We start from the raw sequence: 57,104 nt of genomic DNA, 5'->3' as shown, positions 1-57,104 counted from the left end.
CATGCTGCCCAGGTTGATCACGGTGCCCCGGCCTCGCTCGGCCATCTTCGGCGCGACAGCGGCCGTGAGGTAGTACGCGCTGCGCACGTTGGCGTCGAACAAGTCGTCGTATGTGTCGGGGGGCAGGTCCGCGGTGGGTCCGAACCAGGAGAACCCGGCGTTGTTGACGAGGACTTCGACGTCCCCGGCCGCGTCCGCCAACTGCCTGACCGCGTGGGCATCGGTGAGATCGGCGGCGAGGAACTCGGCGCTGCCGCCGGCGCTCTCGATCTCCTTGACCACCGCGGCTCCGCGCGCGGCGTCGCGGCCGTGCACCAGGATCCTGAACCCGTCCTGGGCGAGCTTCAGCGCCGCGGCCCGGCCGATACCGGACGTCGCGCCTGTCACCAGGGCTGTGCGTGTCTCGGGCATGGTCACCCCTCCTTCCCCTTGATCAGACCTGATTAGACCGGTCTGTCTTCTTTCACTGTCCAGTGAAACAGTGCTCTATGGTCGCGTCAAACCGGCGCGGCTCACTCCGCTCATGGGCTGCCGTTTGGTGCGGGGAGAGGGCGGTCTGTCGCTGACCGTGATGCACGGTAGACAGACTGGTCTAACTGGCATGAGGGGCGGTCGGCGGTGTAGGTCAGTCGCCGTGACCGGTGACGGCCGTGACGCGAACCTCGACGCGCATCTTCGGGGCGCCGAGGGCCGACACGCCGATCTCGGTCCAGATGGGAGCGCGCTCGCCCATCCGCTTGCGGAGCTGGTCCACCATGACGCGGTTGTGGACCTCACCGATGAAGTCGGCGGACTCGGGTACGTGGTAGGAGTCCACGGCGACGACGTCACGCCATGTGGCGCCGGCCGAGGCGAGGGTCCGCTCGACGTTCTCGAATGCCTGAATGATCTCGTCCTCCAGGGCCTCGGGGAAGTTCCAGTCGTCGTCCCACCCTCCTTGACCTGAGGTCTCGACGCGGTCGCCGATGCGAACCGCCTGGTTGTAGTGCATGTTGGTCAGCTGCGTCTCGCCGTACCCGGGCGTGGCGAAGAACTCCGGCTTGCTCATGGTGTTGTTGTCCCTTTCTTGACTTCACGTGTGAAGTGAACGTAACACGCTTCACTTCACGCGTGAAGTCACAACCGTTCGGTAGGGTGTCGTCATGGCCGCCCCCGCGAACCCGAACCCCGGCGAGGACGCCTCCCATGACGCGCTGTGGCTCACCGCGCACGAGAAGGAGGCATGGACCGGACTGGTCTCGCTGGTCCTGCTTCTGCCGGGGCGGCTGGAGTCGCCGCTTCAGCACGGGGCCGGCCTGACTCTCTTCGAGTACTTGACCCTCAGCCATATCTCGGAGGCCCCGGAGCGCCGCATACGGATGAGCGACCTGGCCTACCTCGCCAGCGGCTCCCTGTCGCGCCTGTCCAACGTCGTCAAGCGGTTCGAGCAGCGGGGCTGGGTGGAGCGTTCGCCCGACCCCGACGACGGCCGGTACACCGTCGCCGCCCTCACCGACGCCGGCTACGACATGGTCGCCGCCGCCGCGCCCACCCATGTGCGCTCGGTCCGGCAGTACGTACTCGACCCGCTCACCGCCGCCGACCAGCAGGCGCTCGCCCGGATCGCCGCCAAGCTGAGGGTGCGGCCGGACGACCTGGCCTGACAGGGGCGCGTTGTGCGCTCGCCGGTCGCGTCGGTGTGGGTTCGGCTCGATGAACCGACGCCCGCACGGCCGCCTGGGACCTGCCGTGCGGGCGCGGAGGATCACTTCGTACGGTAGGCGTCGATGATCGTCTGGGAGAAGGTGTCACCCTTCCGGTCCGTGACGTCGGCCCGGAAGGAGACCGAGCCGCCGGCGGCCGGGTTGTCCACCCTCACCGCGCCCTTGTGCGTGACGAGCCGGCTCCACTTCTTGCCGCCGTCGTAGGAGACGGACACCTTCAGCGACGCGAGGTCGCGGCCGGCGGCCGATCCCTGGACGGTGACCGGCACGGACTGCCTGACGCCGGCGGCGGCCGTGGAGTCGGGGCCGAGTGCCGGGGCGTAGCGGACCACGCTCGTCGGGACGGCGGCGGCCTTCGCGGTGCGGGACGAGGTGAACTCGGCCTGCCAGGTGACGGTCGAGCTGACCGACGCGACGCCGGACGCGGCCCGGCCCACGGTGGTCACCAGGCGGTACCGCGCCTTGTCCGCGGGCACTTGGAAGGCGACGGCGTCCAGGACGTCGTCGGCGGTCGCGTACTTCCGGCCGTTGCGGTAGAGCGTGGTGGACGCGGATTCCGCGTCGTACACGCTTCCGCCGCTGTGGCCCGCGCCGTCGGCGAAGGGCGTGATCGTGCCGGTCAGTGTGTCGCCGTCCCGGACCAGTCCCCGGCCCTTGGCGAGCGCCGGGCCGAACACCCCGGTGTTGACGGTCTCGGTGTAGTGGTCGCCTCCGCGGTACGTTCTGCCGGGAATCCTGTATTCGGCCAGGACGGCGGGCGAGTTGGCCGTGAGCTGCTGGGAGTACTCGCCCCAGCGGTAGCCTCCCTGGAGGTATACCGTCCTCGTGTTCGGCAGGTCGGAGTAGAAGCCGACGGCCCCCGCCGGGATGTCCGGTGCGGTGGTCCAGTTCAGCCCCAGGGCCCCGGTGACCGACGCGCCCTGGCGTACGGTCAGCCTCGCCAGGTCCGCCGAGGTCACGTGCTGCGTGTGTCCGGTGTAGAAGGCGTCCGTGAGGGTGTCCGCGAGGTGGTACTCGCTGTCGCCGTTGGACCAGTGGGACATGAAGTACGAGGTGAGTTCGCCGGGCGGCACCGGGTCACCGATCTGGGCGGTGCGGGTGTCGGCCGGGTTCGCCCCCAGCCCCAGGACGTTGGTCGTCTCCGTTCCGTGCGCCTTCACCGTGTTGATCATGAAGGACGAGTATCCCTTGGCGTCCGGGTCCGGCAACGACACGTCGATCGGCTTCGCCCGCCGGGCGTCGATCTCGATGGTCATGTCGCGGTCGACCGTCAGCTTCGGGGAGACGAGGTAGTCCAGGCCCAGCCCACCGGTGCCGCCCCTCGCGAAGGTCTTGCCGACGACCGTGTAGTCACCGGCGGGCACGCGCACCGTGCTCGTGCCCTCGTCCCCCCTGACCAACTGGTAGTTGTCGTTGCCGATACCGGTCAGCGTGGCGGCCCAGTCGAGGTAGCCGGGCGTCGAGCCGTCGCGGCCGGTGGCTTTGAAGGTGAGGTCGTACGACTCCGCCGCGCGGTCGAGCCCCCCGACGCTGCGGACGGTCTGGCCGCCGCCGGTCGCGGTGACCGTGAGGCTGAAGGCGCCCCAGACGTCACCGCCGATACGGGTGTCCGCCGTGACGACGGCGGCGGAGGTGCCACCGGCCGGGACGGTGACCTGCTGGGCGCCGATGGTGAACAGCCCCTCGGGGGCGGCGGCTCCCGCCGGGCCGGTGCCCACGGCGGACAGGTCGAGCGTCACCGCCTGGTCGCCGTCGTTCCGGTAGATGATCGTCCTGGTCATCGGCTCGTCGTCGGTGTGCGGCCAGAGCACGCGGCCGAAGTTCAGCGAGACGGGCTCCGCGACGACGGTCTGCTTCGTCGCCCTGGTCAGGTCGATCCGGCCGCTGCCCTGCTCGTACGCGCTGTACGCGCCGGGTTCCGCGGAACCGGCCAGCGCGGACTTGATCCGCGGACCGGACCAGTCCGGATGCCGCTGGGCGAGCAGGGCGGCCGCGCCCGCGACATGCGGAGTGGCCATGGAGGTGCCGCTCATCGTCACGTACCCGGGGGCGGGATGCGGGTACCCCGGCAGGGTCCCCGCGGCCGACGCCGCCGTGATGTCCACGCCGGGCGCGGTCACATCGGGCTTGACGCCCCCGTCCTCCAGACGCGGGCCCCGGGAGGAGAAGGACGCGAGCGCGTCCTTCTTGTCGACGGCGCCCACGGTCAGCGCGGACTCGGCGACGCCGGGGGAGCCGATGGTGGTGTCCCCGGGGCCGGAGTTGCCCGCGGCCACGACGAACAGCGCCCGGTCGGACAGTGCGTCGACGGCTTCTTCGAGCGGGTCGACGCCCAGCGAGTCCGTGGCGCCGAGGGACATGTTCACGATGTCGGCGCCCTGTTCGACCGCCCACTCCATGCCGGCGATGATCTCGGAGTCGAGGCCGGAACCGGCGGAGTTGAGCACCTTGCCGATGATCAGGTCGGCACCCGGTGCCACGCCCTTGTAGGTGCCGCCGGACGCCGCGCCGGTCCCCGCCGCGGTGGAGGCCACGTGCGTGCCGTGCCCGTGGTGGTCCTGGACGTCCGCCTCGGCCGTGAAGTTGCGCTGGGCGACGACCTTGCCGCCCACGTCGGCGTGGCCGGTGTCGATGCCGGTGTCGAGGACGGCGATCTTCACACCCGTCCCGTCGTAACCCGCTTTCCACACGTCCGGTGCGCCGATCTGCGGCACACTCACGTCCAGTGAGGCCGTCGCCACGCCGTCGAGCCGGATGGAGGCCACGCCCGGCGCCAGTTCGCTGACTCCGGTGGAGGTGTCGGTGAGCGAGGACCACGCTCCGGCCGCCTCCTCCGGACGCAGGACGAGCGCCTCGCCGTCCACCGCGTCGAGATCCCGGACGGACGTGCTGGTCCGCGCGTGCAGTCGCGTCCGGGCGGACGGGTTCTCCGCGGCGTACTCGACGATCACCGGCGTCCCGCCGTCCGCCAGGTCGTCGTACTCGGGACGGTTCAACTCGGCCGCGTCGAACAGCGACAGGTCGAGGCGCCCGGCCGCGATCAGCGGTTCGATGTCCGAGGGGATCACATAGCTGTGTCCGCCGGTCTCACCGATCTGGACGGGTATCGAGGCCCGGCCCTTGGCGGGCGCCACTCCGACAACGTTGCCATCCTTGTCCAACAGCACCTGATCGCCGGTGATCAGGACGACGTTCCGGGCCGCGTCCGCCGCGGTCGCCACGCCCGACGCGGTCGCCAGTGTCGTCGTCCGCCCGGTGTCCGCGGTGGCCGACGGGGCGTTGGTGAGCCCCGCTGTCGTCCCCGCCACGAGTGTCACGGCCGCGGCCACCGCGACCGCGCCAGCTCTGATACGTCTTCTTCTCAGCACTATCGCCCCTGTCTGCAGGCTCTCTGGGCTTGGGTATCAACAGATGATCGATCAACACGCGGGCGACAGCCTGTCCGTGATGAAGAGATCATGTCAATGGCGCGTGTGGGGTGGGGCGGCCGACGGCTGGGACGATCAACTGTGGCGCCGCGCAGCCCAGTTGGCCGCATGCATGGCCCGAGCACGCGCGTGCTCGGGCCCCTGGGCGACGCGCCTCGGCGGACGGGCGCGGGTGGGCGGCCGTTGCCCGGCCCTGTCGCTGCCGCCCTGCCACGCGGCGCCGGTCCGCCTGATCACACGTCGGCAGATGCTGTGACCGCCCCGCCTCGCCCCGCCCCGCCCGGCCTCAGACCGCCGAGCCTCCGGCGCCCGGGTTGTCGCGGGTGAGCAGGTCGCTGATCCGGGCGATCATCTGGCTCTCCGCGCCGTCGCGCGCGGTCGTCGGGTGATACGCGAGCACGAAGCGGCGTCGCTGGTCACGAGTGGAGAACGCGGCGTTCTTGTAGCCGTACTTCTCGCCTGTCTTGCCCCAGAGGGTGACGCCGTTGACGACCGCCCGCTGCAGCCCGGTGCTGTACCGGGCCGGGCTGCCGTCCAGCATCCGCACGTCGTTCGGCGGCAGGGTGAACATCAGCCGGAGCAGTCCGGGCGGAAGCAACTCGCCGGAGAAGAGCGCGGTGAGCATCCGGTCGAGATCGCGCGTGGTGGAGATCATGTCGCCCTCGCCACGGACGGACGACTGGTCGTACACGGTGATGTCCCGGAGACCGCCGTCGGCCATGGCCAGGTAGCCGTGCACGTGCCGGCCGTGGATGCGCGGGTCGTCGCCGGGCACGACGGTGTGCGCCAGGCCCAGCGGGCGCAGAAGGCGGGCCGCGACGGCCTCCCCGTACGGGCGGCCGGTGACCGAGTCGATGATCAGCGCGGCCAGTACGTAGTTGATGCCCCGGTACTCCTGCCGGGTGCCCGGGGCGAACTTCAGCGGCCCGTTTGTCGCCGTCGCCACCCACTCCCGCGGCGTCCAGTGGTCGAAGCGGTGGCGGAACACCTCCTCCGCGGTCTCCGGTTCCGGGATGCCGACATGGTCGGGCAACCCGCTGGTGTGGTTCAGCAGGTGCGCCACGGTGACGGCCGAGAAGCGGTCCGGCAACAGCCCCGGCAGGACCCGCCGTACCGGCGCGTCCAGCGCGATCCGGCCCTCCGCCACCAACTGCAACACCACCGTGGCGACGAAGATTTTGGTGATGCTGCCGACCCGGAACTTCTCATGCGCTGTCACCGGGCGTTGTGTCCTGATGTCGGCGACGCCCGAGGTGCCGCGCCAGTGGCCGGCTGTGCCACCGACTCGCAGTTGGGCCGCGGTCGACGGCGGATGCTCAAGGTCGTCGATCGCCGCCTGGAGAGCACCGGGGTCCAGCGGCGGGAGCGGCGGGAGCGATGCGAGCGGCACGGGCGAGGCGGTGGCGCGTGGCGCGGGCAGCGCCACGCCGACGGCCAGCGCGGCCGTTCCCGACAGGGCGGTTCTCGCGAAGGCCCTTCGTGACATGCGTGTTGAGATCATGTCCCACACGCTGTCAGCGGGCACGCGCCCGCGTATCGGGGGAGCTCCGGAGCGATCCCTGATCTCACCCCGACCCGACCCGCACGCACAGGCACACGCACACGCACACGCACACGCAAGGAGCGTCGACAACTCGCGTCCCGGTGAACCGCTTCGGGAAACCGCCCACCGCTGACAAGACCTCCTGGTGACGGGGGTTACGGCGTGCTGGGGGAGTACACGAGCCGCAGGCGGGGAGCCGGCGGCATGGGCGCGGACGCGTCCGTCGCCGGAACGGCGTGGAATGCCCCGATGACGTAGGCGGCGAAGCGGCGGGAGGCCGTGAGCCGGTCTGTGCGCGGCACGTCCTGGACGCCGCGGTGGGCCATGAGCATCAGGATCAGGTCGTCGACGACGAAGCCGGAGCGCATCTGGCCGGTCTTCTGGGCGCGGCGGGCCAGTTCGGCGACCGCGCGCAGAATGGGCTCTCGGTCGGCGGCGAAGTCCGCGGCCTCGGGGAAAGCCGTCATGAAGGCGTCGGCGAATCCCCGGCTGTGGGCGTGGAGTTCGCAGATCCGCTCGACCAGGCTCTGGAATCCGTGCCACGGGTCCGGGTCCGCGAGGGCGTCGCGGACGACGCCGTGGCAGGCTCGCCGCTGCTCGGCGAAGGTCTCCACGATCAGGGCCCGCTTGGTCGGGAAGTGCCGGTACAGCGTGGCGGGGCCGACGCCCGCGTGCCGGGCGATCTCCCGCATGGGCGCGCTCAGGCCCTCCTCGCCGAACACCGCGCGGGCGGCGTCCAAGATCCGGGCACGGTTGTCGCGGGCGTCGGAGCGCACGGTCTGAGGCAAATGGTCGGTCATGGCTTCTCACTTTAGCCAAACGGACGGGTACGTCCGTTACGGTCCGATGACGGTGATGCCGCCCTGCCCGCCCGGCACCGCGCCGGTGATGCCTCGGCTGTGGGGGCCGGCTCACCGCACACGGCCGTCGCGGCCGTGCCCCGTCGTTCCACCGACCCCAGGAGCCAAGATGAAAGCCGTCGTGATCAGGACGTTCGGAGACCCGGACGGCCTGGAGGTGGTCGACCTGCCTGTGCCCGTCCCCGCACCGGGGCAGGTGCGGATCGCCACGGAGGCGATCGGGGTAGGCGGCGTCGACGCCGTGATCCGCCGGGGAGCGCTCGCCGCCTACGGCTTCCGGGAGGGCCATCTCCTCGGCAGCGAGGTCGCGGGAAGCGTCACCGCGGTGGGCGAGGGCGTGGACGCCTCGTGGACAGGGCGGCGGGTGTGGGCGTTCACCGGCCTGTCCGGTGGCTACGCCGAACATGCCGTCTCCGCGGTCGAGGACATCCTTCCGCTGCCCGACGGCCTGACCGGCGCCGACGCGGTGGCTCTCGGAGGCTCCGGCGTGGTCGCCCACTTCGCCCTGGACCGCGCCCGTTTCATGCCCGGCGAGACGGTCCTCGTGCGCGGTGCGGCGGGCAGCATCGGGATCACGGCGGTCCAGCTGGCGGCCAGGGGCGGCGCGGGCGCGGTGGCGGTCACCACCTCCTCGGCGGAGCGCGGCGCCCGCCTGCGCGACCTGGGCGCGACCCATGTCCTCGACCGCTCCGGCGAGGACGGCTCGGACACGCCGTTGGGCTTCGACGTGGTGATCGATGTCGTGGGGGGTCCCCAGCTGCCCCTTTTCCTGGACAGGCTGAACTCCAACGGGCGGTTCGTGGCCGTTGGCGTGGTCGGTGGACAGCCACCGGCGGACTTCGGCATGCGACTGATGGACGCGTTCCGCAGGTCGCTGTCGTTCGCCACCTTCAGCTCCGACACCGTGCCCGGCCCCGACAGGCAGGCCGTGCGGTCGTCCCAGTTCGCCGCTGCCGTACAGGGGGACCTGCGCGCGGTCGTCCACGAGGTGCTGCCGCTCGACCAGGCGGTGCTCGCCCACCACCGGATGGACGCGGGCGAGGTGTTCGGCAGGATCGTGCTGACCCCCTGAGCCTGGCAGGGACAGTGTCCGTGGCTCTGGGGCAGGCCCGGGGCAGGGGGATGGGGCTCGGTGGCGTGACCACGACATGAGCGATCAGTGGCACCGGCCGGCGGGTGGGGCGCATCCGGACGCGCACGCCGGACACGGCCCCCGGCCGTCACGGGGCGCTCCGGGTGCCGGAGTCCCCACTCGCCCGCGATGCGCGGCGGATAGCCGAATCCGAGGCCGTCTACGCTCGCCGGCCGTTGGCCGTCGGTGATCGAATCGCCGGTGAACATCACGGTGCTTCCCGGTCGGACAGTGATGGTCATGTGCGCTAAACGAATCGAGGCCGGCCGCGGGTCAGGCCCTGGTGATCGTCCTGCCCGGCATCGGCTCCGCGAGTTCCGTGCGCCATTCGGGCGCACCGAAGGTGTCCGCGAAGTACTGCGTCTCGTGGACCACATGCCCGTGGGCGAATTCCATGACGCTCACCGAGTAGGTGGGAACCCCGTCGTACGTGATGACGCACTCGCTCACCCACAGATCCCCGCCGCCCACGATCCGGCGGACGGTGAAGTGCCGACTGGCGGGGTGCCCGCCACGCTGCGCCGAAATCGTCGCGCGGCCCCGGAATCGTTCACCTGACTGGGGGTAGTCGAGGATCGCGTCCGCGGCGTAGATGGCGTGCTCCGCCTCGGTGTCCCCGCGCTCCGATGCCTGCCAGTGTTCCTCGAGCGCGGCCCTGGTCCGGATATCAGGATCCATCGCATTGTCCCTTCCGCAGGCGGCCGAATCGATGGCACGAGCCGAGCGGTACCTTCTACGCTGCTCGGCCTCGATCTTTCGTGACGATCCCGACGGTTGCCTGACGACCCGTCACGAAATATCGAGGATAACCATGGCGCTTGGAGAGCGCATAGGCGCCGCAGAGAAGCCATATTTGATGTGATTGTATTTCTTTCTTTGGGCGGAAAACGTTCGCGAAAATGAAATACGTCAAACGGCAGTTCACTTTCCAGGCCACCAACTCCGCGAGCTGGGCGAGCGTACGAGGCCCGGGAGCACGAGGCCCTGGCGGCATCTCCGAGCTCGCCTTCCGGGCTCCCGCCGAGGCGCACGCGTGCGGTGTCAATGCTCATGTGTGACGAGCAATCAGAAACGCTCGACAACCGGTCGTCAGCGTGCGGGGAGCAACCCCGACAGCCGCGGCACACCGCCGCTGACCTGCGGGAAAAGGATTGAGGCTCTGCGCTCCTACCCTGATCTGGCGCGTCGACACCGCGACTTCACGAAATACTTCAAGAACGTTCACGACTGTCGTCGCCGGACGAACGCGCATAGATTCCACGGCGACTTGGGAGTGCTCTCAGCCCATCGACCAGCCCGCGGACGACGCCGTCGACGCTTCGGTGGCCGGTGGTCGGCGCGCCCCATCAGACGACGTGACCTTGAGAACGGATTGTCAGACACATGCCCCGTCACGGCTTACCCCGTCGCAGTGCGTCCGCGGCCCCGGCGCCGGTGATGCTCACCGCTGAGCTGGACGTCGCCGACCCCGACACCGGATACGGGAACACGAGCAACGTGGCTCACATGTCCCACGAGTTCGAGGCCGCCGTCACCCGACCGAGATCGGGCATATCGATGAACTCACCCTGGGACAGCCGTTTCGAGGCGCCGACGCCTCGGCATGCCGGCCTCGGGGAACCGAGCAGGGGCGGTGCCGCGTGATCGTCTCGCTGGTGGGCTCCGACGGCGCCGGCAAGTCGACCGTCTCCCGGCTCGCCACCGAGCGCCTGTTCGCGGCGGGTACGAGGGCCGAGCGGGTGGACCGGTGGGACATCATCGACAACGCCGACTACCCCGCGACCCTGTTCATGAGGCCCGATGTGCTCAACACCCGGATCTGTGTCGCGGAGATGCCGAGCACGTCCCGGTTCCTCTTCCTGATGTGGTCCGTCACCCATGCGCTCCTGGGCCGTACGCCGGAGGCGGGGCGGCCGGACAAGGTCACACTGCTCGACGGATACTGGATGAAACATGCCGCCGGTGAGATCGTCTACGGCCTGGACAGTGCGTGGGTCGAAGGCGTCGTCTCCGGCCTCCCGCGCTCCGAACAGGTCATCTACCTGCGGCTCGACCCCCATCTGGCCTGGGAGCGGAAGGTCGGGCGTGACGTCGTCCCGTACGAGTGCGGTATGGACCCGGAATGCTCGCGGGACAGCTTCCTGACCCACCAGAGCCGCATACTCGGGGTGCTCGACGACTGGGCCGAGCAGTTCGGATGGCTGACCGTCGATGCCGGGGAACCTCTCGACGAAGTGGTCGGCCGGGTCGTCTCCACCGTGTCCGCGCTGTCCACAACGGAACAGCGGTGAACGCGCCGACGGGGCGCCGCCCTCCGTCCTGACGGGAGCTCGCCGGACAGATCCGCGACGACCTCGCCAGGCGCGGCGCCGACGTATCGGCATCCGTTTGCTTCCGCCTTCCGTGATGCCTGACAGGGACGTCCGACAGGACGTCTGACCGCGGCGCACCGGAATGCACCACTACCCTGATCTAGGAGACCCACCGCATGCGTTCCAACCGACTCGCCATCGTCGGCGCCGGTCCCAGCTGCACCTATGTGCTGGACCGGCTCGCCGCGGTGGCGAAGGCGGCGGCCGGGCCGGTGCCCCTCGACATCCACATCTTCGACCGGGCGGGGCGGTTCGGCGCCGGGCAGGTCCACAGTCCCGACCAGCCGGTCACCAGCGTCCTCAACCGGATCGCCGGGCAAGTGGCGTTCGCGGCCGACGAGAGCGTCGTCGCCGCCGGACCGCTGCTGCCCCGGGAGGACCGCCCCACCCTGCACGAATGGTGCCGCGCCAAGTACGAGGAGACCGGCGACCCCGTCTTCGACCTGGCTGCCGAGGACTCGCCCAGGCGTTACGTCCACGGCCTGGCCCTCGCCGACCGGTTCCGGCGGTACGTCGCGATGCTGAGGGAAGTGCCCGGTGTGCAGGTCCACTTGCACCAGGAGGAGGTGACGGACCTGGAGGAACTGCCGGACGGCACGCTCCGGGTAGTCGGCGGCGACGGCGAGCCCGTCATCGACGCCGGTCACGTCCTCATGCTGACCGGGCACTCGTCCAACGACCCGGCCCGGTACCCCCGGCAGGCCCAATGGTCCCGGTTCGCCGAGAGCCACCGGGCGGTCTTCGTCCCCTCCGTCTATCCGCTGGAGAACGCCTTCGCGCCCGGCCAGGCCGGTCCCGGCACTACCGTCGGCTGCGCCGGTATGGGGCTCACCGGCATCGACGTCATCCTGCACCTCACCGAGGGCAGGGGCGGAGTCTTCACCGAGCAGCCGGACGGCACCCTGGCGTACCGGGCGTCCGGCCGGGAACCCGACTCCATCGTCATGTTCAGCCGTTCCGCGTTGTTCACCTTCACCCGCCCGTTCAACGCCAAGGAGCGCGACACCGGGAAACTGGAACACCGGGGCGTCTTCCTCACCGAGGACGCGGTGCACCGGCTGCGCCGGTCCGCGGGCCGGCCCGTCACCATCGGCGGCCGCGAGCAGCGGCAGCTCGACTTCCGTGATCACGTCTTCCCCGTCATAGCCCTGGAAATGGCCCAGTTATACTACACCACCCTGCTCGGTGACGACATCGGCCGCCGTCTTGAGGCGGCGGCCCGGCCCGGGTACGAGGCGTTCCTCGCGGACGGCGGCCGCTGCGCCGCGTCGGACACCTCCGTACAGCGCCTCCTCGCCCCGCTGGAAGCCATCGTCGACCGGGTCGCGGAGACGCTCGACGCGGTTCTGTCCGGCGAACTCGGACTCACCGAGGCCAAGGAGCGCGACCCGGACGCGGAATCGGCGCTGCGCCGTGTCCTGGAGGTGGTCTTCGGCCCCGGGCAGGCCGGTGCCATCGCCGCGCGGTTCGACGACCCCGCGGGGTTCGCGGACGCCGTCGCGGCCGGAGAATCCCCGTGGCGCCACCCGAAGAGCGTCGCCGGCCAGCGCTTCTCCTGGGACCGTTTGATTCGTCCGATCGACCGCGGTTCCTTCGCCACGCCCGAGGAGTACCGCGCGGCGATGCTCGACTTCCTCGACCTCGACCGCCGCTGGGCCGTCCAGGGCAACCTGTCCAACCCGGCGAAGGCGGCGGCCGACGGCGTCTGGCGCGACCTGCGGTACGTCATCGCGGCCGCCGTCGACTTCGGCGGACTGCACGCCGCGTCGCACCGTGACTTCCTCGACGTCTTCATGCGTCACCTGAACCGGCTGTGCAACGGGTCCGCGCTCGAGGTCATGGAGAAGATCCGCGCCCTGATCCGGCACGGCATCGTCGATGTGTCGGCCGGCCCGGAGGCCGATGTGACGCCGGATGAGCGGAGCGGGCGCTTCGTCGTGCGCGGTGGCATCACCGGCGCCGTGCTGCCCGTCGACGTCCTGGTCGACTCCCGCGTCCATCCCTTCGACGCCAAGAACGACGTCCGACCGCTCTACCCGAACCTGCTGAAGCGCGGGCTCGTCCGCACCTGGTGCAACCCCGGAACCGACGGGCCGGACTTCGCCCCCGGCGGCCTCGACCTGACCGAGGACTTCCACCCGGTGCGCGGCGACGGCGAGGTGGAGAAGCGGCTCACACTGCTCGGCTGGCCGAGCGAGGGCGTGATGTTCTTCCAGTACGGCGCGCTGCGCCCGAACCAGAACCACCACATCATGCGGGACATCCTGTGCTGGATGCGGGAGTTCTGGGGACACACCGCCACCGAAACCGAGACGACCCACACGCAGGACACCACCTGGCCTCGCGTGGAACGACTACGGCACTGGCTGGACGCGAACGCCGACCCGGAGCTGACCGGGGACGTACGGCTGTGGCGCGTACTCAAGATCAGCGAGGAGGTCGGTGAGGTCGCCGAGGCGATGCACGGCGCCACAGGGGCCAACCCGCGCAAGGGCGCGTCGCACACCTGGGACGACGTCCACAGGGAGCTGTGCGATGTCGTCGTGGCGAGCATGATCGCGCTCGCCACCTGCACCCCGGACCCCGCGAAGCTGCTCGACGAACGGCTCCAGCACCTTGTCGACCGCGTGGCGTCGCCCTGACCGGACTCCCGGCATGCTGCCGACCCGCGCGGAGGGCGAGGACGCCCTCGTCCTGTCCGTGTGCGACCCGGTTCGGAGGACCGCTGGTACGTTTTCACCATGAGCGGCTACGGTCAGGGGAGTCCGGGCGGGCAGGTGCAGGGACGTCCGGGCGGGCAGGTCATGCTCTGCCTGGACTCGCCCCCACGCCTGGTGGATCTCGGTGTGGGTATCCATGGCGTCAGCTCGGACCGTGATGTGTTCGTGCTGCCCGGTCTGTGGCAACTGCATCTGTACCGGTACGCGGCCGATCTCACCGTCGATGGAATGCCGTACGCCGTACGGCCGGGCCGGGTGAGTCTCGTACCACCCGGCTCACCGGTCGAGTTCCGCTACCGAGGGCGCTCGGAGCATCTCTACGCGCACTTCGAACTCGCCGACGAAGGCGAGCGGTTGAGCGTTCCGGTCATGCAGGACGCCGGGGCCGGGGCGCCCGCTCTCAACAGCCGGCTGGCCCAGGCCGTCGCCGCGGCGGCGCACAGCCCGGTCCGCGCGGTGCCGGAGCTGTGGTCGGCGCTGTGGCAGGTGGCCCTGCTCGGGCGGCGGCCCGGTACGGATCAGCCGCACGCGTCGGTGGCCGCCGCTGTGGCGTACATCGAGTCCCGGCTCCACGAGCCGCTGACCGTCCCGGAAGTGGCGCGTGCCGCGAACGTCTCGCACAACCATCTGATCCGGCTGTTCCGGGCGGACCTGGACAGCACGGTGGTCGCGTATGTCCGGCGGCGCAGAATGGACCGGGCACGGCATCTGCTGACGGAGTCGACGCTGTCGATCCCGGCCATCGCGGCCGCCGTGGGGATGCCGGACCTCCAGGCCTTCAACAAAGCGTGCCGGCGTGAGCTGCACGCCTCGCCGCGAGCCGTCCGTGCCGGTACGGCGTAACGCACCCGCCGCACCGGCACGGGCGTGTCAGGTACGGCCGGCGCCCTGGTAGAGGTCCAGTTCGCCGTCCAGCTCGACGGCGAGGACGGTGGCCTGCTCGTCCAGGTCGGCGGCGCGCGGCGCGTCGATCCACAGCACACCGGGTACGTCGTGCAGCCCGCCGACGACACGGTGGTCCAGCTCCGCGCCCGTACCGAGGACACGGACGCGGCGCACGGCGTTGCGCACTCCCCGTACCGCCACCGACTCACGGGGGATGTCGAGGCAGACGAGATAGAGGGTGCGGCGGTCCGCCGACAGTGTGCTGGGACCGTAGTGGTGCCCGGCGGGCAGTCCGGCCACCGTTCCGTACACCGCCCGGGAGTGCCGGCCGATCCAGGCGCCGAGCCCTTCGAGCCGCTCCGCCTGCTCCGCCGGAATCGTGCCGTCCTCCCGTGGACCGACCCCGAGCAGCAGATTCCCGCCCATGCCGATCGTCTCGGTGAAGTAGCGCACCAACTGCCCCACCGATTTGTGCCGGTGGTCGTCACGCTGGAAGCCCCAGGAGTCATTGACCGTCAGACACAGCTCCCACGGTCCGTCCGGCGGGACGATGGGGACGCCCTGCTCGGGGGTCGCGTAGTCCCCGTAACTGAGCATGCGGGCGTTGAGCACCGTCTCGGGGGCGAGCGAGAGAATCAGCCCGGAGAGCTCACGCATCCTCCACTGGCTCTCGCTGCGCTCCCACTCCCCGTCGAACCACAGCAGGTCCGGCCGGTAGCGGCCGACGAGTTCACCGACCTGGGCGTCGCGGTACACGAGATAGCGCGCCCACGCGGCGAGGTCCTCGACCCCGTCCGCGGGAGCCACGAACCGGTTGGTGTTCAGCTCCTCCATTCCCCGGCCCGGGTCCGGGTGTGACACGCTCGCGTAGTCGGGGTGATTCCAGTCCGAGTGCGAGTAGTACAGCCCGACCCTGAGACCGTGCTCGCGCAGGGCATCGGTGTATCCGGCGACGAGATCACGCCCCGCGGGGGTGTGCGCGGGAACGTTCAGCCCTGACTGGGCGGTGCCCCAGAGGGCCACACCGTCATGGTGACGGGCGGTCAGCACGGCGTACCTCGCGCCCGCCCGTACGAACAGTTCCGCCCAGGCCCCCGGGTCGTAGCGGGAGGCGGTGAAGCCGTCGAGCTGCCGCATATAGCGCTCGTGGGGCACTTGGCCCGTATAGAACGACCAGGACTCGGGCACTCCGTCCACGGCGTAGATGCCGTAGTGGATGAAGATGCCCAGCTTCGCGTCGGAGAACCACGGTTGCATCGGCATGCGGACGACGCTAGAGCGGACCGTCCGTCCCGCGCGTTGTCCGCAGCCACCACTACTGGTCGATTCTCACCATCCGTGGACCGGCGGGCCTGGAAGCGGGATCGCGGTGACGTTCGACGTCACGTACACCTGGTGTGCGGCCTGTCCCCCTTCCGGGTGTCACCCCGCCGGATTCGCGGTCCGGGAATCCGGCCGGGCGCATGATGTGCCTCCGGTCGCGTACCGCGGCCCTGAGGAAGGATGGTGGGCACGCCGATGAGCACGAATCGTCGAACCGTTCTGGGTGCGGCCTTGGCCGCGCCGCTGCTGGCCCAGCTCACGGGGACGGCGTCCGCTGCCGCGGACGAGAAGTGGGGCACGATCTCCGAGGGCTGGGTCGAGGTCCGGTGGACCGGGGAGGTACAGGCGGAGCTGGACCGGTTGGGAGCCGTAGTGGAGGCCGTGGCGCCGGCCGAGCTGGTGAAGGACTCCAGCGGTTCCGCGGTGCGGTTCCCCGTCCGGTCGGGTAAGGGCGACCCCTCGCTGAAGAGCCCGCCGAAGGCCGAGGGGGACGGTGTCCTCGACGGGGGGATCGCGGTGCGCACGCCCACGGGGCGCGCCCGGGTCGTCAACCTGCGGGGTGTTCTGAGGGACGGGCTGGCGTCGGGGGAGTGCGAGGTCAACGGCCTCGACGTCGGGCACCGCTCGGTGTTCCGGTGCGCCGTGTCCGAGGGACTGCTGACCACCTCCGATGTGCCGGCGGGCCGGCCGCTGAAGGTCAGGATCGACGGGGTGCCGCTGCACCCCACCCCCGAGGCGCTGGAGGTGTACACCGCCACCTTCGGCGCACCCGCGTTCACCGCTGACACGGTGCTGGCGCGTGTGACCGCGGAGCGGGTGTACACCCCGCCGAAGCAGTGATGCCGGGGGGCCGGCTCCTGCTCAGGGAGCCGGGGCCGGCTCCACCGGTCGGGCAGGACCGGGAAGGGTGCCTCCGAAGCGGCGCTGGCGGCCGGCGTACGTGGTGAGGGCCTCCCGCAGCCGTGCCAGTCCGAAGTCGGGCCAGGGGGTCGGATCGAAGACCAGCTCGGCGTAGGCGAGATGCCAGGGCAGGAAGTTGCTGATGCGCTGCTCGCCGGACGTACGGATCAGCAGATCGACGTCGGGAAGGCCGGGGGCGTACATGTTCCTGGCCAGGTCGGCGGGGCCGATGTCCTCGGGCCGGATCGTCCCCGCGACCGCCTCGGCGGCCAGCGCGCGGGCGGCGTCGGTCAGTTCGTCCCGCCCGCCGTAGTCGACGCACAGGGTCAGCGCCAGCACATCGTTGTTCGACGTCAGGCTCTCCACCAGCGTCAGGGCGGAGGCGAGTGACGTATCGATACGGTCCCGCCGTCCGCACCAGCGCACCCGCACGCCCAGTTCGTGCAGCCACTCGGTACCGCGGGCGATCCCGTCGGCCAGTGTGTCGAACAGGGCGGTCAGTTCCTCCTGGGAACGGTCCCAGTTCTCGGTGGAGAACGCGTAGATGCTCACGTGCCGGACTCCGAGCCGCAGCGCGGCGTTGACCAGCCGCATCGCGGCCTGCCCGCCCGCCTGATGACCCCGCGAGACCGGCAGGGACTGCCGGGTGGCCCACCGTCGGTTGCCGTCCATGATGACCGCGACATGGCCGGGCACCACATCCGCCACCGGCCACGCCGGGCGGCGCCGCGCCGCGCCGGTCGATGTCAGTGGTTCCATTCCGTCGGCGAAGACCCGGGACTTCCGGAGCGTGACCTCATCGAACTGCATCCACGCCCCCAGGAGCACCGTGTGCAGGAACGGCTCGTACCGGGGGCTCACCATCCCGGCCACCGGCATCGCCTGCTCCAGCAGGTCACGCCACCGCCCGAGCTGGATGTCCACCAACTCGTCCAGTTCCGCTCGCCGTTCACCGCCCCGGAGGTCGCCTACCTCCAGCCCCAAGCGCCGCAGATCGGCGCGTGGCAGATAGCACCGCCCGGCGGCGAGGTCGACCGGCAGGTCCTCGAAGTTGTCCACCAGCTGGCACACCTCACCCAGTAACGAGGCCGACGCCAACGCCTCTGGTCCGCTCACATCCAGCAGCGACATCCACATCACGTTGGTCGTCCCCGAGATTCCCCGCAGATAGCGCCGCTGTTCCGCGAACGTCTCGAAGACGGGCGGGGAGACGCAGTCGGCCCGCATGGTGTCGAGGAACTCCTCGACCAGCGCGTGGTCGATCTCCCACCGCCGCACCGTGTCCACGAACGCCCGCCGCAGCGGATGCTCGCTGCGCCCGGTGCGCAGCTCCTCCAGAGTCTCGGAACGCCACCGGGCGAACCGTTCCTCGCGTACCCGCCGCGTTCCGCCCTCATCGGCGATGCGGTCGCTGCGCACCGTGAAAGCGTTCACGGCCAGGACGTGGGGACGGATCGCGGCGGGCAGCACCTCGGCCGCCTTCCACATCGGCGTCAGGAACTGCCTGATCTCAGCAGCGCACACCTCGTAGGACGCCCGCGTTTCGGGTGAATCGACGAACGGCTCCTCGTTGCCCGACATTCTCCGTACCTCCCCTTCGACCGCGCCGCCGTTACGAGACGACGCCCCCGGCAACGCGGCAGGCGGCGGCCCCTCCTCTGGCGGCGCCTCCTCACCGACCCATGTCCGGGCGCTGTCACCGTCACTAACGACACGTCGGCCGCCCGGTGTTGGTCCGGACGGCGAACCACGGGATCGCGCGCCCGCGCACCGGCGCGCTCGGCCGCTCACCCACGCGGAGGCCGGGGTGCTTGCCGTCGGACCGGGGAGCTGCCCGGCCCGGTGCGGAGTCCGCCGGCGGCGCGAGACCTGGGTGTGGACCGGCAACGTCGCGGCGTTCGCGTGATACCTCAACCCCCCCCGGCCGTGAGAGTCGGTGGACTGGTTTCTCCGTTGCGGCGGAAGGCTGACCTCTGCGGGAAGAGCCCCGCCCCGAGAGGGAGCAGAGGGGTGGTCAGGCCGTGGAGTTGCGCCGTGTGGAATTCAGAGTGCTGGGGCCGGTCGAAGCCGTTGGTGTCGGTGAGACGCTTCCGCTCGGCGGACCCAAGCCGCGTACTCTCCTGGCGGCTCTCCTGCTGGACATGAACACCGCGGTCACCGCCGACCGGCTCTGCGAGATGTTGTGGGCCGGGAGCCCACCGGCTTCCGCGCATGCGAACGTCCGCAGTTACGCCGCCGGTCTGCGCAGGGTGCTCAACGCGGCCTCCGGCGGTGACCGGCTCAGCCACGGCCGTCAGGGGTATCGTCTGCGGGCTCAGCCGGACGAACTGGATCTGAGGCTCTTCGACGACCTCGCCGCGCGTGGCCGGGCCGCCATGGCCGAAGGTGATCATTGGTCGGCGGCCGAGCGACTGCGCGCGGCTCTGGGCTTGTGGCGAGGTGCCGCCTTCGACGGTGTGCCGCATCACTCCGCGCTGCACGTGGAGGTGTCGCGGCTGGAGGAGTCCCGCATCGCCGTCTTCGAGGACCACGCGGCGGCCCGCATCGCCCTGGGTGAGTACGAGGAACTGGTCCCGGAGCTGCGCGCGCAGACAGCGGTGCACCCGCTGCGCGAGCGACTGTGGGGTCTGCTGATCACCGCTCAATACCAGTGTGGACGTGCGGGAGACGCGCTGCACTCCTACGCCCGGGCCCGTCGTACCCTCCGGGACGAACTCGGACTCGATCCCGGAACCGAACTGCGGCGGTTGCACCAGGCCGTACTGGCCCGCGACCTCTCCTTGGTGACAGGACCGCCGCCGCGGTCCAGCCCCATCCGCCAACTGGACCCGCCTGCCCAGGACCCCGCTCATCCGGGCGCGGGACCGAGGTCCGCGGGAGCGTGGCCGATCTGTCAACTGCCCACGCTCATAGCGGACTTCGTCGGGCGCGAGAAGCTGCTCGGCCGCGCGGCCACGCTGTTGGCCCCGTCGAACGCCCGGAGGCCGCCGACGGTGGTACCGGTGGTGATCCTGACCGGTCTGCCCGGCGTGGGCAAGACCGCCGCGGCCACCCACCTCGCCCACCGGCTCCGAGACACCTTCCCCGACGGCCAGCTCTACGTCCAGCTCGACACCGCTCGCGGACCACGCCGTACATCCGCCGCCGTCCTCGCGGATCTGCTGCTCAGCATCGGCGTGCCCGGATCGGCGATTCCGGCGGCCGAGTCCCAGCGGGCCGCACTGTTCCGTTCGAAGCTCGCGGACCGGCGCGTGCTGGTCGTCCTGGACGACGTCATGGACACCTCCCAGGTCCAGTACCTGCTGCCCGGAGGCGGCGGCTGTGCCGTCCTGATCACCAGTCGGGCGCGGCTCGCCGCCATTCCCGGCGCGCATCTGCTCGACGTGGAACCGTTGGACGACACCGACGGGCGCACCCTGCTCGACCGCATCGCCGGAACGCGGCGTTTCGCCACCGAGCCGGAGGCGACGGAGCACCTCCTCGTCGGATGCGCCGGCCTTCCTCTGGCGCTCAGGGTGGCGGGCGCCCGGCTGGCCGGGAGCCCGCACCGGCCGGTGCGCTGGCTGGCCGAGCGGCTGGCCGACGAACAGCGCCGACTCGGCGAGTTGCGCGCCGGCGACCTCGCCATGCGTGCCTGTGTCGCCACCGCCTACCACGGGCTGGCCCCGGACGCGGCCCGCGTGTTCCGCGCTCTCGGGCTGATCCCCACAGGCGAGTTCCCGTCCTGGATACCCGCGGTCATCATGTCCGGTGTGGCCGGGGACGAGGAACCGGACGACAGCGTCGACGACATCCTCGACGCCCTGATCCACGCCAACCTCATCCGGGCCCACCACGTCGATCCGGAGGGCCGGCCCCGCTACCGCATCCACGATCTGCTGCGCGCCTACGCCGCCGAACGCGCCGCCGAGGAAGAGTCCCCGGCGCGCCGACGGGAGATCGTCGGACGCGTACTGGACGGCTGGCTGCACCGGGTCCCCGCCGCGAGGGAACGGTTGCTCCGCACCGGAGCGGACGCGGCCACCGCCTGGCTGGAGTACGAACGCCCCGCTCTCGCGGCCACCGTGGAGTACGCCGCGCGCTCCGGCCACGGCGAGCAGGCGAGCGAACTCGTCGCGGCCCTGGACGACATATGCCACCAGTGCAGCTGGCTGGACGACTGGGAGCGTATGGCGCAGGCCGTGCTGGAGCGGGCGTCGGCCGAAGGCGACCGCAGGCGCATCGCGATGGCCCAGGGCTCGCTGGCCCGCGCCGGCGTCGGGCGCGGCAAGGCGCACGAGGCGATGCGCTGGTTCGTCTCCGCCATCGAGCAGTTGGACGCGCTGGGGGAGCGGCGTCAGGCCGCGTATCTCCGCGTCCACAGCAGCTTCGCGATCGCGGACCGCGGCATGACCGAGGACGCCTACACCGACGCGTCGGCGGCCGTCGCCGTGCTGAGCGAGCTGGGTGACCTGCGGGGCACGGTGCTGGCGTTGCGCAGTCTGGGCGCGGTGCTGTTCCAGCAGCGCCGCGAGGCCGAGGCGGCGCGAGTGCTGGAGAGGGCGCTCGACGCGGCGGAGCGGCTGCGACAGCCGTTGGCCCTTGCCGATGCTCTACAGGCGCTGGCCGTGACCGAGATCATGATCGGCCGCTACCCCGCGGCGGCCCGTCACCTGGACCGGGCGCTGATCCACTACCGCGGGGTGCGGCACCGCCCCGGCGAGGCGTACGCGCACTACACGATCGGGCGATTACGGCTGGCCCGCGCCCCGGAGCGGGCCGACGAGGCGTTCGGCCCGCTGACACAGGCCGCGGAGATGTTCTCCGAACTCGGTGAGCGCCGCGGGGAGGCGCTCACCGCCTTCATGCTGGGCCGCGCGTACGCCGCCCTCGGTGACCGGGAGCGCGCACGGGGCAGCTTCGGCGCGGCGCTGGCCGGGTTCCGCGCGCTGCGCATGCCCGACTGGGAGACGCGCACCCGGCACGAACTCGGGACGTCCGGCGGCTGATCCCGCCGAGGCAGCCGCAGCCTGCCGTGACGTCCGGTACCGAATTGGCTTTGTGCGTTTCGTGTGCGTCGTGAGCCCAGGGTGGAGCGAGTCCCCACTACAGGAGGCACGGTGTTCGAACTTGCCACCCTCGATACCGAACTGGCCGCCATCGAGGTGATCCGCGACGTGCTGCTGCACCAGCGGAGACTGCGCGGCAGCGGCTGCACCGGCAGGGTCTGCCTGCGGTGCCTACGGCACCACCGAGACGCGATAGCGGAAGCCATGGCACGGGGCCGGACCATCGAGTTCCTGCTCCCGGCCTTTCCCACCAAGTCCCCCAACCCGGCCAAGGTCCTGGGCCCACTGCCCGACATGGCCGAGGAACTCGCGCTGAGATTCCTCGAATCGCTCTGCGAACGCATCGCCGAGGTCTACCCGCCCGGCGCCCGCATCCTCATCTGCTCCGACGGCCGGGTCTTCAACGACCTGATCGGCGTGAGCGACGAGAACGTCACCCGCTACGTCCACGAGATCAACCGCATGATCGACCGGATCGGCGCCGCGCATCTCGGCCAGTTCACCCTGGACGAGGTCAGTCCGGGCGCCGGCCACGCCCAGCTGCGCGCGAGGCTCACGGCCGGCCGCGGCCCCCACCCGGACGAACTGCGCGCCGAGGTACGCCAGGGCGGCCACATGGTCCAGATGTACCGGGGGATCACCCGCTTCATGCTGGAGGACCTGTCCGTCCCCGAGTACACCGGCAGCCGCGCCGCCCTGCAACGCCACTGCCGCGAACTCGCCTACGGAGTCATCGCCCGCAGCCGCGCCTGGGACGAACTGCTGGCCGAGCTCTTCCCCGACGCCGTCCGTCTCTCCATCCATCCCCAGCCGTGCAGCACACGGAAGATCGGGCTCCTGCTGGCGGACACCCCCGACGTCTGGCTCACGCCCTGGCACAGCACCGCCGTCGACACCGGCGACGGGCTCTTCACGCTGATGAAGCGTGCCGAGGCCGAGGCGGCGGGAGGCCGGCTGGTGACGGCCCACGGACGCCCCAGCCACTTCGTCCTGCCCCGAGCCCACGCCACCGCACCCACCCCCTGACAGGAGGCTCCGCCATGACCGTAGACGACACCCCGCTCAGCGACCAGCGCCTGAGGATCACGGCCCTCGAACCCTTCGGGCTCGCCCTCCACGCCGTCGACCGGAACCGTCCGCCGACCGACCTGCCCGTCGAGTCGCTGCGCGCCCTCGTCCGTGAGCACCGCCTCCTCCTGCTCCGCGACTTCGCGGGGTTCGCCGAGCCCGACGAACTCTCGGCGTACGGCGAGCGATGGGGGCAGCTCAGCGTCTGGCCGTTCGGCACCGTGCTGGAGCTCGTCCAGCAGCCCGACCCGGCCGACCACATATTCGACCACAGCCACATGCCGATGCACTGGGACGGCATGTACCGGGAGCACATCCCCGAATTCCAGATCTTCCAGTGCGTCCACGCACCCGGTGAGGGCAACGGCGGCGAGACCACCTTCTCCGACACCTCCGCCGTGCTCGCCCACGCCGACCCCGCCACCCGCGCCCTGTGGTCACGGGCCACGGGCACCTACCACCGGAAGATGGAGTACTACGACAGCACCTGCGTCTCCCCGGTGGTGACGCCCCATCCGATTCACGGCACGCCCGTCATCCGCTACAACGAACCCACCGCGGAGGCCGGCGAGACCTTCGTCAACCACCCGGACCTGGAGTTCTCCGGCCTCGCCGACGAGTCGGAACGCGCCGAACTCCACCGCGGCCTGCGTGCCGCCCTGTACGACCCGTCCCACCTCTACGCGCATGTCTGGCGGACCGGCGATCTGGTGGTGACCGACAACCACACCCTGCTGCACGGCCGCAACGCCTTCACCAGCGGCGCGCCCCGGCACCTGCGCCGCGTCCAGGTCCTCGGCGACCCGCCACTGGCGAACCCGGGGCTGGTCCGATGACGACGACTCAGCCGCGGAAGACCACCGACGCCCTGATGACCGGGGCCGAGTACCTCGACAGCCTGCGCGACGGCCGTGCCGTCCACGTGGACGGCGAGCAGGTCAAGGACGTGACCACGCACCCCGCCTTCCGCAACTCCGCCCGCTCCATCGCCCGGCTCTACGACGCTCTCCACGACCCCGCCACCGCCGGCGTACTCACCGGAGTGGACCCGGACACCGGCATCCGCACCCATCGCTTCTTCAAACCCAGCCGGTCCGCCACCGACCTCGTCCAGGCCGGAGAGGCGATCGCCACCTGGGCCCGTGCGAGCTACGGCTTCCTGGGCCGCACCCCCGAGTACAAGGCCGCCTTCATGGCCGGACTCGGCGTCAACGCCGACTACTACGGCCAGTTCGCCCCCAACGCCACCGCCTGGTACCGCAGGTTCGCCGGCAAGGCGCTGCACCTGAACCACGTCATCATCAACCCGCCGGCCGACCGGAAACGCGCCATCCACGACATGGGTGACGTCTTCGTACACGCGGTGCGCGAGACCGACGCCGGGGTGGTGGTCAGCGGAGCGAAGATGCTCGCCACCGGGTCCGCGCTGACGAACGCGGGTTTCGTGGCCCCGGTCGGCTCGGCCCAGCTGGAGAAGGGCAAGGCGGAACGTTTCGCGCTCGTCTTCTTCGTCCGGATGGACAACCCGGGGGTACGGCTCATCTGCCGCACCTCGTACGAACGGCGTGCCGAAAGCCCCTTCGACTTCCCGCTGAGCAGCCGCTTCGACGAGAACGACAGTGTGCTGCTGCTGGACGAGGCACTGATTCCCTGGGAGGACGTGCTCGTCCACCGCGACACCGAGCGCGCCACCGGCTTCTACGCGGGCTCCGGCTTCCCCAACCTCTACAACTTCCAGTCCGGGATCCGGCTCGGCGTCAAGCTGGAGCTGATGGCCGGGCTCCTCTCCCGGGCCACCAGGGCCAACGGCACCGATGTCTTCCGCGGTGTGCAGGCCGGCCTCGGTGAACTCCTCACCCTGCGCGACCTGGTCCGGGCGCTCACCTCCGCCATGGCCCACGATCCCGAACCGGGCCCGGGAGGCACGGTCCTGCCGCGCCTGGAACACGCGTCCGCGATGCGGATGGCGGGCCCCCACATCTGGAACAGGGTGCACGAGCTCTTCGAGAGCCTGCTCGGCGGTGCGCCCCTCGCGGTCCCCTCCAGCGCCCGCGACCTCGCCCATCCCGAACTGCGCCCGCTCATCGACCGCTACTACCGGGGCGCCGACACCTCGGCACTGGAACGGATCAAGCTCTTCAAGCTGGTCTGGGACGCCATCGGCACCGAGTTCGGGGCCCGCCACGAACTCTACGAGCGCAACTACTCCGGCAACGGCGAGCAGATCCGGCTCGACGCGCTGCGCTGGGCCGTCCGCCGAGGCAGCCTCGGCCGCTACGAGGAACTGGTCCAGGAGTGCCTGGACGACTACGACACCGACGGCTGGCGCCGGGGCCCCTGGCTCGGCCCCGAGCAGGACTGAGAAAGGAGCGGACCATGTGCGGCATCACCGGATGGATCGACTTCTCCCGTGACCTCACCACCGAGTCCGGCACGCTCGACGCCATGGTGCGGACGCTGATCCGCCGCGGCCCGGACGCCGGCGGCGGCTGGCTCGACACCCACGCCGCGCTCGGCCACCGGCGCCTCGCGGTCATCGACCTGGAGGGCGGAGCCCAGCCCATGGCCACCCCGGAGCGCGGCCCACGCGGCGACCTGCCACGCGCCGTGATCTCCTACGGCGGCGAGATCTACAACTATCGCGAGCTGCGCGGCGAACTCTCCCTGCACGGGCACCGGTTCACCACGTCCAGCGACACCGAGGTGGCGCTGCGCGCCTACCTCCAGTGGGGCGCCGACTTCGTGCACCGCCTCAACGGCATGTACTCCATCGCCATCTGGGACACCGCGAGCGAGGAACTCCTCCTCGTCCGTGACCGTCTCGGGGTCAAGCCCCTCTACTACCACCCGACCCCGGGCGGTGTGCTCTTCGGGTCGGAGCCCAAGGCCATCCTGGCCCATCCGCTGGTACGGCCGAGCGCTTCCGCGGAGGAACTCTGCGACGCGCTGCTCTTCCTGCGCACCCCCGGCCGGGTGCCACTGCGCGGCATGCGGGAACTCAGGCCCGGCCATCTGCTGCGGGTCGGCCGTGAGGGCCTGCGCGAAGAGCGGTACTGGGCGCTCGAGGCCCGCCCGCACACCGACGACCTGCCCACCACCATCGCCACCGTCCGCGAACTGCTGGACGACATCGTGCCGCGCCAGATGGTCGCGGACGTCCCCTTGGTCGCGCTGCTCTCCGGCGGTCTGGACTCCAGCGCCGTGACCGCCCTGGCCCAGCGCGTCCGCGCCGCCGAGGGCGGACGGATCTCCACCTTCGCCGTCGACTTCACCGGCCACAGCGAGAACTTCCGCGGTGATCCCATCCGCCCCACCCCCGACGGCCCCTACGCCCGCGCTGTCGCCGAGCACGTCGGCAGCGCACACCACACGATCACCCTCGACCGGGCCCGGCTTCTCGACCCGGCCGTGCGCAGGACCGTACTGGAGGCATGGGACCTCCCGTTCAACTTCGCCGACCTGGACGTCTCACTGCACCAGCTCTTCGCGGCTGTCCGCGAGCACGCCACCGTGGCACTCTCCGGTGAGGGAGCCGACGAGGTGTTCGGCGGCTACCTCTGGTTCTCCGACCCCGTCGCGCGGGCCGCCGAGACCTTCCCCTGGCTGGCGCTCGGCGCTCACCGCGGCCTCGACCCCCGCGCGCTCTTCCACCCGTGGTTCGTGGAGGGCATCGACCTCGCCACGTACCAGGCCGACCTGTACCGCAGCGCGCTGGCCGAGGTGCCCCGCCTCGACGGTGAGGGCCCCGAAGAACGGCGTACGCGTGAACTCGGCTATCTCACACTCACCCGCTGGCTGCCCATCCTGCTCGACAAGAAGGACCGGATGGGCATGGCGAACGGACTGGAGGGCCGGGTGCCGTTCTGCGACCACCGCCTCATCGAGTACCTCTTCAACGTCCCCTGGGCGATGAAGACCTGCACCGGCCAGGAGAAGGGCCTGCTCCGCGAGGCCGCCGCCGACCTGCTGCCCCGGTCCGTACTGCGCCGCACCAAGGCCGCCTACCCCTCCATCCAGGACCCCGCCTACGACCGCGGGCTCATCGCCGGGCTCACCGCGGCGGCTTTCGGCGACGACGCCCCCCTCACCGGCTGCCTGGACCCGGTGGCCGTGCGCCGGCTCACCGACAGGACGACGACCGGCACCCTCTCCGAGTTCGAACGCATCCTCCTGGAGTCCACCGTCCGTCTCGGCGACTGGCTGAGCACCTACGGGGTGGAACTCGACCTCGACCCCGACCGCCTCACCCTGCAAGGAGCGAACTGATGTCACCGCAGAACAGGGCACCGAACCCGGTGATCCCCGCGATCGAGATCCGGCGGACCGGCGGCCCGGACGTCCTTCTCCCTGTCGACAGGCCGGCTCCCGGCGAGCCGGGACCGGGACAGATCCTGGTCCAACTCGCCGCCGCGGGCGTCAACTTCATCGACATCTACCGGCGCGAGGGCCGCTATCCGCTGCCCCTGCCCGCCGTGCCCGGTGAGGAGGGTTCCGGCACCGTACTGGCCGTGGGCACCGGCGTCACCCGGTTCTCGGCCGGCGACCGCGTCGCCTGGACCACCGTCCTCGGCAGCTACGCGGGGCAGGTCCTCGTACCCGAGGAGAAAGCCGTCGTCGTCCCCGACGGCGTCGACCTGCACACCGCCGCCGCCGCACTGGTCCAGGGCATGACGGCCCACTACCTGGTCAACAACTCCTACCGCGCCCGGGCAGGCGAGACCGTACTGGTGCACGCCGCCGCGGGCGGAGTGGGGCTGCTCCTCACCCAACTGCTCAAGCGGCGCGGAGTACGCGTCGTCGGCACGGTCTCCAGCCACGAGAAGGAGAAGCTGGCGGCCGACAACGGCGTCGACGAGGTCATCCGCTACGACCGCTGCCAGGACCTCCCCGCCGAGGTCCGGCGCCTGACCGACGGCGACGGCGTACACGCCGCCTACGACGGTGTCGGCGCCGCCACGTTCGACGCCAGCCTGGACAGCCTGCGCCGCCGGGGCACGCTGGTCCTCTTCGGCGGCGCCAGCGGCCCCGTGCCACCCGTCGACGTGATGCGGCTGCTCTGGGGCGGCTCGCTGACCCTCACGCGTCCCTACCTGGAGCACTTCCGCGCCACCGTCGAGGAGTTCACCTGGCGGGCCGGAGAGGTCTTCGCGGGAATCACCGACGGCACTCTGCGCATCACCATCGGCGGCACGTATCCACTCGCCCGTGCCCGGGACGCCCACGCCGACCTGGCCGCCCGCCGCACCACGGGCAAGCTGCTGCTCGTCCCGTAGGTCCTTCGGGAAATCTCTCTTTCAGAAAGGCGACACGCCCATGGGCGCCATCGTCGGCGCGGGACTGCTCTCCCACGCCCCCGTCATCATGTTCCCCGAACCTCAGCGCATCGAGGCCAATGGAGGCCGCGACTTCACCCTCGCCACCGGCCTCGCCCGACTCCGCCGCGAGGTAATCGACATCACCGACCACGACGCCGTGCTGGTGCTCGACACCCACTGGGCCACCACCACCGAGACCATCATCACCGCCCACACCCACCGGTCCGGACGCTTCACCTCCGACGAGATGCCCAGCGAGGTCAGCCAGATCCCCTACGCCATCCCCGGAGACCCGGAACTCGCCCACGCCGTGGCCGCGGTGGCCGAGAAGGATTCGCTCTGGCTCCGCGCCAACGACGACCCCCACCTCCCGATCCACTACGCCACACTCAACCTCTGGAGCTACCTCGGCCGCCCTGACGTGCCGTGGCTCTCCATGTCGGTCTGCCAGACCGCGACCACCGAGGACCACCTGCGCCTGGGAGCGGCCGTCGCCGAGGCGGTCGACGGGATCGCCCGGCGGGTGCTGGTGCTCGCCTCCGGCGGCCTCTCGCACGGCTTCTGGCCGCTGGCCGACCTGCGCGACCGGATGGCCGGCGACCCGGCGAACATCGTCAGCCCCGCGGCCCGCGCCGCCGACGAGCAACGCGTCGCCTGGCTGGAGGCCGGCCGCCACGACCGGGTCATCGCGACCATGCCGGAGTACCGCCGGTACTCCCCGGAAGGCGACTTCGGCCACTACCTGACGCTCGCCGGCGCCCTGGGCGGACCCGGATGCACCGCCGCCGCGCGCCGCTACGGCGAGTACGAGAACGCCATCGGCACCGGCCAGGTGCACCTCTGGTTCGACCACCCTGCCGGGCGCTAGGGCGTGTTGTGAAAGAACCGCCTGGTTCGCGACGCCCGGCACGCACGCTCGCTGCGTTGTCGGAGTCGTCCAAGTACGTCCAGTACGAGGACGATCCTCCGCCTTGCGATCGCACGCACCGGACGCCGCGAACCCCGCCCTGCGGGCGGACAGCGATACTTTCGCAACACGCCCTCGACCAACCGACCCGCGCACCACCCTCATCCACCCGACGTCAAGGAGACCCGGTGGCGATCGACCCGCAGCAACTCCGCACCTGCCTCGGCTACTTCGCCACCGGCGTCACCGTCGTCAGCTGCCTGGTGGGCGACACCCCCCACGGCGCGACCGTGAACGCCTTCACCGCGGTCTCCCTCGACCCGCCGCTCGTCCTGGTCTCCCTCTCCCGTACCTCGAAGGCGGCCCGGCTCCTGGCCGGCCGGCCGTTCACCGTCAACGTCCTGTCCGAGGAGCAACGAGACCTCGCTCTACGGTTCGCGGGACATCCGGAGGCTCCCGGCACTCCTCCCTCCTGGCTGCCCGCGCCACCGGGCCTGGCACCCGCCCTCAGCGGTTCGCCGGCCACCTTCTCCTGCTCGCCCTGGGCCTCCTACGACGACGGCGACCACGTCCTCTTCCTCGGCCGCGTCGAACGGCTCACGCACCACTCCGAGGCCGGTCCCTTGCTCTTCTACCGCGGTTCCTTCCACTCCGCGTTCACCCGTGGGGCCCACGTACCGGCCCACGTACCGGCCCACGTACCGGCCCACGTACCGGCCCACGTACCGGCCCACGTACCGGCGACGTGACTGTGGCTGTCCTGAGACATTTGCCGCGAGAACGGACGGGCAGGAATGGTGTTGACCATGGTCCTGACGCTGAACACGCGCAGGGCCATTGAGCAAGGCAAGGAGTGTTCATGATGCGTACCAACCGGAAGATTGCTGTCACCCTCGCTGCCACTGTGCTGGTGGGCGCCGCTGGTGCGGGATTCGCGCAGGCTTCGTCGGCGACGGGCAGGAGCGCCGCCCCGTCCGCCTGCCGTCCGGCCAACCACACCGCGAAGATCACTGATGCGCCCAACAGCGCGGGGCACCGTCACTACCGTGTCACCCTCAGCGCGGCGCGTGGGTACGAGCCGTGCGAACTGGCGGGTTCGCCCACCGATGTGCGGTTCTCGGACCACGGCTCGGACAGCGGGGTCACCGCCGGCCGCTACGGCGACCAGGAGGACGTGGTGACCTTCGGCCCGGGCCACCCGGTGCACTTCGACATCCAGGTTCCGAGCAACGGCCGCGGCACCACAGCGGACGAGGCATCGTTCACGCTCCAGGCTCCTGGCGGCCAGATCCCCGGCACGTCTTTCGCCGAGGGCAGGCTCAAGGTGGCCACCGGCACCCTCATCGGACCGGTCCAGCGCGGCGCCTGACCTCCGTCCGCACCCTGGTGACGTTCCGCCAGGGCCTGTCTTCAACGTCCGCCTGCCCGGCGGCCACCGGGCCCGCCCGTCGGGCGGACGGCGCTGCTTCGAGGACAGGCCCTGGTACCGCGACGTTGTGTTCTGAGCGGTGGGCAGTGCTCAGGGGCCTCCTCGGGGCCCGTCGCCCGCTTTCTTGGTCTGCCACGAGATGCCGTGGACGCCGGCAGGACAGCGCCCGGGAGCCGAATGCACGGAGTGCGAAGCGTCCGGTGCCACCCGGTGGTTGTACGACGCCTCCGCCTCGTAGCTCTCGCGGTAGTAGCGGTGACAGACCTCCGGCAGCGCCGCCGGATGGAAGTAGACCTGGAGCAGGTAGTCGCGCAGCCGGGTGCGGGTCCGGCGTTCGTAGTGGTCGTCCAGTCCGTCGCCGGAGTCGACGTACACCGTGTAGTCGATGACGACGGTCTCGTTCTTCGCCAGTCTCCGGCCGAATCTCACATCGATGACGACGGTGCCCATGCGTGGCAGAAAGCGCATCGTGCCCGGCATACCGCAACGCACGTCGGCACGGACCGCCCGAGCGCCACTGTCGAAGGTGTGGACAGTGGTGAAGCGCTCGGCACCCTCGCGAGTCGCTCGCATCACCTGCTGGATGGAGAGGGAGCTGAGCCGGAAGTGTTCGTCGATGGTGACGGTCTCCCGGATGCTCAGGACACTGACGTCCTCGTTGAGAGCGGCGAAGTCCGCGCCGAGAACCTGTTCCGCCAGGGAGTTCTTCCCGAAGACACGGCGGGAGGCCGACAGGTCGTGAGCCGGAGGCGCCATCCGTCCGCGCGGGCGGTACGGACGCAACACGGAACGCAGTGTGCCCGGTGGCAGTACGAGGATGGACTCCAGGGCGTCGACGGCACGCAGTGAGTCGGCGCGTTCCGGTTCGCTTCTGCCGCGCTGCCAGTAACTGAGTGTCGTGAGGCTGATGCGGATTCCGCGCGCCGCGAGCCGGTGCCGTACGCGCTCCAGCGAGAGTCCGCTCGCCCTGATCGCCTGCTGGAACACGTCGGCGAACGCGGGTGCCTCGTGCACCTGTGGCGCGGCGGGCCGTGGGGGATGGGTGTGGGGGGTCAAGGATCTGGCTTCCGATGGCGTCCGGCCGGTCGTGCGAGGGGGGAAACCGGCGGAATGGGGACGGGCCGCTCACCGTAACCGATGGGCGGCCCGTCCTGGCAGGTCGACAGGTGAATCCGTCAGCCTCGGTGATCAGTTGGTGTTGAGTGTGAGGCCGTAGTGGGCAAGGGCGTCGTCCAGGGGCTGGAAGTAGGACGAGCCAGGGGAGTTCACCGTGCCGTCGCACCTCTGGGCGGTGGGACCACCCGACGTCATGCCCTGAGCCTGGTTGCCGGAGATGTACGCGCCGCCGCTGTCGCCGCCCTGCGTGCAGACCGAGGAGCTGCCCAGCCCGGTGACGACGGTCTCGGGGCCGCCGTTCGGGTCGGAGTAGGTGACGGACACGTCATACGAGTCGATCTGTCCGCAGGTCCATTGTGTCGTGCGGCCCGACTTGCACACATCGGCACCGACAGGGGCGCGGTCGGCACCCTCCACGGCGATGGTGCCCGCCTTGCCCCAGGTGCTGACCTCCGTGGTGATGGAACTGCCTTCGTCGACGGCCGCGATGCCCATGTCGACACTGTCCCTGCCGAGCGCGAACCGGCTGTCGGTTCCCTCGGCGAAGCGCTGCCCGTCGTTCGACAGCACGGGCAGGTTCTCGATGCAGTGGCCGGCCGTGACGAGGAACTGCCGGCCGGAAGCGTCCTGGGCTCCGTACCCGACGGAGCATACGTAGCCGTCGAAGGCCATCTCGTCCCCGGGGGAGACGGCGCCCTGAGTGCTCAGTTTCTGCGAGGCGTTCACCACGCGAACGGCGTCCCCGTGGGCCCGGGCGGCCTTCAGGAAGGACTTGGCCGCGGTGCTCTTGTCACTGTTCACCTTCACGGTGACGGTGTCGGAAGCGAGATCGACCGCCCAGGCACTGACGCCGGTGGGCGCCTGAGCGAGCGCCAGCTTGTCCAGCGTGGCCTTGACGGTATTCAGCGTGCCTTCGCCGTGCTCGGCGACGCGCGCGTTCAGACCGGCGCCCTCGATGCGCTTCTCGGCGGCGTTTCCACCGGCGTTGACGACGAGGTCGCCCTTCTCGTCGAAGTAGGTGCCGTCCATGGCGACGCCCTGCTCGGCGAGAGACGACAGTCTGGCCTGCTGGTCCGCCTGGCGGTCGAGCCGGTCCGTCGCGGCGCTCTCGCTGACTCCGAGCGAGGCCGCCAACGCCGTGACCATTCCCTGGTCGTAGCGCGGAGTGGTGTTCTCGAGCGCCTGCCCGCTGGCGGCCGTGGTGAGGGACAGCAGGGCGCCCGCCGCGGCGGCCGCGAAGATCTTCCGGGATATTCCCACAGGTGTTCCTTCCGGTCTCAGAGCGCACGGCCGTACATGGGGATCGCGACGGCGCGAAGAGACCGCGTCGCCGGGTGGCCGTGCGTCTGGCGTCCGACGAGGTGATCGCCGAACACTGCGGGGAACTGTGGCCCGTGATCGCGGCCGGGACAAGGCAGTCTTCTCTCCCTGAATTTCACAGAGTTGGGGTTCTCTGTTGAAGAACGTTCCGCACACCCGCCGCCCCGAGGACTCGCACCCACCGGTTCCGGCACCACGAACGGCACCCGAACCGGGTGTGGCCCGCGAGCGTCGGCCAGGGGTCGTTCCTTCATCGCTCACCGCGGATGAGCAATCTGCCGGGCGTGCGCAGGCCGGTGCGTTCGCTCGATCACCTCGGACCCACCGCGGGGCAGACGGCTGAGCGAGCGCGGATCCCTGGGCCGGCCCCTCCGCCACGAGGGTCACGCCTTGTGGGCGACGTATCCCCACTGGTCGACGTCCGGGTCCATCGTCCCTTCGGGATACCACCTGTTGATGGGGCCGAGGCCGGGCGAGGGGATGGTCAGACCGGATGCCATCGCTGTCATCTCGTCGGCGGTGCTCGCGACGTACGGGAGCGTTCCTGAGGCGGCGTAGGTCTCGTTCGCCGCGTTGATGGCCGGCGAGGCCAGCGTGGTGCACAGGACCAGATAGCTGCCGGGGGCCAGCCGGTCCATGTAGGTCCGCACCAACCGCGCGGCCTCGATCGGGTCCTGGACGTGGCCGATGGTGGAGAGCAGCATCAGCGCGACGGGGCGCTCCAGATCCAGCGTCCGCGCCGCACGGGCGAGAACCGTGTCGGGGGCGGTCAGATCGGCGTCGACGTAGTCGGTGGCGCCCTCCGGTGTGCTGGTGAGCAGGGCGTGGGCGTGGGACAGGACGATCGGGTCGTGGTCGACGTACACGATCCGGGCATCGGGGGCGACGCCCTGGGCGACCTCGTGGGTGTTGTCCGCGGTCGGCAGGCCGCTGCCGAGGTCGAGGAACTGCCGGACCCCCGCCTCGCCCGCCAGGTGACGGACCGTACGCCCGAGGAACGCGCGGCTCGCGCGGGCGATGTCGACCGCGGCGGGCCACTCGGCCTTGAGTTGCTCACCCAGCCGTCGGTCCGCTTCGAAGTTGTCCGTTCCGCCCAACAGGTAGTTCCAGAACCTTGCGGAGTGAGGCTTCTCGGGCTGGAGGTCCAGGTCCGGCGTGACGTCGTCGGTCATCGGTGCTTCCTTCCGGTAACGGCGAGGCGGGTGCTGGGGGACGGGGTGAGGGGCGGGCGGCGCTCGGACGGGCCGCTCAAGGAGCGGGGACGGGGCCGCCGGGCCGGAATTGCTCCACCCCGACGATGTGCCGCACCTTGAGCGGGCGCACGATCACCGCAACTCGCTGCTCCCCCGGCATGGTCCACTCGAACCGTTCGCCGCCCAGATACTTCCGGGCCGGCAGGTCCATTCGGTCGTGCGCCTCCTGGCCGTCGATGAAGCGCGCCACCTCGCCCTCTCCCTCCAGATCAACCCACATGGGGCTGACCTGCGGCGCTCCATCGGCGAACACGGGCCCGACGTACCAGATGTCGGGGGACGGCTCGCAGACGGCTCCCGGCCGTCCCCCGGCTGGTGCTGTTCCTACGCCTCGTCGCTGACGAGGATGGCGGTCGCGGGGCAGACGGCGGCGGCTTCGCGCACCGTGGCGTGCTGCGCCGGAGCGGGTTCGGGGGTGAGGAGGATGACGACGCCGTCATCGTCACGCTGGTCGAACACCTCCGGGGCGACCAGCACGCACTGTCCGGCGCCGCAGCACTTGTCCTCGTCGACAGTGACCTTCATGGGGCCTTCTCTCTTCCTGAATGGTTGTCACGGCCCGAGCCGGACAGGGAGTTACCAGCGGACGGGGACCTGGCGCAGTCCGCCCACCAGAAGCCCTTCGACCCGCTCCAGGTCTTCTGTGGGGACAGCCAGTTCGAGGGTCGGCAGCTTGCGCAGCAGTGCTTCCAGGACGACGTGGAGTTCGGTGCGGGCCAGCGCCTGCCCGAGGCAGGAGTGGGGGCCTGCACCGAAGATCAGGTGGGGGTTGGGGGTGCGGGCGAGGTTCATCTCCTCGGCGTCGTCGAAGACGTCCGCGTCGCGGTTGGCCGCCGGCATGCTGCAGATCACGGTGGTGCCGCGCGGGACCGCCTCGTCGCCGATCACGATGTCCTCGCTGATGTAGCGCCTGAGGCCGAAACCGAGGTTGGTGTCGAAGCGGAGTGCTTCCTCGACGGCGGTGCGTACGAGCGTGGGGTCGTCCAGGAGTTGTTGCCAGCGGCTGCGGTCGGCCAGGAGCATGGCCACCATTTTGCCGATCATGTTGGCGGTGGTCTCGTGTCCTGCGACCAGAAGGCCCATGCCGGTGGCCACGAGTTCGGAGTCGGAGAGCCCGTGGCCCTCGCCCTCGCCCTCCTTGATCATCATGCTGAGGAGGTCGTCGGCCGGGTTGTCCCGCTTGGCGGCGATGTGCTCGGACATATACTGGACGAACTCGGTCTGCGCGGTCTCGATCTCCTCCTTGGAGAAGCGGGTGAGACTGAGCATCGCGTCGGACCAGTGGGAGAAGCGGTCCCGGTCGGTCGCGGGTACGCCGAGCATGTCGCAGATGACGTACACGGGCAGGAGGAAGCCCACGTTCGCCTTGAGGTCGGCGGGGTGGCCGCGCTCGACCATGTCGTCGATGAGCTGGTCGGCCGTGGCGGTCATTGTGGGCCGCAGCGCTGTCATGCGTTTGGCCGTGAACCACTTGCTGACCTGGCGCCGCCACTGCTGGTGCGGTTCTCCCTTGACGGGCAGGGAGAGCGGGTTGTTGCTGGTGACAGCGGAACCACCCGCTCCGTCGGGCGCGAGGCGGGCCGCGTTGTCGGCGGCGGTGGGGCGGGCGAAGCGGGGGTCGGACAGCAGGGCTTTCACGTCCTCGTGCCGGGTGAGGAGTGCCGCGTGGTCGCCGCTGGGCAACTCGACGTCGGCGACCGGGCATTGCCGGCGCAGACGTTCCCAATCGGCCGGCGCGTCCAGCGCCCCCCCGACGGGCAGGGGGTAACGCACGGTCTGTTCGCTCTGGCTCATCTGGAATCTCCCTCGTCAACGGTGGTGTTCTCGTCCGACGGCCGATGCCGCCGTCCCACTCGGTCTTGTCGGTGGTTTCCCCCCGGGATCCATCGGAGCGCGGTCCGCTGTCACAGCCGGGGCGATCCGGTTGTTCCGCCTTCGCGGTCGGTGCGGTCGGCGCGGCCGGGCAGGCGCGCGGGGCCGCTCGCGCCGGCTTCCGCGGCTCGCGGAGCGGCGGGCGCCGGGGCGTCGCGGGGGAGTCACCCTCTCCCTGAGGCCGCTCCGGCGTCGGCGTCGGCGTCGGCAAAGAGTGTCAGGTGCTGGGAGGCGGCTCCGGACGACCGCGGGGCAGGTGGTCTGCCGGCGGCGGCCGTCCGTGCCCGGTCAGACGGCTTCGGCGGGGACAGTGGCGGGCATGTGCTCGCCGGTGGCGTCCACCAGCGATTTGGCGTAGCAGCGGCTCAGCTCGTGGAAACGGTAGTGGCCGAACTTGGCGCAGGGTTCGTAGCCGCTGGAGAGGTAGAGAGAGATGGCTTCCGGCTGCTTGGTGCCGGTCTCCAGAACCATGCGCGTGCGGCCCGCGGCACGAGCGTCGTCCTCCAGGGCGGCCAGTATCCGCCGGGCCAGACCGTGTCCCCGCACCTCCGGGGTCACGTACATGCGTTTGATCTCCGCGTCACCGTCCGCGTAACCCTCGTCGTTCTTCTCCTGGGTGCGCCAGCCGCCGGTGCCGACCGGGGCGCCCTGGTCGTCGTAGGCGATCAGATAGAGGCCCCGCGGCGGTTCGAACATGCCAGGGGCGAGAGGCGTGGCGTCGCCCTCGTGCTCGTAACGCTCGGCGTACTCGGACTGCACGCGATCGTTGAGCTTGACGGCGTCGGGGTGATCGAAGGAGGTGGCTCGAACATTCACGCTGTAGACCGTACTTGTATCGAGCTTGGTGGGTGGGTGAATTGCGTCTCACCGTCGTTTCGAGCGCTGGTGAGGGCCGACCGCGCCATGGACTTGTCGAATATCGATATGCCGGTCTAGTCTGAGCATATCGAAAATCGATAGGGAGAGATGTGATGAACGCGCGACTCACCAGGACCCTGGCCTCGGTGACCTTTGTCCTGGCGGTACTCAGCGGGCTTGCCTTCGTCGGCACGGCGGTCACCCGCATGCTCGACGACGGAGCGGTCTGCGTGCAGACAGGCTTCTGGAGCAATGCCTCACTGGCACCGGACAGCCTGCCGATCAGCAAGGGCGTGGAGGCGTCCGGCAGTGCCACGCGCCTCTGCCAGGACAGTCCCTCCGCGGGGCAGCGCGCCGCCGACCTCGGGGGCGAACTGCCCTGGCTGCTGTTCGGCTCCCTCGCGCTGCTGCTCTTCTCCCAACTGCTCAAAGCCGTCCTGGAGCGGGGGCCGTTCACCGAGGCGGTCTCGCGACGGCTCACCGTCGTCGGCTGGTTCGTCGCCGTGGGCACGCCGCTGGCCGGCCTGGTCGTCGGCTGGTCACAGTCCTGGCTCGTCGGGAGCATGGCACCGATCGTGGGTTCAGGGCCGACTGTCTCCGGGTCGCTTGTGCTCGTTCTCCCCGGCCTCGCCGCAGTGATCATGGGGAGGATAATGCGCGACGGCGTGCGCATGCGAGAGGACCTCGAAGGGACCATCTGATGCCCGAGGAGGAACTCCACGCGATCCAGATCCACCTCGACCGGCTCCTTGCCGAGCGCGGCCTCACGCTCACCGAACTGTCCGCGCAAGTGGGCATCACCGTCGTCAACTTGTCCGTGCTCAAGAACGGGCGGGCCAAAGCCATCCGCTTCTCGACCCTGTCGAGGATCTGCGAAGCCCTTCGGTGCCAGCCCGGAGATCTGATCACCTACCACCCCACCGAACCCACCCCGTGAGATGGATGCCGTTCCTCCCACGCGTGTGCGCGGGACTCACTCGTCCAGGTCGGCCCGGCGCGGCCGGCATCGGATCCATGCGAACGGCCATGTCCTGGCCTGCGGCGCCGATCCCGAAGACTGGCGTGGGCGTTGGGAGAGCCTGTGGCCGGCCGCCGCCGGGCTCCGGTACCGGCCCGGGGTCCGGTACCGGAGCAGGCGCACCGGCGTCAGAACCGGCGTACCGACTCCGTTTCGCCGGCCCTGTCCCCCGGGTCCTCGTCGGACTCGCCCTCCGCGGTACCCGCGCCCCGTGGCCGCGGGACCGCGGGCAGCCGCCCGCTCGCCGTGGCCGTCTCCGCGGCGGCCCGTTCCTGCTGCCCCCAGGTCTCCTTCGTGGTGGCCACGCCGAGCAGTCCGATGAGGCCGATGGCCACGTAGAAGCCCGCCGGTCCCGTCCAGCCGAACGATTCGGCGAGCAGCACCGCGAGGAACGGTGCGAACCCGGCGACGGACGCCGCTATCTGGTACCCCAGGGAGGCGCCGGACGTGCGGGTGTTGGTCTTGAACAGTTCCGCGAACCACGCCGCCTGGGTCCCCGTCAGGGCGGCGTGGATCAGGCTGATGGTGACCAGGAAGGTCAGCACGATGAGGACGGGGTTGCCGGTGTTGGCCATCAGATACATCGGGAACCCGAAGGCGACGGCCAGCAGACATCCGGCCAGGTACAGCGTCCGCCGCCCGATCCGGTCGGTGAGCGCGCCGGAGAGCACCGTCGTACCGACGGCGAGCAGGCTGGCGATGACGATGCCGGCCAGCGCGACCCCGCGGTCGTCCGCGTCGCGGTCGGTGATGTACGACAGGAGGTAGGTGGCCGTGAGGTAGTACGCGCAGGACTCGACGACGCGCAGGGCGATGATGCGCAGGATGTTGCGCCAGTCGTCACGCAGCACGGTCAGGACCGGGTTCGTGACCGTCTCGCCGCTCGCCCTGCTCTGCTCGAACTCCGGCGATTCCGTGAGTTTCACGCGGACGACGAGGCCGACGACGATGAGTACGGAACTGGCGAGGAACGGGATGCGCCAGGCCCAGTCGCTGTCGAGCGGGATGGACAGCAGGAAGGCGATGTTGGCGAGAGCGATTCCCAGCGGGTTGCCCGCCTGAGGTATCGCGGCGTACAGACCGCGCCGCCTGCGCGGAGCGTGCTCGTACGCCATCATCACGGCGCCGCCCCACTCAGCGCCGAAGGCGAGGCCCTGCACGCAGCGGATCAGGACGAGCAGGATCGGGGCGGCGATGCCGGCCTGCGCGTAGGTGGGCAGCATGCCGATCAGGACGGTGGCGATGCCCATGGTGAGCAGGGCGGCGACCAGAACGGGCTTGCGGCCGTACTTGTCGCCGAGATGACCGCCGATGGCGCCGCCGATCGGCCGCATCAGGAAGCCGACGCCGAGCGTGACGAAGGCCAGGAGGGTGCCGACCACCGGGTCGGACTCGGGGAAGAAGACATCGCCGAAATAGAGGGCGGACGCGGTGCCGTACGCGACGAAGTCGTAGTTCTCGACACACGTTCCGGCGGCGGCTCCGAGTGAGGTCCTGAGCTTGCCCGGTGAGCCGTCCTGATCGGGCGCGGTGGTGGGGTTCTCGGACGGCGCGTTGCGGTTCGCGCTCATGCCGTATCTCCTTTGATCAGCGGTACGCGGTGCGGGTTCTGCCGCGGGGTGGTTCGTGAGCGCCCCGTCGGGGAGCCGGGGCTTGTCCGGGGAGGGGACGGGATCGGCTGTGCGCGGGGGGACGGGCCGTCAGGCTTCCGCGGTGAGTTCGCGGGCCGACCTCAGCTCCAGCTCACGGAGCTTGGCGACCCGGCGGACGGTGTCCCTGTCGTTGTCGAACGTCGCGCCGAGGAACGCCTCGATGACCGCGCCCGCCATCGCGGGGCCGATCAGCCAGGCGCCCATCGCGATGGCGTTGGCGTCGTCGTGCTCGACGGCCTGGTGGGCCGAGTACACGTCGTGTCCGAGACCGCAGCGGATTCCGGCGATCTTGTTGGCCGCCATGAGAGCGCCTGCGCCGGTGCCGCACACGAGCACGGCGCGGTCGGCCTCGCCGGTGCGCACGGCGTCGCAGGTGGCGAAGGTGATGTCGGGGAAGTCGACCGGCGTGTCGCTGTCGGTGCCACGGTCGAGCACCTGATGACCGAGGCCTTCCAGGATTCCGCGTACATGCTCCTTGAGTGCGTATCCGGCGTGATCGTTGCCCAGAGCGATGCGCATATGTCAGTCCTTGAGGGTGATTGGCGGGACGGGTGGGACAGGTGGGACGGCGGCGAAGGAGGAGCCACGAAGACGGCTCCCTCGGCGGAGTCCGGCCGCAGGGCTCCGCCATCCCCGCTCATGACGTGGACGGCAGGGAACAGCACGGGACGGCGGACACCCTCAGGTGCCGGCTCCCCGATACGTACGTACAGAAGGACAGTTGTGGTGTACAGGCAGGAGGCAGGAAGAGGGCTGGGCCAGGGCAGGGCAGGGCTGGGGCAGGGTTACCGCCCCGGCGTGCGAAGTGCTCAGGCCTCCCGGCCGGGGCTGCTTACGCTTCCCCGCACGTCCCACCCGACGACGCGCGTACGACGAGACGCGCCGGCAGGACCACCGATGAAGCTGTGCCGCCCTCGACGGCGTCGAGGAGCAACCGCATCGCCGTCGACCCCATGGCCTCGGCGTCGTGCGACACGACGGTGAGGGGAGGGTCGAGTTCGGAGAACCACTCGATGTCGTCGAAGGCCACCAGGTCGACGTCCACGCCGATCCGCAGCCCCCGGCGGCGCAGCGTGCCGAGCGCCCCGACCGCCATGAGGCTGTCCGCGGCGAGCAACGCGGTCGGCGGTCGCCCCCCGGACAGCAGTCTTTCGGCGGCCGCGTAGCCACTCGCGGAACGGAAGTCCCCGGAGGTGATCAGCTCGGGATCGCTGTCGAGTCCGTGACGCCGGACGGCGTCCACGAAGGCATCGTGGCGGGCACGGCCGGTGGATATGGAGAAGGGGCCACCGATGTAGCCGATGCGGGTGTGTCCGCGGTCGGCGAGGTGGGCGACTGCCTGGTCGATGCCGCCGGCGTTGTCGGTGGTGACGCTGGGCACCTCGAATCCTTCGACGGTCCGGTCGACGAAGACGAGGGGCAGTTTCGTGGCGAGGGCGCGCAGATTGGCGCTTCCCTCGCCCTGTGGAGCGATGATGATGCCGTCGACCCGCTGGGTCAGAAAGCTCTCCAGATAGGTGTCCTGCTGCCGGGGGTCCTCATTGGCGTTGGCGAGCAGGGTGACGTACGACGAGCGCAGGGCGGCCTGTTCGGCCCCATGCGCGACGTCGGCGAAGAACGGGTTTCGCACATCGGAGATGAGCAGTCCGACCGTCTGTGAACGGGCGGAGCGCAGGGAACGGGCACGGGCGTCGGGCCGGTAGCCGAGGTCTTCGGCGGCTGCCCGGACGCGTTCGCGGGACTTGGCGGACGTGGAAGGGTTGCCGGAGAGCACTCGGGAAGTCGTGGCGACGGACACGCCGGCGCGCGCGGCGACGTCCTTGATGGTCACGGTGCTGTCCATGGGCCTCTCCATCGTGACGAGGATTGCGCGGTGCCTGCTGTCTGGAATCGTTTCCGTGGAAACGATTCCGGTCAGGATCCTGAGGGCTTCCCCCGCAGCGCGTCAAGGGGTTGGACCGATCCTCCACGCCCCGTGAGCGTTTGACGTTCCTGATCCGCGTAGTCGGGCCCGCGGCGAACGCGTCGGACTGCTCATCACCCACTGTTCCCTCTGCACCCCGCCCGGATCGGCCTCGGCCGGCCGTCGCCGTCGCGGACCGGTGACTACACCGCCCCCATGCCCAGTTCGGAGATCAGCCGCTGTACGCGCTGCTCGATCTCGTCCCGGATCGGCCGTACGGCGTCGACGCCCTGGCCGGCCGGGTCGTCGAGCTGCCAGTCGAGGTATCGCTTGCCGGGGAAGACCGGGCAGGTGTCCCCGCAGCCCATGGTGATGACCACGTCGGACGCCTGGACCGCCTCGGAGGTGAGGACCTTCGGAATCTCGGCGGAGATGTCGACGCCCCGCTCCCTCATCGCCTCCACGGCGGCCGGGTTCACCGAGCCGGCGGGCGCCGATCCGGCCGAGCGGACCTCGACCCGGTCACCGGCGAGGTGGGTGAGGAAGGCGGCGGCCATCTGGGAGCGGCCGGCGTTGTGGACGCAGACGAACAGTACGGAGGGGCGCGGGGCGGCGGTGGCCATGGCAGGAGTCCTTGCAGAGGGGAGGGGCGGTTCTCGGGCAGGTTGCGGCCGTCGCGCCGTCCGCCCGCAGGGGGGCGTCACGGGCCGGGCGGGGTGTTCGCAACGTGCCCTAGGGAGAGGCGAGTTCAGGCTCGTCGTGCGGGACGGCGATGGTGTCCGCCGAGCGCGCCGGGCGTCCGTAGACGACGGCCACCGCGCCGAGCCCCAGCGCGGCGCCGAGCAGCTGGGCCGCGATGAACGGGGCGAGGGAAGCGGGTGCGATCCCGGCGAAGGTGTCGGTGAAGGCGCGGCCGACGGTCACCGCGGGGTTGGCGAAGGAGGTGGAGGACGTGAACCAGTAGGCGGCCCCGATGTAGGAGGCCACGGCGGCCGGGGCCAGTGTGGCGCCGCCGATGCGCTTCAGGCCGAGGACGAGCAGGATGAGCCCGGCGGTGGCGACGACCTCGCCCAGCCACAGATGCTCCGCGGAGCGGTCGTGCGTGGAGAACTTCACCAGCGGCTCGGCGAACATGGCGTTGGCCAGGACGGCCCCGCCGATCGCTCCGGTCACCTGCGCGAGCGTGTACGCGGCGACTTCCCGCAGGGCAGGGCCGGTCCGGTCGCGGCGGCCGGCGGACCAGGCGGCGAGGGTGACGGCTGGGTTGAAGTGTGCGCCGGAGACCGGACCGAGCAGTGTGATCAGCACGGCCAGGCCGAAGACGGTGGCGAGGGAGTTGGCGAGTAGTTGCACACCGGCGTCCTGCGACAGCTCGGTGGCCTGGATGCCGGAGCCGACGACCACCGTCACCAGCAGCCCGGTCCCCACCGCTTCCGCGGCGACACGGCGGCCGAGCGGCGCGCTCACGCGCTCGCTCCGGCGGGCCGCGGCACGGTCAGGAAGGCGGCGAGCCGGTCCAGGACGCCCGGCTGCAACCAGTAGTACACCCATGTTCCACGCCGCTCGCAGTCGATGAGACCGGCCTGCCGCAGCAGCTTGAGGTGGTGGGAGACCGTCGGCTGGGACAGGTCGAACGCCGGGGTCAGCTCGCAGACGCAGACCTCGCCGCCCTCCCCGCGCGAGGCGATCATCGACACCAGTCGCAGCCGCACCGGGTCACCGAGGGCCTTGAACACCTTGGCCAGCTCCCCGGCGCGCTCCTCGTCCAGGGGTGCGGCGGACAGGGCCGGGCCGCAGGCGGCGGTGTCCTGGCCGATCACCTCGAGCTCTTGATTCGACATGCCTCTATATTGACGTTCTTCGATCCAGGCCGCAAGGTTGCATCGAGGAAAGCCAATGCGGGCCGTTCCGGTGTGCTGCGGTCCGCCATCACCCAGGAGTGCGTCATGAGCGAGCAGAGCACAGAGCTGCGCGAAACCGTCCGTCGGCGGTACGCCGCGGCGGCCGTGAAGGTCACGGAGGGTGTCACCGCCTGTTGTGGGCCCCAGCCGGTGGAGGTGGGCGAGAACTTCGGCTCCGCCCTCTATGCCGCCGACGAGCGTGACGCCCTGCCCGCCGAGGCCATGGCCGCCTCGCTCGGCTGCGGCAACCCCACCGCCGTCGCTGAACTCCGCGCCGGCGATCGCGTCCTCGACCTCGGCTCCGGCGGCGGCATCGATGTCCTGCTCTCCGCTCGCCGCGTCGGCCCCACCGGCAAGGCGTACGGGCTGGACATGACCGAGGAGATGCTCGCCCTCGCCCTGGCCAACGCCGAAAGGGCCGGCGCGACGAACGTGGAGTTCCTCAAGGGCACGATCGAGGCGATCCCGCTGCCCGCGGACACCATCGACGTGGTCATCTCCAACTGCGTCATCAACCTCTCCACCGACAAGTCGGCCGTCTTCGCCGAGATGTACCGCGTCCTCAGGCCCGGAGGCCGGATCGGTGTCTCCGACATCGTCGCCGATGACACCCTCACCCCGGCCCAACGCGCCGAGCGTGGCGATTACGTCGGCTGCATCGCCGGCGCGCTGTCCTTCACCGAGTACCGCCAGGGCCTGGAGACCGTCGGGTTCACCGATGTCGGGATCAGCCCGTCCCACCCCGTCGCCGACGGCATGCACTCCGCGATCGTCCGCGCCGTCAAGCCACTGACCGCGGACGTCTTCCAGGGGACGGTGGAGTCCGCCGACGCGTACCGCGGCGTCAACGCCTGCTGTACCTCGGCCGGGATCTCCGCCGACTCCACCCCGACCGTCACCGACGCCAAGACCGCCACCACTCCGAAGCCAGGTCCGTCGGGGACGCCCACGGACGAACACACCGATGGCGGGACCACCGCCAGGTGATCATCGGGACGCGCCGATATGTCCGCCTCGGGGAGGTCACCGCTGCGGCGCGTCTCACCCGGCTCCGCCGCTGAAGGCGAAGCGGCCGTCAGTAGTGGTAACGCATAGGGGATGTTCGGGGTTCCGGGGCGTGCTGTGACATTCCCCCACCGCTCCCGGCCTTTCCGCCACGGCGTTCACCTGCGCATACTCCAGGGCCGCCGCACCTCGAACCGTCGAGGTGGGAGGGGCCGATCGGATGGAGCTGATGAATCGAATGACGTCGCACACGGTCTCCGCGGCAGCCTCAGGCACGTGGCCGCTCGGTGATCTCACAGTCAACCGGATCGGCTTCGGCGGCATGCGCCTGACCGGCAGCGCCGCCTTCCACCAGGGCACTCCCAGCGATCGCGGCCAGGCAATCGCCGTATTGCGCCGGGCGGTCGATCTCGGCGTCAACCACATCGACACCGCGGCGTTCTACTTCTCCCGGCTGCGTTCCGCCAATGAACTGATCAACTCGGCGCTGGCACCGTACGCGGACGGCCTCGTCATCGCCACCAAGGTCGGCCCGGCCCGGAACCTCTCCGGAGAGTGGGCCGAACCGGCGCGGCCCGACCAACTGCGCGGCCAGGTCGAGGAGAACCTGCGGCAACTCGGCCGCGACCACCTCGACGTGGTGAACCTGCGCGTCATGGGTCAGGACTCCATCAGCGAGCACTTCGGGGCCCTCGCCGAGCTGCGTGAGGCGGGACTCGTACGCCACCTCGGTGTCTCCGGCGCCCGCCTGGAGCACCTGGCGCAGGCAGAGGCGATCGCGCCGGTGGTATGCGTGCAGAACCAGTTCGGTCTCGACGCGCCCGACGGGGAGGAGATGCTCCGTGCGTGCGCGGCACGCGGCATCGCGTTCGTGCCCTTCTTCTCCATCGCCGGAGAAGGGCGCGAGGCCGGCGCCGTACGGGGCGAGCACGACGCGGTCCTCGCCGTAGCCCGCGAGCATGGGGCCTCACCGGCGCAGATACGGCTCGCGTGGACCCTGCATCAGGGCACCCACGTACTGGCCATCCCCGGAACGGGCAACCCGGACCACCTCGTTGACAACGTGGCAGCGGGCGCACTCCGACTGACCGAGGAACAGTTTCAGCTCCTCCATTCGATCGGCCGCTCCGCATCCTGATGCTGCCGGGCGGCAGGGGCGGCGCCGATCGTCCGGGAACGCCGCTATCAGTTACGTCCGGCGGCAACCTGCGCGGGGGCTCTGCACAGGCAGGACCGGAACGGGACGCGTGGACGCGCTGGCGGGCCCATGACGATCGCCCGGCGCGAGGACGACGTTGTGCGTCGAGTCGCCCGTGCCGGCACCACTGTCGTTCGTCGGCGGCAGAGCGTGGGCGGTTCGGCTCCTCGCGGAACCGCAGAGTGTCGTCCCGTGGTGGCGGACGGGGGTGGGGAAAACTGGCTGCCGAGGACAACTGCCCGGCGAAAGGCACCGCATGATGACCACGGACGCTCACCCGGCTCCCGTTCGGGTCCTGGTATTCGGCGCGGCATTGCGCGCCGGGTCCACCAACGCGCGCCTCGCCTCGCTGGCGTCGGACCTGATCGCCGAGACAGGCGCCGAGGTCGACCTGGCCAGGATGCGGACTTTCGACATGCCGCTGTACGACGGGGATGTGGAGGACTCCGAGGGGCTGCCCGCCGGCGCCCTGGCCCTGTGCGAAAGACTCCAGCGCTGCGATGCGTTCGTGATCGCGTCGCCCGAGTACAACGCCTCCGTTCCAGGACTGCTGAAGAACGCCATCGACTGGGTCTCCCGGGTACGGCCGCAGCCGTTCAAGACCAAGCACGCGCTGCTGCTCTCATCCTCCCCGTCGATGATCGGCGGCAACCGCGGCCTCTGGGCACTGAGGATCCCGCTGGAACACCTGGGGACACGCGTCTACCCCGACATGTTCAGCCTGCCGCGCGCGCACGAGGCGTTCACCGAGGACGGCCGACTCGCCCACCCCGGCTCCCAGGAGCGGCTCGCCGAGACCATCTGCGGGTTCATGCGGCTGGTACGTGCCGACGTGGAGTTCGTGTGCCTGCGGCGCCGCTGGTACGAGTTCCCCGGCGATCGCACCGACGCGCCGGTCACTCACCGGAGCGAGGAGTGACCCGCGTTTGCCGACCCGCCATCGCATGCTGACCCACCATCGCATCGACCTCGGTGGGCCTTCGCCGGGCTACGGACTCTCCGCCGGCGGGACGAAGAACTCCTCCCGGACACGCCTCTCCGGCGTGACCGCGACCGCGTGATCACGCAGTTGCCGGCGCGAGGAGATTCCCAACTTGCGGAAGATGCTGCGCAGGTGTGTATCCACGGTCCGCCGGGACAGATACAGCGCCGCGGCGACCTCCTTGGACGTGTCGCCCCGGGCGACGCGCTGCGCTATGCGCTGCTCCTGAGCCGTCAGCACGGTCGGCTCACCGCCCTCGGAGCGCGGTACCCGCGCACCGGCCGCCGCTAGCTCGCCCCCACAGCGCTCCCGGAACGACCAGGCCCCGGCGCGGCTGAAGACGTCGTACGCCGCGCGCAGCGGTATCCGGGCGGCCGACATGCGCGCCTGTCTGCGCAGCCACTCGCCCCACAGCAGATGGCTCCGGCCCGCCTGCAGGAGCGCCCCGGCAGCTGTCAGAGCGCACGCGGACTCACGGAAGAGCCCGTCGGCCTCGTCGCCGTCCGACAGCAGTGCCCGTGCCCGCAGGTGAAGCCCCCGCGCCCAGTCGCTGCCGGTCAGCCGCGCGCACTCCTCCAGCCGGGCGGCGGCGGCCAGCGCGTCCGGCTGGTGCCCGGTGCGTACCGCGGCCTCGACCAGTTCGGGCAGCAGCCAGTTCCGGTACGCCAACTCGTCCAGCGCCACCGCCTCGGCGCAGACCTCGAACGCCTGGCCGTACCGCCCGCGCGAGTTGTACAGCACGGCCCGCGCGCACTCGGCCGCCGTCAGCAGCCGCCCCTCCTCGCGTGCCGCGGCGTCCCTGGCGCCGGTCTCGGCCAACGCCTCGACGGTGTCCCGCCGTCCGGTCCACGCCGCAAGTGCCAGCGCGGCGTAGTCCAGCGGTACGGCGCCGATGGCCTCGCTGACCCGGTACGCCTCGGCGACGCGGACGCGCGCCTGTGCCAGATCGCCGTGATGGATGTCCGCCAGCGCCTGGTGCGTCAGGCCCCAGGGGAGCGCCGTCACCGCGGAGAGCCGGCGCGCCGCCGCGGTCCGCCGGTCGGCCAGCGCCCGCCAGGCGGCGCCGTCCCAGACGCCGACGGCGGCATGGCAGGCCAGCCAGCCGCCGACGACGTCGAGGTCGGTGTGCGCCGGGGCGGCCAGATAGGCGTCCACCGCCCGGCGCATCGGCTGGACGGCGGGACCGTAGCCCCGCAAGGTGTGGGCGGCGACGGCTGACAGAAGCGACTCGTGGGGGCGTGCGGCCGTTTCTCGTGAGGTCTCCCGGGCCGTCTCCTTCGTGGAGAACTCGCACGCCCGCGCGGCGGCCGTGCGCAGCGCTTCCGCCGGAAGCCGCCGACCGGCGAGGACACCTGCCGACAGCGCCTCCAGCAGGGCGATGCCCTCCTGTCGTACGTCGTGGACGCGGGCGTGTTCCGCCGCCCCGTGCAGCGCCCGCGCGGCCGGCCCGTCCCGGTCCACGCTGTACCGCGTCCGCGCGTGCAGGCCCGTCGCCTCGGTCCGCTCCGCGCGCGGCAGCGCGGCGAGTTGGAGGTGGCCCAGCAGATCCAGCGCGTGCCGCAGCCCGCCGCCGCGCCGCCAGGCCGAGGCCGCGGCCAGGAGCCGCGACGCCCGCTGCCGGCGATCGGCCGTCAGCAGCGCCGCCAGTTCCAGCAGGGCCGCGGCCGTCCTCGTCTCGTGGCGGGTCAGCCGCTGTTCGGCCGCCGCCTGCAATCGCGCCGCCACGCCCTCGTCGAACGAGGCCGCGGCCTGCCCGAGGTGCCAGGCGTGCTGTTCGGGAACGCGGAGGACATCGCAGGTGCCCGCCAGCGCGTCATGAACCAGCCGCCGCCGCGTGACGGACGCGCGCGCGTAGACGTACGTCCGCAGCAGGGGATGGGCGAACCGTACGCCCGGCCCGAACACGATCAGCCCGGAGGACTCCGCCTCTGTCACGTCGGCACCGCGGAGCCCGAGCGCCTCGGTCGCCCGGAGCACGGTCACGGGATCCCCCAGCGGTTCCGCCGCGGCCACCAGCAGCACCTGGCGCGCCGCGTCCGGCAGGCCGTTCAGCGCGTCGCGCATCCGGTCCGGCGGCAGCCACCCGTCCGACTCGCGCGCCGGGGGCCGTACGGATGCCATCTCCGTCGGGGAGAGCGCGTGCGGTACGGCCAGCAGCGCCCGCGGGTTGCCATGGGCGTCGGCGACGACCCGCTCGCAGACGGACGGATCGAGGGGAGCGGGCAAGTGGGCGCGCAGCAACGCGAGTGCGTCCCGGTCCGTCAGCCCTGACAACCGCATACGGGGAAACGAGGCCAGCTCGGGGCAGTCGTCGGAGTGCGGTAGCGGCGACGGCAGCGTGAAGAGGCAGGCCACCCGCGCGTCGCCGCATCGACGCGCGGCGATGGCCAGGGCCTCCCGTGACGGCTGATCCAACAGGTGGGCGTCGTCGTGGAGGCACAGCAGGGGTTGCACGGCCGCGGCCGTGGACAGTAACTGGAGGAGCGCCAGGCCGATCTCCAGAGCGTCGGGGTGGCCGGCGCGCGGGGCCGGAGAGGGCCCCACGGCCCCCACGGCCCCCTTGGCCATCATGGCCTCAACGGTCTCCCGCTGCCGGGGCGGCAGTCGGGGCACGTGGTCGCGCAGCGCGGCGAACACGCGCTGCAAGGCCGCGTACGGAAGTCGCCGTTCGGCGCCGGTGCCCGCCACCCGCACGACACGCACCCCGGACGATGTGGTGCCCACGTGCTCCAGCAGGGTGCTCTTGCCGATACCGCGCTCCCCTTCCAGGACGAGCGACCCGCCGTGGCCCTTGAGGGCGTCCCGTACCAGCCTCCTGAGCGCGGCGATCTGAGGATCTCTGCCGTACAGCCCGCCCCTGGTGTCCTCCCCTTGACGTGCCGTACGTGCCGTACGTGCCGTACCTGCCGACCCGGTTCCCCACATGCATCCCCCAGCTCGACGATGGAGCGCCGTGAATGTTGACACGTCAATCATATGCGCTACTGTTGATGTGTCAACAAATGGTTCGGTGAAGGAGAGCGAACATGAAGGCGCTGGTCGCGCGGTCCTACGGGCCGCTGGAAGAGCTTGAGATCGCGGAGCTGCCCACACCGGTCCCCGGCCCCGGACAACTCCTCGTCCGTCTGGAGGCCGCGGCCCTCAACGCCGTGGACAAGGCCCTGATCACCGGCGCCCTGCGGGACGCCATCCCGGTGACCCACCCGTTCGTCCCCGGAGTCGACGTCAGCGGCACGGTGGAATCTGTGGGGGAGGGCGTCACCCGGTTCGTCCCCGGAGACCCGGTCATCGCCTGGAACAGCGTCGCCTCCGGCGCCCTCGCCGAGCACGTAGTGATCGACGACGCCCCCTCAGCCGCCCGACGCCCCCCGGAACTCACGCCCGCGCAGGGAGCCGCCCTGCCCACCGGCGCTCTCACCGCCGCCGCGCTGGTCGACCTCGCCGATGTGCCCAGCGGCTCCACCGCCCTGATCGTCGGGGCGACGGGCGGCGTCGGGTCGTACACGGTCCAGCTCGCCCGACGGGCGGGACTGACCGTGCTGGCCACCGGCCGCGCCGACGACGAGGCGTTCCTGCGCGGCCTCGGCGCCGACCACGTCCTCGACTACCGGGCGGTGGGCATTGCCGAGGAGACCCACCGTCTGGTGCCCGGCGGAGTCGACGTCGTGTTCGACATGGCCAACGCCGGTCCCGCCCTCGCCGCCACCGCTGCGGCGGCGAGGCCCGGAGGCCGCCTGGTCTCCCCGCTCGGCGGTCCGCCCGCCTTCGACCGCGACGTCACCGCTTTGTACGGCGGCACGCGCGCGACCGAAGGACGTCTGGCGTCGCTCGCCGCTCAGGCCGTCAAGGGTGAGCTGCGCATTCCGATCGACGCCGACTACCCCTTCGCCGAGGCCCGTCAGGCCCTGCTCGACTTCGCCGGCCGCCATGTGAAGGGCAAGATCACCGTCACTTTCTGACGCCGTGACCTCTGACGCACCGACCGCTCCTGGTGGGGGAACCGGCAGCACCGGCGGCACTGGCAACAGCGGCCCACGGCGCATGGCGCATCGCACAGCGGGCGCCCGGCTTTGCCACCCCACCAGGTCCCGGACGGACACCCCCGACCTTCCCCGTGCCCTTCCCATCAGGAGCTGAACAGCTGTGACGAACTCCTTCTTCGACTTCACCGGCAGGATCGTCCTCATCACCGGTGGCGCCAGCGGCATCGGACGCGCCGTGGCCCTCGCGTTCGCCCGGCAGGGTGCCACCGTCGTCATCGGTGACATCGACGAGCGCAGCGGCGAGACCGTCGCCCTCATCGAGAAGGAGGGCGGCACGGGTCTGTTCGTCCCGACCGACGTCACACGCGCGCGCGACGTGGAGCACCTGGTGGCCACGACCGTGGCCACGTACGGCGATCTGCACATCGCCTTCAACAACGCGGGCGTCTTCGTGCCCCCCGCGCCCTTGGCCGAGCAGTCCGAGGAGGACTGGGACAAGGCGATCGCGGTCGACCTCAAGGGCGTCTTCCTCTCCCTCAAGTACGAGATCGCGCATATGGCCGGGGCGGGCGGCGGCGCCATCGTCAACACCGCCTCGATCGCCGGTCTTATCGGCGACCCGGACATGGCGCCGTACGTGGCGGCCAAGCACGGCGTGATCGGCCTGACCAAGGCCGCCGCCGTCGACTACGCCAAGGCCGGCATCCGGGTCAACGCGCTCGCTCCCGGCCTCACCAGGACCGCGATGACCCAGCCCTGGCTGGACGACCCGGTCAAGCGGGACATCGTCGTGGCCGGACCGCAGATGGGGCGGGCGGCCGATCCCGAGGAGATCGTCGGCATGGTGCTCCACCTCGCCTCTCCGGCCGCGTCCTTCACCACCGGCGGCGTCTTCGTCGTGGACGGCGGCCAGACGGCCCACTGAGCCGCCACCGGCGCTGTCGCCGGCGCCCCGAGCACCGGCACGTGTCCCGCGTGACGACATCCCGTCCCGTACCCCTGGAGCCGAGTTGACGACAGCACCCCCGCATGAGCCCACCTCGGACCCGCTGCCCTCCGGCGAGACCGGGGTGCTCATCGCCCGCCAGGTCGACCCCGGTCACGAGCAGGAATTCGAGCGGTGGGCACATGGCGTGCTCGACACCGCGACGTCCTTCCCCGGCCATCTCGGCTACGGCCTGTTCCGCCCGGCCCGACCCGGAGGCCCGTGGTTCCTGGTGCACCGCTTCCGGGACGCCGAGGCATGCGCCGACTGGCAGAACTCCCCGGAGCGCGCGGCCTGGTTCAGCCGCGCGGGCTCCGGCCACCGGGAGATCGACCGTCGTCATCTCACCGGACTGGAGGGCTGGTTCCCTCGGCAGGACGGGGCCGCCGGTCCGGGCGGCGCGGATCCGGGGACGGACTCGCTCGCGGGACCGGGCGCTTCCTCGATGCCCACCAGATGGAAGATGACGCTGACGGCGGCGCTCGGCATCTTCCCCGTGTCGCTGCTCAGCGGCGTCGTCCTCCAGCCGGCCTTGTCGGCGATCCCGTTGCTGCCGCGCACGGCGCTGATCGCCCTCTTCTTCAGCAGCCTGATGTCGTATGCCCTGATGCCGGCACTGACCCGGATGCTGCGCCGGTGGCTCTACCCCCGGTGACTCGCGCCCGTCACCCGCCGGGGCTGCGAAGGGAAGGGCCACGTGCGGACAGACCCCTGGGGCCTGTCCGCACAGTGCGTGTCCGCCCGGCGGCGCCCGGCAGACACGCTCCGAAGACAGGCCCCAGGCGGCGGGACGTCGTGCTCGTCAGTCCTTGTTCTGGCCGAGAAGCTGGAGCTCCCAGGCCAGGCTGGTGCCGAAGGCGCCGCCGTGCTGGAGGAGGATCTCGGTCATGCCGGGCACGGTCTCCTCGCGTGCCCAGTCCCGCTGCCACTCGGCGATGACGGTGCCGGAGCAGGTCGGGATGACTCCGGCCTGGATCATGCGCTCGATGCCCCGTTCGTGGGCCTCGTTGGAGGTGGCGCCGGAGGCGTCCGTGACGGCGAAGACCCGGTAGCCGTCGGCGAGGGCGTGGATGGCCGGCCAGGCCAGGCAGATGTCGGTCCAGAGACCGGCCATGATCAGGTCCTTGCGGCCGGTCGCGGCGACCGCGTCCACGACCCGCTGGTCCTCCCAGGTGTTGATCGTGGTGCGGTCTATGGGGGTCTGCTCGGGGAAGACGTCCTGGAGCTGGCTGATGAGGTGGCCGCCGCGTTCCTCGACCACCGTGGTCAGGATGGTGGGTACGTCGAACAGCTTGGCGCCCTTGGCCAAAGCGGTGACGTTGTTGACCACCAGGGTGGTGTCCATGCTGCGCATACCGGCGAACTGGGCGCCCTGGTGGTCGATCAGCAGCAGCACCGACTTCGAGGGCTCCAGAAGCGCGTCGAGTCCGGTGTAGGTGATGCCGTTGGCTGCCATGTCGTCTCCGTGGTCGTAGCGACGGCGGCCTTGACTGAGACCGCCACCAGCGACCCTTCCAGCCGGACCCCTGCCGCGACATCGGCAACCATTACCTAGCCGGGCGCCACATCTCCACGACCTTCCCGGGTAAGGGGTTCCTGGGAACACCAGGTCATTTTGGTGATGCATCAACAATCTGGTAGCGTATGTCCATGCCTGAACCGCGATGGCTCACCCCGCGCGAGGCCGAGATCTGGGCCGCGTACCGCCGACTGTGCCGCGACCTCCAGCGTGCCCAGGATCAGCAGTTGCAGCAGGATTCCGGTATCTCGGCCGCCGACTACGCACTTCTCGCCCCTCTGTCGGAGACGGAGGACGGAGTCCTGCGGGCCCGGGATCTCGGTGTGGAGGTCGACTGGGAGCGGAGCCGGCTGTCCCACCAGATCAGCCGGATGGAAAAACGCGGACTGGTCGTACGGGAAGCGTGTGAGGATGACGCCCGTGGCTCGATGGTGCGCTTGACCGCGGAAGGCAGAGCGACCATCGAGGCTGCCGCGCCTGGGCATGTGGAAATCGTGCGACAGCTGTTCTTCGACCCGCTGGACGCGGGTGAGATGCGTACGCTCGGAGAGTTCCTGGAGCGGATCGTGGCCGCGGTGGAGGGGAACGCCGAGGGGCGCGCCTGAGAAGCGTGGTGCCCTGGCCGCCTGGGTGATCCCGCCCGCCGGCACTCCCAGGGCGGAGCCGGCCCGGCATCCGCGCGCAGGGACCTCCGGCCGGTCGAGCCCCGGTCACACGTCCCGGACCGGGCCCGGGACCGGACCCGGTCGACGGGGCGGCGCCGGCAAGCGGTCAGAAACGCGGTTCCCCGTCGCCCGCCGTCTCCGTGCCGGCGAGGTGCGAGTCCAGGAATGCCAGCAACGCGGGCTGCCAGTGGGGCAGTACGGACGGCAGGCCGGTGCCGCCGTGCGGGGCGTCGGGGTAGACCAGGAGTGTCGTGTTGCGGTTGGCGACGTCCCAGCGCCGTTCCAGGAAAAGGGTGTCGTCCACGAGGTGGTCCGCGGTGCCCACTCCGAACAGGACGGGCGGAAGCCCCGTCAGGTCGGCGTGGAGCGGGGACAGATCCGGGTCGCGGCGCTGGGTGGGCGACAGCTCCGGGTGGGCCAGGTCCATCATGCCGCGCAGTACCGTCGCGCTCAGTACGTCGTGGTCCGTCTCCTCCTGGGTGCTGGGAGTGCCCGACAGGTCGTAGACCCCGAACTCCAGGACGGCGGCGGCGAATCGGCCCACGGTTCCCCGGCGGCGCAGCCGCAGCAGAGTGGCTGCCGCGAGGTTGGCGCCCGCTGACTCCCCGTGGATCAGGAGCCGCGTCGTCCCGAACTCCGCGCCGGCATGGTCGATCAGCCAGGACGCGGCCGTCTCGCAGTCGTCGTGGCCCGCCGGATAGCGGTGCTCGGGGGCGAGGCGGTAGTCGACCGAGACGACCGCGAGGTCCAGTGTCCGGGAGAGGAAGGCGTTGAGGCCGTCGTTCATCTCGGGGGAGCCCATGATGAAGCCACCGCCGTGGATGTTCAGCAGCACCGCGCGCGCGGGCCGGACCGGCACGAAGGTACGCAGCCTGACCGGGCCGTGCGGCCCCTCGATGTACCGGTCGACGGCCTGGTCCTCTCCGGCGGCGGACAGCTGCCGACGGAGATTGTCCAGGGCCTCGGCGTCGTACGCCTGGGCCGTGCCGCCGGGGAACACGGCGCTGAACGCGGGGGACATGGCCTCCACCATCGCGCGTCCCTCGGCACGTACGGCGGGACGAAGGCGATCGATCTCCGCACTCCAGAGAGCCATGGCGGGGGTTGTCCTTTCCTGAGGGGATCCCGGGGCGCAGCACGGCTGCTCCCGGGATTGTTGACGCAACAACATCATCCTTGCATTGGCTTTATTGACACGTCAATGAACCTTCACTCGCCTCCATTGTTGACGCGTCAAGCTGATTATGAGATGGTTGAAGCATCAACCAATGGAGTTGTCGTGAGTGACATGACTGACCTGGTACTCGGCCTCGACACGTTCGGTGACGTCCCGCAGGACGCCGGCGTCACCCTCTCCCACGCCGCCGCCATCCGGCAGGTCATCGAGGAAGCCGTGGTCGCCGACGAACTCGGCGTCGACGTCATCGCCGTCGGTGAGCACCACCGCCCGGAGTACTCGATCTCCGCCCCGGAGACCGTCCTCGCCGGCATAGCCGCCCGTACCTCGCGGATCAAGCTCGCCTCCGGTGTGACCGTGCTCAGCTCGGACGACCCCGTCCGGGTCTTCCAGCGCTTCGCCACCGTGGACGCGATATCGAACGGCCGGGCCCAGGCGATCCTCGGCCGCGGCTCTTTCACGGAGTCCTTCCCCCTCTTCGGATACGACCTGAGTGACTACGACGTCCTGTTCGAGGAGAAGCTCGACCTGTTCGTGAAGCTGCTCGACGAGAAGCCGGTCACCTGGAGCGGCACCACGCGAGCCGCGCTGGACACCGCTGAGGTGTTTCCGAAGACCGAGTCGGGACGGCTGGACACCTGGGTCGGCGTGGGCGGGTCCCCGCAGTCCGTCGTGCGTACCGCACGGCACGGGCTGCCGCTCATGCTCGGGATCATCGGAGGCTCAGCCGCGCGCTTCGGGCCGTACATCGACCTGTATCAGCGGGCCGCCGCCCAGTTCGGCACGGTCGCGCATCCCGTTGGCATGCACTCGCCCGGGTTCGTGGCCGACACCGACGAGGAGGCCAAGGAGGTGTTCTATCCGCCGTACAAGGTGATGCGGGACCGGATCGGCGCTCAGCGCGGCTGGCCGCCGCTGCGCCGCGAGGAGTTCGACGCCGAGGTCGAGCACGGCTCGCTGTACATCGGCACGCCCGAGACCGTCGCACGGAGGATCGCCGGCGCGGTGAAGACGCTCGGCGTCGGACGCTTCGACATGATCTACGGTTCCGGTGCTCTGCCGGTCGGCGCCCGGATGCGTGCCGTCGAGCTGTTCGGCTCGAAGGTGGCGCCCATGGTCCGCGACATTCTGGCGGGCTGAGCCATGACCACCATCGGGATCCTCGGTGCGGGCAAGGTCGGCACGGTGCTCGCCCGGCTCGCGGTCGCCGCGGGCCATGACGTCCTGGTCGCCGGCTCGGGCGACCCGGCGAAGATCGCCCTCATCGTGGAGGTCGTCACGCCCGGCGCGGTCGCGGTGACCGCGGTCGAGGCCGCCGAGCGCGCCGACGTCGTCGTACTCGCCCTGCCGCTGGGCAAGTACCGCTCCGTACCCGTGGACGCGCTGCGCGGCAAGCTCGTGGTCGACGCCATGAACTACTGGTGGGAGGTCGACGGGATCCGGGACGATCTGACCGACCCGCGTACCTCCTCCAGCGAGATCGTGCGGGATTTCCTGCCGCGGTCGCGGATCGTCAAGGCGTTCAACCACATGGGGTACCACGATCTGGAGGAGGGTGCCCGGCCGCTGGGCACCCCCGGACGCAAGGCGATCGCGATCGCCGGGGACGGCGACGACGACGTCGCGGCGGTCGCGGCCCTGGTCGACGCCCTCGGCTTCGATCCGGTGGTCGCCGGTGCGCTGGCGGAGGGCGTCCGTATGCAGCCCGGTACCGAGCTGTTCGGCGCCCACACCGACGCCGCCACCGTCCGCGAGATGCTCGACCGGTTCCCCGCCACCGACTCGGGCCGACTCGTGGCCGAGGTCCGTGGCGCCGCCGGCTGAGAAGGCCGTGCCGCCCGGTCCGCTCCCCGGCCCCCGTCGCGCGCGGTACGTCAGCGCGGGAGACCTCGGTACTCGGCCCGCACGGCGTGGCGGCGGCGGTCGGCCAGGGCCTAGGGTCGTTCGTTTGGATCAGGCCGGATCTGGGAGCGGGGTCTGGTGGAGGGGGTCCCTCCCGTGCCGTTCAGGCTACGGGGGAGGATCGCGAGGCGGAGGAGGGAGCCATGGCGGAGCCCTGGTGAC

Annotated in this window: 50 protein-coding genes (1 of these 50 running past the window's edge); 26 read left to right on the top strand and 24 right to left on the bottom strand. The window is 70.7% G+C overall.

Features of this window, described 5'->3' with window-relative positions; all coding sequences use genetic code 11:
• Together CU044_RS27000 and CU044_RS26995 are read right to left on the bottom strand one after the other, a co-directional pair.
• Positions 1-411, bottom strand: the 5' portion of a protein-coding gene (locus tag CU044_RS27000; protein ID WP_129771362.1) for an SDR family NAD(P)-dependent oxidoreductase. It extends 309 nt beyond the left edge of the window; only the first 411 of its 720 coding nucleotides appear in the window; its start codon is at positions 409-411; the stop codon falls past the left edge of the window.
• 214 nt (positions 412-625) lie between these two features.
• Complete coding sequence (locus tag CU044_RS26995; protein ID WP_129771361.1) at positions 626-1,048, bottom strand: Rid family hydrolase; 423 nt, start codon at positions 1,046-1,048, stop codon at positions 626-628.
• Positions 1,049-1,142: 94 nt separating this feature from the next.
• On the opposite strand from CU044_RS26995, the gene CU044_RS26990 reads away from it, so the two are divergent.
• Positions 1,143-1,643, top strand: coding sequence for a MarR family transcriptional regulator (locus tag CU044_RS26990; RefSeq protein ID WP_129771360.1), 501 nt, complete (start codon positions 1,143-1,145; stop codon positions 1,641-1,643).
• A 101-nt stretch (positions 1,644-1,744) separates the two neighbouring features.
• Here CU044_RS26990 and CU044_RS26985 read toward each other — a convergent pair whose 3' ends face one another.
• From CU044_RS26985 to CU044_RS26975, 3 genes are all read right to left on the bottom strand, one after another.
• Entirely contained in the window at positions 1,745-5,020 is a 3,276-nt protein-coding gene (locus CU044_RS26985) for a S8 family serine peptidase (protein WP_165371980.1), read from the bottom strand.
• Positions 5,021-5,417: 397 nt separating this feature from the next.
• Complete coding sequence (locus CU044_RS26980) at positions 5,418-6,632, bottom strand: serine hydrolase domain-containing protein (RefSeq protein WP_129771358.1); 1,215 nt, start codon at positions 6,630-6,632, stop codon at positions 5,418-5,420.
• A gap of 197 nt (positions 6,633-6,829) precedes the next feature.
• The gene (locus CU044_RS26975) at positions 6,830-7,474 is read right to left on the bottom strand and encodes a TetR/AcrR family transcriptional regulator (RefSeq protein WP_193564085.1); all 645 of its coding nucleotides are present in this window, start codon (positions 7,472-7,474) and stop codon (positions 6,830-6,832) included.
• A 169-nt stretch (positions 7,475-7,643) separates the two neighbouring features.
• Here CU044_RS26975 and CU044_RS26970 point away from each other — a divergent pair, with 169 nt between their 5' ends.
• Entirely contained in the window at positions 7,644-8,606 is a 963-nt protein-coding gene (locus tag CU044_RS26970) for a zinc-dependent alcohol dehydrogenase family protein (RefSeq protein WP_129771357.1), read from the top strand.
• 333 nt (positions 8,607-8,939) lie between these two features.
• Here CU044_RS26970 and CU044_RS26960 read toward each other — a convergent pair whose 3' ends face one another.
• Entirely contained in the window at positions 8,940-9,344 is a 405-nt protein-coding gene (locus tag CU044_RS26960; RefSeq protein WP_129771356.1) for a nuclear transport factor 2 family protein, read from the bottom strand.
• A 962-nt stretch (positions 9,345-10,306) separates the two neighbouring features.
• Here CU044_RS26960 and CU044_RS26955 point away from each other — a divergent pair.
• The 3 genes from CU044_RS26955 to CU044_RS26945 all read left to right on the top strand — a co-directional run bounded on the left by CU044_RS26955 (position 10,307) and on the right by CU044_RS26945 (position 14,601).
• Positions 10,307-10,957: a thymidylate kinase gene (locus CU044_RS26955; RefSeq protein ID WP_129771355.1), complete on the top strand. Its 651-nt coding sequence runs from the start codon at positions 10,307-10,309 to the stop codon at positions 10,955-10,957.
• A 197-nt stretch (positions 10,958-11,154) separates the two neighbouring features.
• Positions 11,155-13,680: an FAD/NAD(P)-binding protein gene (locus tag CU044_RS40230; RefSeq protein ID WP_345790156.1), complete on the top strand. Its 2,526-nt coding sequence runs from the start codon at positions 11,155-11,157 to the stop codon at positions 13,678-13,680.
• Positions 13,681-13,779: 99 nt separating this feature from the next.
• Positions 13,780-14,601, top strand: a complete 822-nt coding sequence (locus tag CU044_RS26945; RefSeq protein ID WP_193564084.1) for an AraC family transcriptional regulator — start codon at positions 13,780-13,782, stop codon at positions 14,599-14,601.
• 27 nt (positions 14,602-14,628) lie between these two features.
• Here the strand turns inward: CU044_RS26945 and CU044_RS26940 are convergent, their stop codons facing one another.
• Positions 14,629-15,906 carry an alpha-L-fucosidase gene (locus tag CU044_RS26940; protein WP_129771354.1) on the bottom strand — a complete coding sequence of 426 codons (1,278 nt, stop codon included), beginning with the start codon at positions 15,904-15,906 and terminating at the stop codon, positions 14,629-14,631.
• A gap of 255 nt (positions 15,907-16,161) precedes the next feature.
• Between CU044_RS26940 and CU044_RS26935 the strand changes: the two genes are divergently transcribed.
• A complete protein-coding gene (locus CU044_RS26935) occupies positions 16,162-16,806 on the top strand; it encodes a hypothetical protein (RefSeq protein WP_129771353.1) in 645 nt (214 codons plus the stop codon).
• 21 nt (positions 16,807-16,827) lie between these two features.
• On the opposite strand, the gene uppS is transcribed toward CU044_RS26935, so the two are convergent.
• Positions 16,828-18,447, bottom strand: coding sequence for a polyprenyl diphosphate synthase (uppS, locus tag CU044_RS26930; protein WP_129771352.1), 1,620 nt, complete (start codon positions 18,445-18,447; stop codon positions 16,828-16,830).
• A gap of 455 nt (positions 18,448-18,902) precedes the next feature.
• Between uppS and CU044_RS26925 the strand changes: the two genes are divergently transcribed.
• The 9 genes from CU044_RS26925 (at position 18,903) to CU044_RS26875 (ending at position 30,573) form a co-directional block, all read left to right on the top strand.
• A complete protein-coding gene (locus CU044_RS26925; protein ID WP_129771351.1) occupies positions 18,903-21,854 on the top strand; it encodes an AfsR/SARP family transcriptional regulator in 2,952 nt (983 codons plus the stop codon).
• A 111-nt stretch (positions 21,855-21,965) separates the two neighbouring features.
• On the top strand, positions 21,966-22,940 hold the full coding sequence (locus tag CU044_RS26920; RefSeq protein ID WP_205124108.1) for an isocyanide synthase family protein: 975 nt from the start codon (positions 21,966-21,968) through the stop codon (positions 22,938-22,940).
• Between the two features lie 14 nt (positions 22,941-22,954).
• Positions 22,955-23,818, top strand: a complete 864-nt coding sequence (locus tag CU044_RS26915; protein ID WP_129771350.1) for a TauD/TfdA family dioxygenase — start codon at positions 22,955-22,957, stop codon at positions 23,816-23,818.
• Positions 23,815-25,344: a 4-hydroxyphenylacetate 3-hydroxylase family protein gene (locus CU044_RS26910; RefSeq protein WP_129771349.1), complete on the top strand. Its 1,530-nt coding sequence runs from the start codon at positions 23,815-23,817 to the stop codon at positions 25,342-25,344. The genes CU044_RS26915 and CU044_RS26910 overlap by 4 nt, the downstream gene beginning before the upstream one ends.
• Before the next feature lie 14 nt (positions 25,345-25,358).
• Positions 25,359-27,248: an asparagine synthase (glutamine-hydrolyzing) gene (asnB, locus tag CU044_RS26905; protein WP_129771348.1), complete on the top strand. Its 1,890-nt coding sequence runs from the start codon at positions 25,359-25,361 to the stop codon at positions 27,246-27,248.
• Positions 27,248-28,255, top strand: a complete 1,008-nt coding sequence (locus CU044_RS26900; protein WP_165371979.1) for a quinone oxidoreductase — start codon at positions 27,248-27,250, stop codon at positions 28,253-28,255. Before asnB ends, CU044_RS26900 begins: the two co-directional genes overlap by 1 nt.
• A gap of 40 nt (positions 28,256-28,295) precedes the next feature.
• Positions 28,296-29,165 carry a catechol 1,2-dioxygenase gene (locus tag CU044_RS26895; RefSeq protein ID WP_129771347.1) on the top strand — a complete coding sequence of 290 codons (870 nt, stop codon included), beginning with the start codon at positions 28,296-28,298 and terminating at the stop codon, positions 29,163-29,165.
• 227 nt (positions 29,166-29,392) lie between these two features.
• Positions 29,393-29,953, top strand: a complete 561-nt coding sequence (locus CU044_RS26885) for a flavin reductase family protein (RefSeq protein WP_129771346.1) — start codon at positions 29,393-29,395, stop codon at positions 29,951-29,953.
• Positions 29,954-30,063: 110 nt separating this feature from the next.
• On the top strand, positions 30,064-30,573 hold the full coding sequence (locus CU044_RS26875; protein ID WP_129771344.1) for a DUF4232 domain-containing protein: 510 nt from the start codon (positions 30,064-30,066) through the stop codon (positions 30,571-30,573).
• A gap of 150 nt (positions 30,574-30,723) precedes the next feature.
• Here CU044_RS26875 and CU044_RS26870 read toward each other — a convergent pair whose 3' ends face one another.
• From CU044_RS26870 to CU044_RS26840, 7 genes are all read right to left on the bottom strand, one after another.
• Positions 30,724-31,689, bottom strand: coding sequence for an XRE family transcriptional regulator (locus CU044_RS26870; RefSeq protein WP_129771343.1), 966 nt, complete (start codon positions 31,687-31,689; stop codon positions 30,724-30,726).
• 132 nt (positions 31,690-31,821) lie between these two features.
• Positions 31,822-33,009, bottom strand: coding sequence for a S1 family peptidase (locus tag CU044_RS26865; RefSeq protein ID WP_129771342.1), 1,188 nt, complete (start codon positions 33,007-33,009; stop codon positions 31,822-31,824).
• A gap of 443 nt (positions 33,010-33,452) precedes the next feature.
• Entirely contained in the window at positions 33,453-34,241 is a 789-nt protein-coding gene (locus CU044_RS26860; protein ID WP_129771341.1) for an SAM-dependent methyltransferase, read from the bottom strand.
• 76 nt (positions 34,242-34,317) lie between these two features.
• A complete protein-coding gene (locus CU044_RS26855; RefSeq protein ID WP_129771340.1) occupies positions 34,318-34,593 on the bottom strand; it encodes a hypothetical protein in 276 nt (91 codons plus the stop codon).
• 53 nt (positions 34,594-34,646) lie between these two features.
• Positions 34,647-34,847: a ferredoxin gene (locus CU044_RS26850; RefSeq protein ID WP_129771339.1), complete on the bottom strand. Its 201-nt coding sequence runs from the start codon at positions 34,845-34,847 to the stop codon at positions 34,647-34,649.
• A gap of 51 nt (positions 34,848-34,898) precedes the next feature.
• Positions 34,899-36,116, bottom strand: a complete 1,218-nt coding sequence (locus CU044_RS26845) for a cytochrome P450 (protein WP_129771338.1) — start codon at positions 36,114-36,116, stop codon at positions 34,899-34,901.
• Between the two features lie 366 nt (positions 36,117-36,482).
• A complete protein-coding gene (locus CU044_RS26840) occupies positions 36,483-37,010 on the bottom strand; it encodes a GNAT family N-acetyltransferase (protein WP_129771337.1) in 528 nt (175 codons plus the stop codon).
• Between the two features lie 155 nt (positions 37,011-37,165).
• On the opposite strand from CU044_RS26840, the gene CU044_RS26835 reads away from it, so the two are divergent.
• Together CU044_RS26835 and CU044_RS26830 are read left to right on the top strand one after the other, a co-directional pair.
• Positions 37,166-37,753 carry a DUF2975 domain-containing protein gene (locus CU044_RS26835; RefSeq protein ID WP_129771336.1) on the top strand — a complete coding sequence of 196 codons (588 nt, stop codon included), beginning with the start codon at positions 37,166-37,168 and terminating at the stop codon, positions 37,751-37,753.
• Complete coding sequence (locus tag CU044_RS26830) at positions 37,753-37,989, top strand: helix-turn-helix transcriptional regulator (protein ID WP_129771335.1); 237 nt, start codon at positions 37,753-37,755, stop codon at positions 37,987-37,989. Before CU044_RS26835 ends, CU044_RS26830 begins: the two co-directional genes overlap by 1 nt.
• 209 nt (positions 37,990-38,198) lie before the next feature.
• Here CU044_RS26830 and CU044_RS26825 read toward each other — a convergent pair whose 3' ends face one another.
• The 6 genes from CU044_RS26825 to CU044_RS26800 form a co-directional block, all read right to left on the bottom strand.
• Positions 38,199-39,641 carry an MFS transporter gene (locus tag CU044_RS26825; RefSeq protein ID WP_129771334.1) on the bottom strand — a complete coding sequence of 481 codons (1,443 nt, stop codon included), beginning with the start codon at positions 39,639-39,641 and terminating at the stop codon, positions 38,199-38,201.
• A 129-nt stretch (positions 39,642-39,770) separates the two neighbouring features.
• Positions 39,771-40,241, bottom strand: coding sequence for an RpiB/LacA/LacB family sugar-phosphate isomerase (locus CU044_RS26820; protein WP_129771333.1), 471 nt, complete (start codon positions 40,239-40,241; stop codon positions 39,771-39,773).
• A 313-nt stretch (positions 40,242-40,554) separates the two neighbouring features.
• Positions 40,555-41,565 (bottom strand): LacI family DNA-binding transcriptional regulator, encoded by a 1,011-nt coding sequence (locus CU044_RS26815; RefSeq protein WP_129771332.1) that lies wholly within the window; start codon positions 41,563-41,565, stop codon positions 40,555-40,557.
• 263 nt (positions 41,566-41,828) lie between these two features.
• Positions 41,829-42,248 carry an arsenate reductase ArsC gene (locus tag CU044_RS26810; protein WP_129771331.1) on the bottom strand — a complete coding sequence of 140 codons (420 nt, stop codon included), beginning with the start codon at positions 42,246-42,248 and terminating at the stop codon, positions 41,829-41,831.
• 109 nt (positions 42,249-42,357) lie between these two features.
• The gene (locus tag CU044_RS26805; RefSeq protein ID WP_240045864.1) at positions 42,358-43,092 is read right to left on the bottom strand and encodes an MIP/aquaporin family protein; all 735 of its coding nucleotides are present in this window, start codon (positions 43,090-43,092) and stop codon (positions 42,358-42,360) included.
• A complete protein-coding gene (locus CU044_RS26800; protein WP_129771329.1) occupies positions 43,089-43,466 on the bottom strand; it encodes a metalloregulator ArsR/SmtB family transcription factor in 378 nt (125 codons plus the stop codon). Before CU044_RS26800 ends, CU044_RS26805 begins: the two co-directional genes overlap by 4 nt.
• 105 nt (positions 43,467-43,571) lie before the next feature.
• Here CU044_RS26800 and arsM point away from each other — a divergent pair, with 105 nt between their 5' ends.
• From arsM to CU044_RS26785, 3 genes are all read left to right on the top strand, one after another.
• Positions 43,572-44,513 carry an arsenite methyltransferase gene (gene arsM, locus CU044_RS26795; RefSeq protein ID WP_129771328.1) on the top strand — a complete coding sequence of 314 codons (942 nt, stop codon included), beginning with the start codon at positions 43,572-43,574 and terminating at the stop codon, positions 44,511-44,513.
• Between the two features lie 256 nt (positions 44,514-44,769).
• A complete protein-coding gene (locus CU044_RS26790; RefSeq protein ID WP_129771327.1) occupies positions 44,770-45,669 on the top strand; it encodes an aldo/keto reductase in 900 nt (299 codons plus the stop codon).
• 319 nt (positions 45,670-45,988) lie between these two features.
• On the top strand, positions 45,989-46,648 hold the full coding sequence (locus CU044_RS26785; RefSeq protein WP_129771326.1) for an NAD(P)H-dependent oxidoreductase: 660 nt from the start codon (positions 45,989-45,991) through the stop codon (positions 46,646-46,648).
• 69 nt (positions 46,649-46,717) lie between these two features.
• On the opposite strand, the gene CU044_RS26780 is transcribed toward CU044_RS26785, so the two are convergent.
• A complete protein-coding gene (locus tag CU044_RS26780; RefSeq protein WP_165371978.1) occupies positions 46,718-49,636 on the bottom strand; it encodes a LuxR family transcriptional regulator in 2,919 nt (972 codons plus the stop codon).
• Positions 49,637-49,737: 101 nt separating this feature from the next.
• On the opposite strand from CU044_RS26780, the gene CU044_RS26775 reads away from it, so the two are divergent.
• From CU044_RS26775 to CU044_RS26765, 3 genes are all read left to right on the top strand, one after another.
• Positions 49,738-50,670, top strand: coding sequence for an NADP-dependent oxidoreductase (locus CU044_RS26775; protein ID WP_129771324.1), 933 nt, complete (start codon positions 49,738-49,740; stop codon positions 50,668-50,670).
• A 184-nt stretch (positions 50,671-50,854) separates the two neighbouring features.
• Positions 50,855-51,619, top strand: a complete 765-nt coding sequence (locus tag CU044_RS26770; protein WP_129771323.1) for a glucose 1-dehydrogenase — start codon at positions 50,855-50,857, stop codon at positions 51,617-51,619.
• 85 nt (positions 51,620-51,704) lie between these two features.
• The gene (locus CU044_RS26765; protein WP_193564083.1) at positions 51,705-52,334 is read left to right on the top strand and encodes an antibiotic biosynthesis monooxygenase; all 630 of its coding nucleotides are present in this window, start codon (positions 51,705-51,707) and stop codon (positions 52,332-52,334) included.
• A gap of 147 nt (positions 52,335-52,481) precedes the next feature.
• Here the strand turns inward: CU044_RS26765 and CU044_RS26760 are convergent, their stop codons facing one another.
• Positions 52,482-53,135 carry a hydrolase gene (locus CU044_RS26760; protein ID WP_129771322.1) on the bottom strand — a complete coding sequence of 218 codons (654 nt, stop codon included), beginning with the start codon at positions 53,133-53,135 and terminating at the stop codon, positions 52,482-52,484.
• 194 nt (positions 53,136-53,329) lie between these two features.
• Here CU044_RS26760 and CU044_RS26755 point away from each other — a divergent pair, with 194 nt between their 5' ends.
• Positions 53,330-53,803 carry a MarR family transcriptional regulator gene (locus CU044_RS26755; protein ID WP_129771321.1) on the top strand — a complete coding sequence of 158 codons (474 nt, stop codon included), beginning with the start codon at positions 53,330-53,332 and terminating at the stop codon, positions 53,801-53,803.
• 166 nt (positions 53,804-53,969) lie between these two features.
• On the opposite strand, the gene CU044_RS26750 is transcribed toward CU044_RS26755, so the two are convergent.
• The gene (locus CU044_RS26750; protein WP_165371977.1) at positions 53,970-54,959 is read right to left on the bottom strand and encodes an alpha/beta hydrolase; all 990 of its coding nucleotides are present in this window, start codon (positions 54,957-54,959) and stop codon (positions 53,970-53,972) included.
• Between the two features lie 192 nt (positions 54,960-55,151).
• On the opposite strand from CU044_RS26750, the gene CU044_RS26745 reads away from it, so the two are divergent.
• Together CU044_RS26745 and CU044_RS26740 are read left to right on the top strand one after the other, a co-directional pair.
• A complete protein-coding gene (locus tag CU044_RS26745) occupies positions 55,152-56,180 on the top strand; it encodes an LLM class flavin-dependent oxidoreductase (RefSeq protein ID WP_129771367.1) in 1,029 nt (342 codons plus the stop codon).
• 3 nt (positions 56,181-56,183) lie between these two features.
• The gene (locus tag CU044_RS26740) at positions 56,184-56,864 is read left to right on the top strand and encodes an NAD(P)-binding domain-containing protein (protein ID WP_129771319.1); all 681 of its coding nucleotides are present in this window, start codon (positions 56,184-56,186) and stop codon (positions 56,862-56,864) included.
• The last annotated feature ends 240 nt before the right edge of the window (positions 56,865-57,104 follow it).

It is taken from the genome of Streptomyces sp. L-9-10, from assembly GCF_004151105.1.
Lineage (GTDB): Bacteria > Actinomycetota > Actinomycetes > Streptomycetales > Streptomycetaceae > Streptomyces.
Note: the sequence above shows the minus strand (reverse complement) of the source record. Positions and strands in the feature narration are given on the sequence as shown.

Coding starts and splice junctions, on each gene's coding strand:
- CU044_RS26755 (WP_129771321.1), top strand. CDS start 53,330: ATGCCTGAACCGCGATGGCTCACCCCGCGCGAGGCCGAGATCTGGGCC.
- CU044_RS26895 (WP_129771347.1), top strand. CDS start 28,296: ATGGGCGCCATCGTCGGCGCGGGACTGCTCTCCCACGCCCCCGTCATC.
- arsM (WP_129771328.1), top strand. CDS start 43,572: ATGAGCGAGCAGAGCACAGAGCTGCGCGAAACCGTCCGTCGGCGGTAC.
- CU044_RS26980 (WP_129771358.1), bottom strand. CDS start 6,632: ATGATCTCAACACGCATGTCACGAAGGGCCTTCGCGAGAACCGCCCTG.
- asnB (WP_129771348.1), top strand. CDS start 25,359: ATGTGCGGCATCACCGGATGGATCGACTTCTCCCGTGACCTCACCACC.
- CU044_RS26740 (WP_129771319.1), top strand. CDS start 56,184: ATGACCACCATCGGGATCCTCGGTGCGGGCAAGGTCGGCACGGTGCTC.
- CU044_RS26940 (WP_129771354.1), bottom strand. CDS start 15,906: ATGCCGATGCAACCGTGGTTCTCCGACGCGAAGCTGGGCATCTTCATC.
- CU044_RS26975 (WP_193564085.1), bottom strand. CDS start 7,474: ATGACCGACCATTTGCCTCAGACCGTGCGCTCCGACGCCCGCGACAAC.
- CU044_RS26760 (WP_129771322.1), bottom strand. CDS start 53,135: ATGGCAGCCAACGGCATCACCTACACCGGACTCGACGCGCTTCTGGAG.
- CU044_RS26970 (WP_129771357.1), top strand. CDS start 7,644: ATGAAAGCCGTCGTGATCAGGACGTTCGGAGACCCGGACGGCCTGGAG.
- CU044_RS26960 (WP_129771356.1), bottom strand. CDS start 9,344: ATGGATCCTGATATCCGGACCAGGGCCGCGCTCGAGGAACACTGGCAG.
- CU044_RS26995 (WP_129771361.1), bottom strand. CDS start 1,048: ATGAGCAAGCCGGAGTTCTTCGCCACGCCCGGGTACGGCGAGACGCAG.
- CU044_RS26750 (WP_165371977.1), bottom strand. CDS start 54,959: ATGGCTCTCTGGAGTGCGGAGATCGATCGCCTTCGTCCCGCCGTACGT.
- CU044_RS26810 (WP_129771331.1), bottom strand. CDS start 42,248: ATGGCCACCGCCGCCCCGCGCCCCTCCGTACTGTTCGTCTGCGTCCAC.
- CU044_RS26800 (WP_129771329.1), bottom strand. CDS start 43,466: ATGTCGAATCAAGAGCTCGAGGTGATCGGCCAGGACACCGCCGCCTGC.
- CU044_RS26935 (WP_129771353.1), top strand. CDS start 16,162: ATGAGCACGAATCGTCGAACCGTTCTGGGTGCGGCCTTGGCCGCGCCG.
- CU044_RS26875 (WP_129771344.1), top strand. CDS start 30,064: ATGATGCGTACCAACCGGAAGATTGCTGTCACCCTCGCTGCCACTGTG.
- CU044_RS26915 (WP_129771350.1), top strand. CDS start 22,955: ATGACCGTAGACGACACCCCGCTCAGCGACCAGCGCCTGAGGATCACG.
- CU044_RS26910 (WP_129771349.1), top strand. CDS start 23,815: ATGACGACGACTCAGCCGCGGAAGACCACCGACGCCCTGATGACCGGG.
- CU044_RS26745 (WP_129771367.1), top strand. CDS start 55,152: ATGACTGACCTGGTACTCGGCCTCGACACGTTCGGTGACGTCCCGCAG.
- CU044_RS26785 (WP_129771326.1), top strand. CDS start 45,989: ATGACCACGGACGCTCACCCGGCTCCCGTTCGGGTCCTGGTATTCGGC.
- CU044_RS26825 (WP_129771334.1), bottom strand. CDS start 39,641: ATGAGCGCGAACCGCAACGCGCCGTCCGAGAACCCCACCACCGCGCCC.
- CU044_RS26845 (WP_129771338.1), bottom strand. CDS start 36,116: ATGAGCCAGAGCGAACAGACCGTGCGTTACCCCCTGCCCGTCGGGGGG.
- CU044_RS40230 (WP_345790156.1), top strand. CDS start 11,155: ATGCGTTCCAACCGACTCGCCATCGTCGGCGCCGGTCCCAGCTGCACC.
- CU044_RS26860 (WP_129771341.1), bottom strand. CDS start 34,241: ATGACCGACGACGTCACGCCGGACCTGGACCTCCAGCCCGAGAAGCCT.
- CU044_RS26820 (WP_129771333.1), bottom strand. CDS start 40,241: ATGCGCATCGCTCTGGGCAACGATCACGCCGGATACGCACTCAAGGAG.
- CU044_RS26945 (WP_193564084.1), top strand. CDS start 13,780: ATGAGCGGCTACGGTCAGGGGAGTCCGGGCGGGCAGGTGCAGGGACGT.
- CU044_RS26790 (WP_129771327.1), top strand. CDS start 44,770: ATGACGTCGCACACGGTCTCCGCGGCAGCCTCAGGCACGTGGCCGCTC.
- uppS (WP_129771352.1), bottom strand. CDS start 18,447: ATGTCGGGCAACGAGGAGCCGTTCGTCGATTCACCCGAAACGCGGGCG.
- CU044_RS26900 (WP_165371979.1), top strand. CDS start 27,248: ATGTCACCGCAGAACAGGGCACCGAACCCGGTGATCCCCGCGATCGAG.
- CU044_RS26990 (WP_129771360.1), top strand. CDS start 1,143: ATGGCCGCCCCCGCGAACCCGAACCCCGGCGAGGACGCCTCCCATGAC.
- CU044_RS26780 (WP_165371978.1), bottom strand. CDS start 49,636: ATGTGGGGAACCGGGTCGGCAGGTACGGCACGTACGGCACGTACGGCA.
- CU044_RS26850 (WP_129771339.1), bottom strand. CDS start 34,847: ATGAAGGTCACTGTCGACGAGGACAAGTGCTGCGGCGCCGGACAGTGC.
- CU044_RS26815 (WP_129771332.1), bottom strand. CDS start 41,565: ATGGACAGCACCGTGACCATCAAGGACGTCGCCGCGCGCGCCGGCGTG.
- CU044_RS26775 (WP_129771324.1), top strand. CDS start 49,738: ATGAAGGCGCTGGTCGCGCGGTCCTACGGGCCGCTGGAAGAGCTTGAG.
- CU044_RS26830 (WP_129771335.1), top strand. CDS start 37,753: ATGCCCGAGGAGGAACTCCACGCGATCCAGATCCACCTCGACCGGCTC.
- CU044_RS26835 (WP_129771336.1), top strand. CDS start 37,166: ATGAACGCGCGACTCACCAGGACCCTGGCCTCGGTGACCTTTGTCCTG.